Raw genomic sequence first — 55,223 nt, 5'->3', positions numbered from 1 at the left:
CCTCGGGGGCGGCGAGTACCTCGTGTGCGTGGTCCAGGAGTTCGGCGCCCAGGCCGAGCTGTATCTCCTCCGTGTTGTCGGCCAGGCGGGAGAGGTGGCTGTTGGCGTCGTCGGTGCTGAGGAAGCAGGGCTTTCCTTCGGGGCCCGACCAAGGGAGAAGACGGAGTTGGGTGTGCTCGGTCATGGGCTTGGGGGCCTCTCTTCCGGCGGGTAGTTGGTGATGAAGAGGGCGTCCGCTCTGTCGCCGGGGTAGACGAGGAGGGCCGCCTCGACCACGCGGCCGGTGGTGTCGATCGCTACTCGGGTGATCGAGAGGACCGCCAGCGATGCGCTGATCCGGAGGGTGGTCGCTTCTTCGTGGGTGGGGAGGCGGGAGCGGGCCGTCTCCCGGACTTCGGCCAGGGGCGAGGGGAGTTCGGTCAGGTGGGTCGCCATGTCGGCAAGGGCCGGCAGCTTGGGCGGTGCAAGGTCGCGAGGGATGTAGATGCGGGACAGGCTGTGCGGCGACCGGTCCTCGTGGGTGATGCAGAGGACTTCGGTGAGTGGGGTGCCGGGGGCCACGTTGAGGAGCGTGGTCAGGGGGGAGTGGGCCCGGAGGTGTCTGGCGTGGACCGTTGATCGGAGGGGCGCGGGGGGCGTGGTCCAGGCCGAGGGTCGGCCGCCGGTGTACGTGGTCCTGCGCCGGGGGTGGCGGACGAAGTTGCCGCTGCCGTGGATCTTCTCCACCAGGCCTTCGCCCTGGAGGAGCGCGAGCGCGTTCCGCAGCGTGGGCGTGCTGACCGTGTAATGGGCGGCGAGCTTGGCCTCCGAGGGGAGGCGTTCGCCGGGCTTGAGGTGGCCCGCCGTGATCTGGCGGCGGAGGTCGTCGGCGATGGAGTTGCGGCGGGAAGGCACGGCGCGGATCACCAACTCCTCGTCATCCGGAGGGCGACGAGCCGGCTCCGGGCGTGGAGGGTCAGCACCTCGCCCGACTCGAAGAACAGCCTCTTCGCGCCGCCAGGTAACTGGACGAGATCGGTGACCCGGCACGCTCGGCCGCCGATCTGGATGACGTCGCCGCGCCGAACGGTGAGCGAGGTGATTTCGATGGTGAGTGCGAGTGCACCAGTAGGGGACCAGCCTCTCACTGCTGTGCCTCCGGGGGCTTGGCTGCCGGGTGGCAGGGGCAGTCACACGCTTCGTAGATGATGGGGACGCCGATCGGGGCCTTGGCCGGCGACGAGTGGGCGCATTCGTGGTGTGTGCCGATCGCGCATGAGGCCGACCGGTAGGCGGGCGTTCTCGTGTGCCCTGTCGACGGGTGCCGGTTAGCAGGCATGGGTGCGCCTCCTCGGCTGTGCGGTGGGGCTCGTACGGTGGAACACGCTGATCAGCTCCTATCGCTGATGGCCGGCCTCTTTGCGCACGGCGGCCCAGAGGATGCGGCCGGTCGAGCTGCCGGCGAGGAGCCCGAACCGGTCGGCGCGCGTCAGCACCTCCAGGACCTCCCGCCACGTTGCTTCGGGCAGCGTTTCCGGCACCTCCGCCTCGACTGACGTGTAGGTCGCGTGCTGCTTCACACGCGTGGTCAGCCCAAGGGCCGACAGTCGGGCGGCGAGGTCCTCGGCCCGTGCTTCCGAAGCGGGCACAGGTCGGCCTCCGTTGCGGAACACTCACGTTGAGTGAAGCTAGTTAACTAGATTAGAGCTAGTGGACTAGATTTTCCACATGCCTGAGAAGCCGCCGTATCTCCGCATCGCCGACGTCCTGCGCCAGCGGATCGCGGACCAGGAGTGGACGGCCGGCGATCGGCTCCCCTCCCGCGCCCAGATCGCCGAGGAGTGCGGCGTCGGCGAGAACGTGGTCCGCAGGGCGCAGGAGCTGCTGATCTCGCAGGGTGTGCTGGAGGGTCGGGCCGGTTCGGGCACCTACGTGGCCGAGCCCCGTCGGCGGGTACGTGTGGTCCGGTCGTCGGCGCGTGAGCAGCCGGGCGGCTCCCCGTTCCGGGCGGACATGCACGCCCTGGGGAAGCAGGGGCACTGGGAGAGCCGGACCGAGGCGAAGGTGCCTGCCCCGGCGGAGATCGCCACGCGGCTCGGTATCGGCGAAGGCGATCTGTGCGTGCGGACGGTCTACGAGTTCCTCGCCGACGGCCGGCCCGTGCAGCTGTCGACGAGCTGGGAGCCGTACGAGCTCACTGCCGGCACCCTCGTCGTGCTCCCGGAGGGTGGGCCCCACGCCGGGGTCGGCGTCGTGAACCGGATGGCCGAGATCGGTGTCACGGTCAGCCACGCCGTCGAGCAGCCCGAGCCGCGGCACGCGAGCGCCGACGAGGCGTCGCTCCTCGGGATCCAGAAGGGCGCGCTGGTCACCCATATCCGGCGGACGTACTACAGCGACCAGGGCCGGCCCGTGGAGACGGCGGACGTCGTCATCCCCGCAGCGCTGTGCGAGGTCGTCTACGAGATCCCCATCAAGCGGTAGCTCAGTCCCGCAGGTGCGGCCAGCCGTCCCGGTTGGAGTAGCTCTCGAAGCAGTAGCGGGTCCGGCGGTCCCACTCGTTGCCGGTGGCCAGCTCGTACGCCTTGTCCGGCACGTACAGGAGCCATTCGCCGTCGCGTTCGCTGGAGGTGTACGGGGCGAACTTCTCGGCGTCGAAGAAGACGCTCTCCCACACGGCCCGGCCCGCCGCCACCACGGCGCAGCGGGCGTACAGGAACACGTCGGACGACTGGGGGAACGGGCTGCCGAACCGAGCCGTCAGGTCGATCACCGGAAGGGTGCCGAACTCCTGGTCCAAGCGGTAGAGGGCCTCCGCATGGCGCTCCGCGAAGCCGACGATGTCTGCGACGGGGCGGCGGCTCAGCTCCTCCGCGAGGCGCTCGCAGCGCTCCGCCGTCGCCTCTCCGTGCAGGGTGGCTATCAGTGCCCAGAAGTCGTCCCATGTCATTGTCACGCGCGCAGGATGTCAGGGAGGTCTGACATCCATGGCTGACATCAACGACGGCGGACGGCTGCGTTCGTACCCGGCTGTGCGCGGTAGCCGTCAGTACCGGCCTTCTCCCGATCCGGACCGCGCGACCGCTCTCCTAAAGCGGGTGTCGCAGGTTCGAATCCTGCCGGGGGCACACGGGAAAACGGCCCGGACCGATCATGGTCCGGGCCGTTTGACTGTGCCGGCCGGCGGCAACGGGGCCGGGGAGGTTTCGGGGCGAGAGGTGGAGAGCCCTCCCGGGGAGGGGAGGGCTGGGCGTGGAGGGCCGTGTCAGCTCAGGCCGCGGCTGCGTTCGCCGATGCGGTCGCCCTGCGGGGTTCCGGCCCGTTTCAGGTCCGGCTTCGTGTGCGCCCCGCCCTTCACCTTCGTGCGGAGGGGGCCCTCGAAGCCGTGCCCGGGGCCGTGGCCCTGGTCGCGCCGTGCCTGCAGCTGGAGCCGCTCCACCGCCTTGGCGACCGCGGCCTGGACGTCCTGCTTCTGCTCTTTGCTCATCCCGTCGTCAACTCCCTCGGGAAGCCAAGCAACCAATCGGGTCGATCCGGTTAATGGGATGGTATGCAGATATGCCGACCTATGCACCCGGATGGGGTGGAACGGGCACCCGCAGCAGCTCCTCCGGGCAGGGCGTGCCCCGCGGGAGCTGGTACTTCGCCGCGATGCGGTACTCGCCCGGCGCCGGGGCCAGCAGCTCCGTCCACACGTCGCCCACACCGTCGGCGGCCGCCTTGGACAGGCAGCCGGCGGTGTTGACGTACTCCTTCGGCGCCTTCGACCCCGCCGCGCCCCGCGCCTTAGACGCCGGGGTCTCCTGCGGCGGCTCCACGGCCTTCCCCGCGCCGTCCACCAGCCCCAGCCAGGGCGAGTGCGGGATCCGCACCAGCACCCGTCCGGGCGCCGAGACGTCGAGGACCAGCTGGTCCGCGCCCGCCCGCACCACCCGCGCCGGCCCGGTCACCAGGCTCGCGGGATCGTCCACCTGGAAGAGGCGCCAGTTCGCGTCGCCCCAGATCTGCCGCAGGTACGGCAGCCCCCCGCGCAGCAGCTCGGCCTCGGCCTCCCCGCCCGAGTCGGGTGTGTCGGCGGGCAGCACCACGTAGTGCACGGCCCAGCGCTCCAGCCAGTCCCGGTAGCTCTCGGCGGTGAGGGTGTCGTCGTAGAAGAGCGGGTTGCGCTCCAGGTCGGCCTGGCGGTTCCAGCCGCGCGCCAGGTTCACGTACGCCGGGAAGGCCGACGATTCGCGGTGGCTGCTGGCCGGGACCACCTCGACCCGGCCGCGGTCGGCGCCGGCCTTCTGGAGCTGGTCGACCAGCGGGGCCAGCTCGCGGTTCCAGGCGGCCACGGGGGTGGTGCGGACGATGTCGGTGATGCTGTTGGTGGTGATCCAGACGTTGATGCCGACGAAGGCCAGCAGCACCGCGTACCGGCGCCGGGTGCGCGGAACCGTGTGCGGGACGGCCGCGAGCAGCACCGCCCCGCCGAAGAGCATGACCAGGCGGGTGACGTTCGAACCGATCTGGGAGTCGATCACCCAGGTCAGGAACACCCCGAGGGCGTAGACGGCGGCGGCGATCCGGACCGTCTTCCACCGCTTGGGCACGAGGAAGGCGATCGCCAGGCCGAAGACGAAGGGCAGCCAGGCCGAGCCGATCTTCATCGGCTGCGTCCCGGAGAACGGGAACAGCCACGCCGACAGTCCGACCACCGCCGCCGGGGCCAGCCCCAGCGCGTACGCGCCCGGCCGCCGCCCACTGAGGAACAGCGCGGCCGCGACCACCCCGAGGAACAGCCCCGCGACCGGGCTCGCGGCGGTCGCCAGCCCCGCCAGCGGCGCGGCCACGGCGCCCTTGGCCCAGCGCCGCCGGGCCCACTTGCGGGGCCAGCAGAAGACCGCGGCGACCGCCCCCAGCGCGAACAGGGTGCCGAGCCCGAAGGTGACCCGGCCCGAGAGGGCGTTGCAGAACAGCCCGTAGACCCCCGCCAGCGCGGGCCACAGGGGGCGCCGGACGGCACCCCGGCAGCGGGTCAGGACCAGGGCGAGGAGCGCCGCCGAGCAGGTCCCGGCGATCATCATCGTGGTCCGGACGCCCAGCACGTGCATGACGTACGGGGACACGACGCTGTACGAGACCGGGTGCATCCCCCCGTACCAGGCGAGGTTGTACGCCGTGTCGGGGTGCCGGCCGACGAACTCCGCCCACGCGTCCTGCGCGGCGAGGTCCCCGCCGCTGTTGGCGAAGCAGAAGAACCAGACGACGTGCAGGGCGGCCGCCACCGCGGCGGCGACCGGCACGGGGTGGCGGTGCGCCCAGCCCAGGGGACCGCCCACCGGGCCCCCGGCGGGCTGGTGCCGCCTCTGCCCGGGCACCCGGGGTCCGGGCTTGTGCTGCTCAGCTGTGGTCACGACCGACGCTCTCTTTCCGGCACGGCACGACCGTCCCGTACCGGCTCCCTGGACGCGGCGCGGCGCCCCGGGGTCGCCCGGGGCGCCGCGCCGCGCCGCCGACCCGTATCAGCCGATACGGGTCAGCTTGCTGCCGATGCCCGGCGAGGCCAGCTCCGACTGGAGCGCCACCGGCACCTTCACCTGACTGGCCCCGTCGCCGACGGTCAGCACGCCGACCGCCGTGCCGGCCTTCGCCGCCTCGGGGATCTTGGTGCCTCCGTCGCCGAGCTTGATGTCGACGGTCAGCGAGGACCAGCCGACCGCCTGCACGTCCGCGGTGGCGACGACCTTGGTCCGGCCGCCGACGCCGTCGTCCACGTAGCCGACGACGTCGCCCTTCTTGACGACGGGCGCGCCTTCCAGCGACTTCTGGGTGGCGACGAGGAGGTTCTTGCTCACCGCGACGACCGTGTCGATGATCGGCGGCTTGTGCTGGCCGAGGACCGCGCCGACGATCAGCTGGTTGGTGTCGCCGACCTTCTTGTAGGCGGCGAAGAGGAGGTTTCCGCCGGCCTTGGTGGTCGTACCGGTCTTGATGCCGAGGGACTCGTTGTACGGCACCAGACTGTTCCAGTTCCGCCAGGGCTTGCCGGTCTGGTCGGTCCAGGAGGGCTTGCGGGTGATGTCCGTCAGCGCGTCCATCTCGACGATCTTCAGACCCAGCTTGACCTGGTCCTCGGCGGTGCTGACGGTGGTCGCGTCCAGGCCCGAGGGGTCGGTGTAGGTCGTGTTCGTCATGCCGAGCTGCCTGGCGGTGTCGTTCATCTTCTTGACGAACGCCTCCTGGGAGCCGGAGTCCCAGCGCGCCAGCAGCCGCGCGATGTTGTTGGCCGACGGGATCATGAGGGCGGCGATCGCGTCGTACTCGGAGATCTTGTCACCCTCCTTGACCGTGTTGAGGGTGGACTCGTTGTCGGACTTGTCCTTCTGGCCCTCGGTCTCGGCGGTCTTGTCGACGTCGATCATCGCGCCCTTCTCCCCCTTCTTGAAGGGGTGGTCGCGCATGATGATGTACGCCGTCATCGACTTGGTGACACTGGCGATCGGCACGGGCTTCTGCTCGCCGGACGAGCCGATCGTGCCGAGGCCGGCGGCGGCCATGGACGCCTGGCCCTCCGAGGGCCACGGCAGGTCGGGAGCCCCGCCGGGGAAGGTGTACTGCGACTTCGCCGTCAGGACCAGCTTCGGCGCGGGCAGCGGGCGCACCAGCTGCACGACGGCCAGGATGACGGCCAGCAGCACCACGAGCGGCGCGTAGATCTTGACCCGCCGTACGACCGTCCGCATCGGGCTGGGCGGCGGCGGCGGGTTGTTGGTGAGGTCCGCCAGCATGTCGAGCGGCGGCCGGGGCGGCAGCGGCTGCTGCGTGGTGCGCTCGCTGGGGTCCAGCCCGCGCACGGTGGGGGCGGTGGCGGGGTCGGGCTTGGGCGCGGCCGGGGCCGGCCGGCCTTCGCCGCGCAGCGGGACGAAGGTGCTGACGCGGGCCTCGGGGGCCGGGGCCGCCTTCTGCCCGGGCGCGGGCTTGTCGGCGGCGGGCTTGTCGGCGGCGGGCTTGCCGGCGGCGGGCTTCGCGGCGGCGCCCGGGTGGCCGGCTTCGGCCTCCTTGCCGGGCGCGCCGGGCTTGCCGGCGGCGTCCTTTGCGGGCGCGGCGTCCTTGCCGGAGGCGTCCTTGCCGGGCGCGGCGTCCTTGCCGGGCGCGGCGTCCTTGCCGGAGGCGCCGGCCGGGGCGGTACCCGGCTTGACGGCGCGGAAGACGGCGGTGCGCTCCGAGTCCTCGGACGGCCCGGCGGCACGCGGGTCCCGCGCGGCGGGCTTCGCCGTCCCGGCGGGCTTTCCGGGCACGGCCCTGCCGCCGTCCGCCGGACGGGTCCCCGGCTTGACGGTACGGAAGACGGCCGTGCGCTTGTCGGACCCGGCTTCGGACCCGGACGCGTCCGCCGGGTCCTCCTCCCCGGCCTTCGCCGGCGCCGAACCCGGCTTCGCGGCGCGGAAGACGGCGGTGCGCTCGGAGTCCTCGGACGGCCCGGCGGGCTGTGCGGACGCGGCGGGAGCAGAACCGGAACCCGGCTTGGCGCCGGCGGGGCGGTCCGCGCCGGCGTCCCGGCGGGAGTCCGCCGCGGCCGAGCCGGGCCTGAGGGCGCGGAAGACGGCGGTGCGCTCGTCCGGCTCCGCCGACGGTCCGGCGGAATCCGGCTCGTCCTCTGCGGGAGCCTTCTTTCCGGCGTCCGCGGAGGCCGGATCCTGCTTCGCGGCCCGCGGATCCCGGGCAGCGGGCCGCCCCGGCCCGGCCGCGGCCGCCTCGTCGGCGTCCGCGTCCACCGGAGCGGAACCGGGCTTCACGGCACGGAAGACGGCCGTGCGCTCGGACCCGGCGGAGCCGGAGTCCCGCGGGGCGGACCCGGAGGTCGCGCCCCCGGACCCGGTGTTCCGCGAACCCCCTGCCGGGCGCGCGGAAGCGGAACCCGGCTCGGCATCCGCCGGACGGTCCTCGTCGGCCGCCTTCGCGGCGGAGGACGGCGTGAGGGTGCGGAAGACGGCCGTGCGCTCCGACTCGGCCGGGGCCGTGGCGGAACCCGGCTCGCCGGACCGCTTCCCGTTGTCCGCGGAGGCGGACCGGTCCGTGCCCGCGGCCCGGTCGGCGCGACCGGAAGCGGAGTCGGAGCCGGTGGCCGGCTCCGGTGCGGGGTCCGAGGTGACGACTCCGAAGGCAGTGGTACGCGAACCCCCGCCGGACTTCCTGTCATCGGCCGAAGCGGAACCGGAACCCGGCTTGGCGTCGGCGTCCCGGTCGGATTCCGCCGCAGCGGAGCCCGCCCTGACGGTGCGGAAGACGGCGGTGCGCTCGGAGCCGCGCGCGTCCGGCCCGGACGGCTTCCCGCCGTCGGCCTCCGCGCCGGAGCCGTCGGCCTCCGCGCCGGAGCCGCCGTCCGCCGCGCCGGAGCTCTCGCCGGCCTTCTCGGAGCCCTCGGAGTCCTCGGAGTCCTCGGAGCCTTCGGAAACGGAACCCTGACGGACCGCCGCGGACTTCGCCGCCGACGGACCGGGTTCCACCCGACGGGGGGACCGCCCGTCGGCGTCCACACCCTGGGGACCCCGGCCCGCGTCCTGGACCCGGTCCTCCGGACCGTCCACGGCGTCGCCGGGAACCGGGCGCGGCGTCACCGCGTCCTTCAGCGGGACGCGCGGCTGGAAGACCGAGACCCTCGGGTCCTGCTGCCCGGCCCCTGAGGACTTCGCCGCCCCCGACGCTCCTTCACTTACCGACTTGTCGGGGGACTCGCCCGCCACCGTTCCTCCTCGATCGCCGTCCGGCCACTGTCCGAACCGTCTAACAGTGTCCCGTCTCGGGGGCCTCGCCCACCCGCTAGACGAGAACGACATAGCTACTGGTTCCCCCACAAAGCGTCCAGGCGCTCTCGACAGATGAATGTGAGAGGCGTCACCCTGTCACTCATCCACGCGGGGAGGCATGGATGGGCAGGAGCCGCAGAACAATTCCAGAGGAGCTTCTGCTGCTCGCCCTGGACCCGGCCACGGGTACCACGGCGCAGCCGCAGTCGCTCGACCTCGGCCTGGCCGGGGCACAGCTAGTGGAGCTGGCTCTGGCAGGACGGATAGCCCCTGACGGGGATCGTATCGCCGTGGTGATGCCACGGCCGACAGGAGATCCGACTCTGGACTCCGCACTGGAACTGCTGCGCAGGCGCGGCAGCCCGGTACGGGCCGTCCACTGGATCGGCGGACCCCGGCTGGGGCTCCGCCAGATTTACCTCGCGCACCTGGAGCGCTGCGGCATGGTGCATGCCGTCGCGGGCCAGATGTGCGGGGTGCTGCCGACGACTCGCTACCAGGCGACCGACACGGCGATCAGCCGGGAGATCCGTGCCCGGCTCGACAGTGCGATCCGCACCGGCGTACCGCCGGACCCGCGGACCGCGGCGCTCGCCGCACTGGCCCACGCGGTCGGACTCGGCAAGCACCTGTACCCCGGCAACGAGGGGCGTTCGTCCAGGTCCCGGCTGCGGGACCTGATCCGGCACGACCCCATGGGCGGTCTCGTGGCGCACGCCGTGATGGACGTCCAGAACGGCGTGGCCGCACAGCCGCGCCGCGACCGTGCTCCGGCACCGCAACCGGCCGTCCGGGCCACGGCGGGCGGCGTACCGCTCCAGCCGCGCCGGACGGGTGCGATGGCCCGCGCGGCCGCGCACTGACCGCACGGCGCGCACCACCGGCGCCACCCGTACCACCGGCGCCACCCGTACGACCTGCACCACCGACACCACCCGCACGACCGGCACCACCGCACGGCCCGCGCACACCCCTTGGTCCACCAGCGGGAAAACGATCCACCTCCGCGACCGGTCATCCCCAGAGAATCCGGTACGCGAGCCGCCGCACGCGGGGCGGCGGGGCCGGAGAACCGGTCCCGCCGCCCCGCGTGTCCGCTTTTCCGCGCCGTTCCCCAGCGCCGTCGCACCCTTCGGTGGCAGTCTGCTCACCAGCAGACACGCACAGACAGCTACCGAAGAAGGCGGAGGTGCCGATCCCGTGGCGTCCAATGTCAATCCCACCGTCCGACGCCGCCGACTGGGCATGGAGTTGCGCAAGCTGCGCGAGGACAAGGGCATGACGGCCGAGCAGGTCGCCGAGCGCCTCCTCGTCTCCCAGTCGAAGATCAGCAGGCTGGAGAACGGCCGCCGTTCCATCAGCCAGCGCGACGTCCGCGACCTGTGCGAGGTGTACGAGGTGGAGGACCCCCGGCTGGTGGACTCGCTCATGCAGATGGCCAAGGACTCCCGCCAGCAGGGCTGGTGGCACGCCTTCGGCGACATCCCGTACAGCGTCTACATCGGCCTGGAGACCGACGCGGCCAGCCTGCGCACGTACGAGCCCCAGATGGTCCCGGGCCTGCTCCAGACCCCCGAGTACGCCCAGGCGCTGATCCGCGGCGCGCTGCCGGAGACGGCGCCCGCAGACGTGGAGAAGCGCGTCCAGGTCCGGATGCACCGCCAGAAGCGGCTGTCCGAGACGGACAACAACAACGCGGAGGTCGGACCGCTGCGCCTGTGGGCGGTGATCGACGAGGCGGTGCTGCGCCGGCACGTGGGCGACCCCCAGTTGATGATCCGCCAGTTGCAGTTCCTGATAGAGCAGTCGCAGCAGCCGTACATCACCGTGCAGGTGATGCCGTTCACGATGGGTGCCCATCCGGGCGTGAACGGCCAGTACGCGATTCTGGAATTCCCGGACGCGTCGGACTCGACGGTGGTCTACATCGAGGGCGTCACGAGCGATTTGTACCTGGAGAAGGCGAACGACGTACAGAAATACAGCGTCATGTACGAGCACCTTCGCGCCCAGGCCCTCAATGTGGAACAGACCCGGCAGTTCATCTCGGGGATCATCGACGACTACGCGAAGCTGGCGAAGTAGCGAGGTGGCGGGGGTCCGGCACGGTACACCGTCGATCCCCGGCCACAGAAGGCCTGAATGGAATATGCCACCCGGTCGAGTGAATGCCTGCTTCTCCCATCGGGAGCTGCCGGTAGCGTCGATCACGTCGGCCCGGGAAATGGTGCCGGCGCGCAGCCGGGAACTCCCGGAACCACTCTCTGAACCGGAGAAGAACCATGGGCATTCGTCAGGGCGGCACCGAAAACTGGACCAAGTCCTCCTACTCCGGCGGAAACGGCGCCTGCGTCGAGGTCAAGTCCCCCGTCACCGAGGCGATCGCGGTCCGCGACTCCAAGGTGCAGGACGGTCCGTCGATCACCTTCGCCCCCCGCTCCTGGACCTCCTTCGTGACCGATGTCGTCGAGGGCCGGCTCGCCTGAGCCCGTCGACGCGCACCCCTGACTGGAGCCCTCTCGACCGGTCCGCCGTCCTGGCCGAGGGGGCTCGGCCATGTCCGCGTACGGACGCACGGCCGGCCCCCTCCCCGTACGGCGCCCGGGATCAGCGCAGCTGGTCCACGTACCGGTCCGTCCCCGGCACGGTCGGGACGAACGGGGCCACCAGCTCCACCCGCCCCAGCCCCGACTCCGCGACCTCCGTGTCCAGCCCCTGGAAGCGGTCCCAGCAGTCGCGCGGGTCGGCCTCCAGGAACCACAGCAGGGTGAGGCGGCTGTCGACCCCCTCGACCTGCTTGACGTAGGTCATCCGGTCCCCCGGCAGCGGCGTCGGCCGGAAGACGGTCACCATCGCCGCCGGCGAGCCGTGCAGCCGGCGCGGCAGGGCCCAGGAGCGCAGCCACTCCAGCAGCTCCGCGCGCCGCTCGGGACCCTCGGCGTCGACGACCTGGAGGACCAGCCCGGCGTAGGGGTGGTCCAGGGCGTGGTAGTCGCGGGGGCCTGCGGCCCCGTCGCGGTAGACGGTGGCCGCGTGGTCCTGGAAGGCGGTGAAGACGTGCGTACGGTCCTGGTAGACGCGGCCGTCGCGGTTGAGCCGCTTGTTGATCCCGACGGTCCACTTCATGTGCTCGTCGTAGCGGCCCTCGGTCACCCAGTACGTCGACAGGTAGCAGCCGGCCGTCACCGGCTGGGCCACCGCCGACTTCTCCGGGTAGCGCAGCTCCTGGAGTGCGCGGGTGGCCACCCAGCGGCGGCCCGCGTACATCCAGGGCATGGCCATCGCGCCCGCGTAGTAGTGGTCGTCCTCGTACCAGCGGTTGTACGCGTACTCGTGTCCCGGATGCGGTTCGACCATGGTGATCAGGGCGTGGCCGGGGCGGACCCCGTACGGGCCGACGGCCGCCAGTTCGGCGTAGTCCCCGGCCCGGGTGTCCTCTGGATCCCGCTCGTGTCTGCTCGTCATGGCACCGGTGTAACTGATGGCTCGTCAGTTCGGGAGGGGGCGGCGGCTGTTCACACCTCGAAATGGTAGGTGTCGTCTGCACCTTTCCTGGCTAGGCTGCGGCCACCCGCCACCCGAAGGAGCTCCCGTGTCCCCTGCCGGTCCCGCCCCCCTGCCCGCCTTCGCCGCCCGCGCCCGCGCGGTGGGCGGTTCGCCCGTACGGGAGATCCTCGCGCTCACCGAACGCCCCGGGGTGATCTCCTTCGCCGGCGGGCTGCCGGCCCCCGAGCTCTTCGACACCGCCGGGCTGCGCGCCGCCTACGACAGCGCCCTCACCGGGGCCTCGTCCGCCGCCCGCGCGCTCCAGTACTCCACCACCGAGGGCGCCCCGGAACTGCGCGCGGCCGTCGCCGCCCGGGCGGGCGCGCGCGGGCTGGCGACCACGGCGGACGACGTCCTGATCACCACCGGCTCCCAGCAGGCCCTGACCCTGATCACCGCCACCCTCGTGGAGCCCGGCGACACCGTCCTCGTCGAGAACCCCACCTACCTGGCGGCCCTCCAGTGCTTCGGGATGGCCGGGGCCCGCGTCATACCCGTCCCCTGCGACGAGGAGGGGCTGCTGCCCGACGCCCTCGCCGAGATCACCGCCCGCGAGCGCCCCAAGCTGCTCTACACCGTCCCGACCTTCCAGAACCCGACGGGCCGCACCCTGCCCGGCGCGCGCCGCGCGGAGGTGGCACGGACCGCGGCCCGCCTCGGGCTGTGGCTGGTGGAGGACGACCCGTACGGGGACCTGCGCTACGAGGGCGCCCACGAGCCCTGGCTGGCCGCCCACCCGGGCGCCGAGGACCGCACCGCCCTCATCGGCAGCTTCTCCAAGGTGATGGCGCCGGGCCTGCGCCTGGGCTGGCTGCGCGCCCCGGCGGGCCTGCGGCGGGCGGCGGTGGTCGCGAAGCAGGCGGCCGACCTGCACACCTCGACGGTGGACCAGCTGGCCGCCGCCCGCTACCTCGCCGACCACGACCTCGACGCGCACGTCGCCCGGGTCCGCGAGGCCTACCGGGCCCGCCGCGACGCCCTCCTGGCCGGCCTCGGCGCGGCGCTCCCGGAGGGCTCGGAGTGGAACCGCCCCCAGGGCGGCATGTTCGTCTGGGCCCGCCTCCCGGAGGGCTGCGACGCCACGGCCCTGCTGAAGTCGGCCGTCGCCCACGACGTGGCGTACGTCCCCGGCGCCCCCTTCTTCACCGGCGCCCCGGACCCGCGCACCCTGCGGCTGTCCTTCACGACGCACACCCCGGACGAGATCGCCGTCGGCCTGGACCGGCTCCGGGCGGCCCTGCGGTAGGGGCGAGTGACGTCCTCGCCGTGGCGGGCCTGCGCCGACCCCCGGCCGCACGACCGGAAGCGTCACCCCCGCTGCCCCCGGAGCTCACGGCGGCTACCGTCGGAGCCATGGGGAGGCGGACGGTCGGCGTGCACCACGTGCGCGCCGTGCTCGCGGGGGCGCGGCGCGGCGGCGTGGACCTCGTACCGCTGCTCCAGGAGGCGCAGATCCCGCCGCTGCTGCTGGGCGACGACCGGGCGCGGGTCACGCCCGCGCAGTTCGCACGGCTGTTCCGGGCGCTGTACCGGACCACGCGGGACGAGTTCCTCGGGCTGTCGGAGGTGCCCAGCCGGCCGGGGACCTTCGCGATGATGTGCTACGCCTGCGTCGGCTGCCGCGACCTGGGAGCGGCGGTGGAGCGGGCGGCGGCCTTCTACGGGCTGTTCCCGGGCGGGCCGGAGCTGGCGCTGGAAGTGGAGGGCGACCAGGCCCGGTTCGCCGTGTACGGGGACCTCGGGCGCGACGAGGAGCGGTTCCTGTCCGAGTGCGTGCTGGCGATCTGGCACCGGCTCAGCAGCTGGATGGTGGGCCGGCGCATCCCGCTGAGCGGCGCCTCCTTCGCCTATCCGGCACCGCCGCACCGGGCGGAGTACGCGGTTCTGTTCGACTGCCCGGTGCGGTTCGGGGCCGAGCGGACGGCGGCCGCGTTCGACGCGCACTGGCTGACCGCCCCGCTGGTGCGCGACGAGCCGGCGCTGGACGGCATGCTGCGGCGGGCCCCGTTCGACCTGCTGTCGCGCCCCGAGTACGGGACCACGGTGGCGGAGCAGGTGCGCCGTTCCCTGGCGCGGGGCCTGCGCGGGGCGCCGGGGCCGGGGCTGCCGGAGCTCGGGGAGGTGGCGGCCCGGCTGGCGGTCTCCCCGGCGACCCTGCGGCGCCGGCTCCGGCAGGAGGGGACCACCTTCCAGCGGCTGAAGGACCAGGTCCGACGGGACGCGGCCATCGCGGGGCTGGCCGAGAGCGGGGAGCCGATCGCCGAACTCGCCGCCCGGCTGGGCTTCTCCGAGGACACCGCCTTCCACCGCGCGTTCCGCCGCTGGACGGGCACGACGCCGGGCGCGTACCGGATCGCCTCGGGCAGGTAGCCCGGCCGGCCGGGCGGCGCCCGCGCGGGCCGCGGCGTCGCCCTCCCGCATCCGTGGGGCTCCGCCGTCCGGGTGATGGCGGGCGCGGTCAGGAAAGGTGAGCTGCACGGTCAGCGACATGCCGAGCGGTCGGTCACTACCGTCGGCTCACCTGCCCCCCACGGACGTTGGGAGTTCCGCCCATGCCTGTGCGCCGTACCTCCCTGGCCGCCGCCGTCGCCGCCCTGGTCCTCTCGGCCTGGGCGCCGGCCGCCGCCCGGGCCGCCGACCAGGGCTCCGCCCCCCGGCCCGGCGACATCGTCAGCAGTGCCCCCTCCGCCTTCCACCCGCTGCCCGGCCAGCCGACCGGCACCCGGGCGTGGAAGGTCCACTACCGCTCGACCACCGCCGACGGCGCGTCGAACGTGGTCTCCGGCACCGTCATCGTCCCGCAGGACGGCCGCACCGGACCGCGCCCGCTGGTCACGTACGCCGTCGGGACGGTCGGACTGGGCGACTCCTGCGCCCCGAGCGACAACCTGCCGTACGGCACCTCCATGGAGGCCAACCTGATCCAGCAGCTGACCCTGCGCGGCTGGGCGGTGGCCGTCACCGACTACGAGGGGCTCGGCACCCCGGGCCTGCACACCTACACCGTCGGCCCCTCGGCCGGGCACGCCGTCCTGGACGCCGCCCGGGCCGCGATCCGGCTGCCGGAGGCGGGGCTGGGGGCGGACACCCCGGTCGGGATCATGGGCTACTCGCAGGGCGGTCAGGCCGGCGGCTGGGCCGCCGAGCTCCAGGGGTCGTACGCGCCTGAGCTGAGGGTCAAGGGCACGGCCACGGGCGGGGTCCCGGCGGACCTGATGAAGGTGGCCGCGTCCAACAACGGCTCCTTCGGCTCCGGGCTGATCTTCATGGCGGCCGCCGGGCAGGACGCGGCCTTCCCCGAGCTGAAGCTGGACTCCTACCTCAACCCGGCGGGCCGGGCCCTGGTCGAGGGCATGAAGGAGGGCTGCGTGGCCATCGACGCGATCGCCGGCTCCTTCAAGCGGATCTCCGACCTGACCACCCGTGACCCGCTCGCCCAGCCCGACTGGCAGGCCCGGCTGGACCAGAGCCGGCTCGGCCGGACGGCCCCGGCGGCGCCGGTGCTCCAGTACCACGCGCTGGGCGACGAGCTCATCCCGTACGCGGTGGGCCGGCAGCTTCGGGCGGACTGGTGCGCGCGGGGAGCGGACCTCCAGTTCGACACGATCCTGCTCGGCGAGCACGTCAGCGGGGTGATCACCCACTCGCCGGCGGCCGCGGACTGGCTGGCCGACCGCTTCGCGGGCCGGCGCACCCATCCCGACTGCTGACCCCTCCCGCGCTCCCCGCCCCGCCGGTTCACTCGCCGGCGGGGCAGGCGCGCGTTCCGGAGGGGAGATGGCCGTCGATCAGGAACCCGTCCACGTAGCCGCGGACGCAGGGGGAGGAGGGATAGCCGGTGTGACCGTCGCCCTTGTGGTCGATGACGACCGCCGAGCCGAGGCGGCGGGCGGTCTCCTCCGTCCACTCGTACGGGGTCGCCGGGTCGCCGCGGGTGCCGACGAGCAGCATGCGCGGGGCGCCGGGGTGGTCGATGCGGCGGATGAAGTCGGTGCCGGCGGGACGTCCGTAGCAGGACAGCAGGGTCATCAGCCGGCGCGGCCCGAAGATCTCCGAGACCGCACGGAACTCCGTGGCCAGGCCGCCGATCTCCCTGGCGATGGTCACCGGGTCGTCCCTGTCGCTCCTGCGGTCCGGGTCGTCGGCGCAGTTCACGGCGGTGAGGGCGGCCGTGGCGTTGTCCGCGGGGACCCTGGACGGGGTGCCGGCGGGGGTGGTCGCGGGGGGTGCGGCGAGCCGTTCCAGGCCGGCGGGGTCGTCGTCCTCCTCGGCCCGGGCGAGGGCGTCGGCCAGGTCGGGCCAGGACGTCTGCGCGTAGAGGGCGGAGCCGATGGCGAGGACGGCGTCGTCGCCGGTGAAGGGCGCGCCGCCGGTCCCGGTCAGGGGGTGCTCGGCGAGGCGGGCGACGAGGGCGTCGACCTTCTCCTTGGCGGTACGGGTGTTGGTGCCGTAGACGCAGCCGTCCTGGTGGGCGCACCAGACCAGGAAGTCGTCCAGCGCGCGCTGCTGGCCGCGTGCGGAGGCCAGGGCCTGTTCGGTGAAGGATTCGGTGAGGGTGTCGACCCCGTCGAGGACCATCCGGCCGGTGTTCTTCGGGTACAGGGCGGCGTAGACGGCGCCGAGCCGGGTGCCGTAGGAGAAGCCGAGGTAGTTCAGCTTCTCCTCGCCGAGGGCCCGCCGGATGGTGTCCAGGTCGCGGGCGACCTGGACGGTGCCCATGTACGGGAGGACGGGCCCGGAGTGCCGCTCGCACCGGCGGGCCTCGGCGCGGAGGGCGGCCAGCTGGGTGGCGGGGTCGCCGGGGTCTGCCCCGGAGCCGGAGTCGGCCGTCTGGACGCCGCCGCAGGAGACGGGGTCGCTGAGGCCGACGCCGCGCGGGTCGAAGGCGACGAGGTCGTGGTGTTCGCCGAGTTTCGCGAAGAGGGCGGGGTCGGCGGCGAGGGAGGCGATGCCGGGGGCGCCGGGGCCGCCGTAGTTCAGCAGGAGGGAACCGTGGCGGCCGCGCCCCGGGGCGGTGGCGGGGAGCTTGGCGAGGACCACCCGGGTGGTGCCCTTGGCGGGGTGGTCGTGGTCGAGGGGGACGGCCAGGGTGGCACACCGCATCCCGGCCGGCACGGGCTTCTCGGGGCAGTCGCCCCACCTGATTGCGGGGGTGGGGTCGGTGCCGGGGCCGGGGCCGGCTGCGGCGGCCGTCAGGGCGGCGGCCAGGGCGGTGGCGCAGGCGGCTGTACGTATCCGCAGGCGGGGGCGGGGGCGGGTACGGGCTCGGCGCACGGCACGCTCCTCGGGTGGCCCCCCGGAACGGGTCAGCCCACGATAAGCGGCCCCCGCCGTCCCCGCCCGCCGAGCCGGGGCCGGCCGCTGCGCTGCGCCGTCCCCTCCCCGCCCTTCCACCGTTCCCGCCCCATGCGCCGGGCGCGGCTCCCACCACGGCGCCACCGCGCCCGCGCCTCACACGCCGGCGGGGCCGAAATCGCCCGGCGGGGTCAGGGCTCGCGGGGGGTCCGGTACAGGGTCTCGATCTCCTCCGCGTAGTCCCGCGCGACCGCGCCCCGCCTGAGCTTCATGGACGGCGTCATATGACCCCGCTCCAGCGTGAACTCCCCCGGCAGGACCGCGAAGCGGCGTATCGACTCGGCCCGCGACACCAGCTGGTTCGCCTCGTCGACCGCACGCTGGAGCTCGTCGAGCAGCTCGGGGTCGGTGACCAGGTCGCGGACCGGGACTCCCTGCTTGCGCCGCATCTGCCGCCAGTGCGCCAGCCCCTCCGGTTCCAGGGTGATGAGGGCGGCGACGTAGGGCCGGTTGTCGCCGATGACCATGCACTGGCCGACCAGCGGGTGCGCCCGCAGCCAGTCCTCCAGCGGAGCGGGAGCGACGTTCTTGCCGCCCGAGGTGATGATCAGGTCCTTCTTGCGGCCGGTGATGGTGAGGTAGCCGTCGGCGTCGAGCTCGCCGATGTCACCGGTGGCCAGCCAGCTTCCGGGCGGCTGCGCGGAGACGTTCCAGTACCCGGCGAAGACGTGCCCGCCGCGCAGCAGCACCTCCCCGTCGTCGGCGATCCGCACGGCCGTGCCCGGCAGCGGCCAGCCGACCGTGCCCAGGCGCGGCCGCTGCGGCGGGGTGACGGTCGCGGCGGCCGTCGTCTCGGTGAGCCCGTAGCCCTCGAAGACCTCGATGCCCGCGCCGGTGTAGAACGCGGCGAGGCGCCGGCCCAGGGGCGAGCCGCCGCTGAGGACGTAGCGGACGCGGCCGCCGAGCGCGGCGCGGATGCGCCGGTAGACCAGCGGGTCGTAGAGGGCGTGGGCGGCCCGCAGCATCAGCCCGGGCCGGTCGCCCCCCTCGGTGGCCTCCCCGAAGCGCTGGGCGATGCGGGCGGCCCGGTCGAAGGAGGCGGCGCGGCCCATCCGTTCGGCGGTGGCGCGGGCGGTGTTGTGGACCTTCTCCAGGACGTAGGGGATGGCCAGCAGGAACGTGGGCCGGAAGCCGGCGAGGTCGGCGAGGAGGTCCTCGGTCTTGATGCTGGGCGCGTGCCCGAGCTTGACGCGGGCCCGCATGCAGCCGACGGCGACCATCCGGCCGAAGACGTGCGACAGCGGCAGGAAGAGCAGGGTGGAGGCGGGGTCCTCGCTGACGGAGGTGAAGACCGGGTGGAGGAGGGCCACGGCGTTGTCGACCTCGGCGAAGAAGTTGCCGTGGGTCAGCGTGCAGCCCTTGGGCTGTCCGGTGGTGCCGGAGGTGTAGACGAGGGTGGCGTAGGAGTCGGGGGTGCGGGCGGCCCGGCGCGCCTGCACGATCGCGTCGGGGAGGTGTTCGCCGGCCTTGACGAGGCGGGCGATGGCGCCGGTGTCGATCTCCCACAGGTGGGCGAGGCCGGGGAGGTGGGCGCGTTCGGCGCTGATGAGCCGGGCCTGGACGGTGTCCTCGACGGCGCAGGCGACGGCGCCGGAGTCGTGGATGATCCAGCGGGCCTGGAGGGCGGAGGAGGTGGGGTAGATGGGGACGGTGACCAGCCCGGCGGCCCAGCCGGCGAAGTCCAGCAGGGTCCACTCGTAGGTGGTCCGGGCCATGATCGCGAGGCGGTCGCCCTCCGCGAGCCCCTCGGCGATCAGCCCCTTGGCGACGGCGAGCACCTCGGCGGCGAATTCTGCGGCGGTGACGTCCCGCCAGGTCCCGTCGCGCTCCTTGCGGGCGAGGACCGGCTCGCCGGGGGCCTCGCGGGCGTTGAGGAAGGGCAGGTCGCCGAGCGATCCGCCGGTCGGCGTCCCGGCGAGGGCGGGTACCGCCACTTCGCGCACCACTCCGGCGACGATCGTCTTGACGGGCTCGACCAGTTTCGGCGGCTGGGCAGCGTCCACGGCTCGTTCTCCTCGGTCGATCGCGGGTTACCGCCGGTAATCTACGCACGCCACCACCCGGCGAACACCCCTGTGACCGGCCCTCCTCCACAGCTCCACACCCCGCGAACGATCTCCACCCCGGGCGCGCACACCTCACGAACCGGTTCCGGCGGGCCGGAACGGCTGCGTCGGCGACGGCGGAGGGGGAAGAATTCCGGACGTCCGCCAGGGCACCGCCACCTTGAGGAGCAGCCGGTGTCGACAGAGGAAATCCAGTTGACGCTCACCCCCGCGCAGGCCGCCGCCGGAGCCACCGTGCCGGTCCCGCTGCCGTCCGGGACCGTGCGCCTGCGCATACCGCCCGCCCGGGACGGCGACCTCGTACGGGCCCGTATCGGCGACGAGGAAGTACTGCTGCGCATACGGGTGTCGGGCCCGGCGGCGCCGGGTCCGGCCGGGTTCACGGTGCCGGGACCGTTCGGCCCGGTCACGGTCCAGCCGTCCCCGTCGCCCTCCGGGAAGTCGGGCGCGGTGGGCTGTCTGCTCGCGCTCGGCGTCATCGTCGCGGTGGTCGTCGGGATCGCCGTGGCGAGCAGTGACGACGACGCCCGCCCCACCGCGTCCGCCTCGGCCACGCCCTCGTCGACGTACAGCCCGTACACCCCGCCGACGTACAGCCCCCCGGACCGCACCCCCGACCCGGCGACGGCTCCGGCCGGCGCCCCCACGTACGAACTCCCCTCACCCTCCCCGACCAGCGAGGCCCCCCGGCCGTTCGAGGAGGGGACCTGCCTCAACGGCCAGTTGCCGGACTCGACGACGGCGACCCGCGTCACCGGGGTCCACGAGGTCTCCTGCAAGGCCGACGACGCCCACTACCGGGTGATCCAGCGCTTCCCCGGCACCTCGGACATGAGCCGCTGCGACCAGAACTCCGATACGGAGTACGGGTTCTCGTACCGCTACACGATCAACGGGAGCGTCATCAACGAGTACGTGTACTGCCTGGTCGGCCTGGGCTCCTACGCCCGGGGCTGATCCCGCAGCTCCCGCAGCGAGTTCAGCAGGGCGGCGCCGCGCGCGGCGTCGTCCACGCTGACCGCGAAGTCCCGTCCCCCGGAGCGCACGACCAGGCATTCCCCGCCGCGCAGCATCACCGTGGTGCCCAGCCCGTTGATCCGGTAGCCCCAGCCGCCGGCCCGGGCCGCGCCGCGCTCCTCGACGCGGGCCGACTCGATGTCCTCGGCGGCCCAGCGCCGCACCGGGTACCCGAGCGGGCCGAAGGCGACCTCCAGCCCCCGCCGCGTCACCCGCACCCGTACGGAGGAACAGCCCAGCACCAGCACGGCGGCGAGCGCGAAGACCCCGGCCGTCGGCCACGGCTCCTCGGCCGTCCCCGCCAGCCCGGCGAGCAGCGCACCCAGCGCGGTCAGGGCGAGGAGGCCGCCCAGCAGCCGCAGCCACGGATTGGCGGCGCTCGAAAGCCAGACGAGCCGCTCCCCGTCCGGTACCTCCATCCGCGGCCCTTCCGCGGCCGGCGGCTCCGCCGCCTCTCCCCGGCGCACCAGCAGACCCGCTCCCGCCCCGGCCAGCAGGGCCACCGCGACCACGACCGCCACGCCCCACCCCGTCACGTCCGCGGCCCGGCGCCAGTCGGGGGCGTCCAGATTGGCCCGTACGATCGAGGCCTGCGCCCCCGCGAGCATCACCCCGCCGAAGGCCGCCGCCGAGCAGCTCCAGGCACGCCATGGCCCGCGCCGGGCCCCGAACACCGCGGCGGCCGCCACGACCACCCACACCAGCGCCGGGAAGACCACGGCCGCCCACAGCGGCATCGACCCGTCGGGCCCGTCCGCGTCCGCGCCCCAGTGGGTGGCCACCGGATCCGGCAGCCGCCCGGCAGCCGTCAACGGCAGCCCCACCAGCAGCGCCAGCACCCCGGCCCCCCAGCCGGCGATTCCCCATACCGCGCGGTCCTTCACGGCACCCCCCTGATCATCTCGATGAGCTCGGCCCTGCCGTACCCCAGCCGCGCCCCGTCGGCGACCAGGGCGCGTACCCGCTCCAGCAGTTCCGAGCGCCCGTCGGCGGCGCCGGCCACGGTCACCCCGCGCCCGCGCCGGAACTCCAGCAACCCCTCGTCCCGCAGGGCCCGGAGGGCGCGCAGCACGGTGTTGGCGTTGACCCCCAGCGCCTGCGCGAGCTCCCGGGCGGGCGGGATCCGGTCCCCGGGCGCGCACTCGCCGTCGGCGATGGCGCGCCGGACGGCCCCGGCCACCTGTTCGTGCAGGGGGCGGGTGTCGGCGGTGTTCAGCCTCAGCAACATGGTGCCAAAGACGCTAGCACCATTATCTTCTTGGGGCCACGGGGCCACGGGGCCACGGGGACCCGGGGACCCGGGGACCCGGCGGGTGATGATGTGGGCATGACCTACCGCCGCCGCCACGACAGCATCGACCTGCCGCGGGACCGCGGCTGCCTGCGGTGGGTCCTGGGCACCCCGCTGGCCGTCCTGGTCTACCTGCCGGCCGCCTACCTCTGCTCCGCGTCGTTCGCCCTGCGCCCCGACGGCGGCCCCTACGACCCGATCCGCGACGACGCCCTGTTCACGGCGCACGCGTGCGTGGCCCTGTGCTTCGCGGGGCTGCTGCTCACCGCCGTGCCCGTCTTCCACCGCACCCTGGGCCGCTGGTGGTACGCGGCTCCCTTCGTACTGGCCTCGATCGCCTTCCTGCGCGGCCAGACGCTCTGACGCCCGCCCTCAGGAACCGGTGACGGCCCGTTCCAGCAGGTCGCGCAGCACCCGCTGCTCCTCCGGGTCCAGGCAGGCCACGGGCGAGTCGACGTGGAGGAGGTCGAGCAGCCGCGCCCGCTGCGCCGCGCCCTCGTCCGTCAGGAGGAGGAGCCTGGCGCGCCGGTCGGTGGGGTGGGGCCGACGTTCGACGAGGCCGTTCTTCTCCAGCCGGTCCACGACGAAGGTGGCGTTGGAGGGCTCGCAGTTCATCCGCTCGGCGAGTTCCCGCATGGTCATCGGCCCGCTCATCTCCCGCAGCGCGGTCGCCTGGGCCGCAGTCAGCCCGAGGGCGGCCGCCCGCGTCCGCACGTGCTCGGCGATCCGCTGGGCGAGCCCGTCGACCAGGCCGCACAGCTGCCGTTCGGCGACGGCCTGCGACTGCGGCTCGGGGGACTTCGTCATGGCGCCCACCCTAACAACCCCATCAAGCCAAAACATTTACAGCTTGAATGATTCAAACTTGATGCTTATGGTGATCACCGTCGCCGCCGCCACCTCACCAGGGAGAAGACATGGCCGACTCGACCGCACCCGCCCACCGGGACGACACCCGCCTGCGCCGCCCGTCGGGCGTCCGCTCCCTCCACCTGGGCGAGACGAAGGTGACCTACGTGCCCGACGGCGCCGTACGCCTGCGCCCCCTGGACCTCCTCCCGGACACCACCGACGCGACCTGGGCCGCACACCCGGAGTACCTGGACGGGGCCGGCCTCCTGACAGGCAGCGTCGGCTCCCTCCTCGTCGAGCACGGCGGCCGCGCCCTCCTGATCGACGCGGGCATCGGCCCGCACGCCTTCGAGAGCCCGGACGGCCCCCTGCACTCGGCCCACGGCGGCGCCCTCCCCGACGGGCTGGCCCGACTGGGCCGCCGGCCCGAGGACATCGAGGCGGTGGCCTTCACCCACCTCCACGCCGACCACCTCGGCTGGGCCTGCGAACCCCTCCTCGCCCACGCGGAGTTCCTCGTCTCCGAGCCGGAGTGGGCGGCCCGCGGCACCCTGGAGGCCCGGGCGGCGGAGGCCCTCGCGAAGAACGTCCGCACGCTCACCCACGACGAGGAGGTCTTCCCGGGCGTCCGCGTCCGCGTCGCCCCGGGCCACACCGCCGGCCACGCCGAGTACGTCATCACGGGCGGCGGCCGCCGCCTGATCGCCTTCGGCGACGCGATGCACTCACCGCTCCAGGCCGCCCACCCGGCCTGGTCCTCGGGCTTCGACCACGACCTCCCGACCACGGCCGCCCACCGCCACCGCCTGGTGGCGGAACTCGCGCAGCCGGACACCCTCGGCTTCGGCGTCCACTTCGCGGACGTGGTCTTCGGCCGGGTCGCCGAAACCGCCGACGGCCCGGCCTGGCACCCCGTCGACGCCTAGGCCGTGTGCCCGTGCCCCTCGTACAGGCGGTCGGCCATGAGCGCGTGGGCCATGGTTCCGCCGGCGCGGACCGCTGCCGTGACGAAGGCGGTCTCGGCCAGTTCCCCGGCGGTGACGCCGTGCCGGCGGGCGGCGGCGGTGTGCACGTCGAGGCAGTACGCGCACTGGGTCACCAGCGCCACCGCCACCGAGATCAGCTCGCGGTAGCGGCGCGGGACCGCGCCGTCCTCCCGGTCGACGGCCGCCTGGAAGGCGCGCCACGCCGCGAACTCCACGGGGGCGTTGGCACCGACCGAACGAGCGCGCCGGAGGTCGTCGGGGTCTGTGTACACGGGGGCTCCTTGAGCGGTGCGGTGGATCCGTTGGTGGCTCCACCCCACCGCGGCGGGGGCGGCCGCGTCCAAGACCGGTTTCGAGGGGCCGGGTTCGCACTCGGTATCGTGGCCGGTCATGGACCTGCGGGCGCTGCGCTGCTTCGTCGCCGTGGCCGAGGAGGGGCACTTCGGCCGGGCCGCCGCGCGCCTGCATCTGGCGCAGCCGCCGCTGAGCCGCCGGATCCGGGAGCTGGAAGCCGACCTCGGGTGCCGGCTGTTCGACCGGATCCCGACCGGCGCCCGGCTCACCCCGGCCGGCGAGGTGCTGCTCGCGGAGGCGCGGGACCTGCTGGAGCGCGCCGAGCGCGCCCGTGAACGGGTCCGGGGCGCCGAGTCCGAGCGGGTCCTCGTCCTCGGTACGGTCGCGGGCGCCGGGCTGGACGTCGGCGCGGCGGCGCTGGCCGCGCTGCGGAGGGAGCGGCCGGGGTTGCGGGTGCGGCTGCGCGAGGCGCCGATCACGGATCCGAGCGCGGGTCTGCGCGAGGGCCGGGTGGACCTGGCGCTGACCCGCCTGCCCTTCGACACCTCCGGCCTGACGGTCCGCCTGCTCGGCGAGGAGCCGCTCGTGGCCGTCCTGTCGGCGGACGACCCGCTGGCGGGCCGCCCGCGGCTGCACGTCGCCGAACTCGCCGGCCGGCCGCGCTTCCGGCTGCCGCCGGGTACGGACGCGCGGTGGCGGGCGTACTGGCTCGGCGCCCCGGACGACGTGCCGGGTCCGGTGGTGTCCTCCCCTGAGGAGTGCCTGCACGCCGTCCTCTGGGAGGGCACGGTCGGCCTGCTCCCGGCCGGCGCCGCACGCCGGCACGCCCGCCCCGGCATCGCCTTCGTCCCGGTCGACGGCCACGCGCCGAGCCGCATCGTCACCGCCCGCCGCGCCACCGCGCCCGACCCCCGGGCCGAGGCCCTCGCGCAGGCCCTCGCCGCAGCCTTCGCCGGGCGCCCGCCCGCACCCCTCGCGCGGTAGGGGCCGGTTCCCGTACCGGCCCGGCGGCATCTCCCTAGGCGGCGGTGTCCCGTCGCTCGGGCGGGCAGTCGTTGCACCGGCCGGGTTCGGGGGCCCGGAAGGCGCGGTCGCAGCCGTCGCAGTTCTGCATCGGAACGGGCCGTGGCCGTCCCGCCTGCGGCGTCGGTGCCCCGCGCGGCAGTTCGGGCGGGATCCCGGCCCGCAGCCGGTAGCCGAGGACCGCGACGGGGCTGCGCAGGTCGGCCGGCAGCCCGGCGGCGAGCACCCGGCGGACGGCCTCGGGCTCGGCCCCCCGCTCCAGCCAGGCGGTCACCCCGGGCGCGAGCCGGTGCACGTCCCGCTCCCCGAGCAGCAGCCGGGGATCGTGCTCGCGCAGCCGGACGAGCAGCCCCACCGCCTCCGCCCGTACGGGCCCGCTCGGCCGGGGCACCTCGGGCAGCACGGCCCCCCGCGCGGGGCCCGGCGCGGGCGCGGGGACTGGTGCGGGGACTGGCGCGGGCGCGGGAGGGGGCTCGGGGAGCGGTGCCCGACCGGCCGGGGGCGGGGGCGGAGGCGGCGGAGGCGTGGGCGGCGGGGGTGGGCCGTCCGGCGGCGGGTCCGTCTGCGGGCGGCCGTGGAACACCGTCCGGGTGACCAGGCGCCCGTCGGTGGTCCGCACCCGCCTGCGCTCCAGGTACCCGGCCGCCTCCAGCTCCCGCAGCCCGCCGGCGATCCTCACCTCCCCCTCCGGGAACCGCTCGGCCAGCGCCTTGATGCCGATCCGGCTGCCCTCGGGGAGGGACTGGATGTGCACCGCGAGCCCGATCGCCAGCAGCGACAGCCCGGACTGCCCGGCGAGGCGGCGGGTTACCACGATGGGGGGTTCGTCGTCCTCCACGTTGACGTGGGTGACACCTGATCGGACGGTCCCGGCGAGAACACGGGACGCGGCGCGCTTGGGCGCGTTAGGCTGCTTGGGAGCCATAGGGAAGCCGGTTACTTCCTACTTGGTCAGGCCCTCGCCCGGGATGCCAGTCCCGACGGGGGCCGTCTCATTTCTGGGGTTGTCGCGGCGAGCATATGCCAGCCAACCGCCCTCAAATCCAGCCGAGTTGGCACAGTTCACCCATGCGAGTGAGCGGGGCCGGACCGGGGGGTCAGGGGGGTGGGTAGGTGGGTTTTACCCACCAACCAACCTTGGTTGGTGACGTCGGGCGCCACCGGATCCCCACTCCCCGCGTCACGGCCCCGGGCGCCCGAAGTCCGCCTTGAGCGCCCGCGCTCCCCCACCTCACCGGCAGCCCCGCCGCCTGGAGCGGGTTCGTCTCGAATCCCGCCAGCCTCTGGCGTACCGCGTGTTGAACAATGGCCCCTGCCACAGGGGCCATTGTTCAACCGGGGGGAACCATGAGGGCGGGGGAGCGCCTGGCCGGGCGGTACCGGCTGGACGAGCGGCTCGGGCAGGGCGGGATCGGGGAGGTCTGGCGGGCGTTCGACGCCGACCTCGGTCGGCCCGTCGCCGTCAAGGTGCTGCTGGAGTTCGACGCGTCGGACGAGCTGCTGGGCCGCTTCCGGCGGGAGGCGGCCATCGGGGCGCGGCTCCAGCACCCCGGAATCACGGTCGTGCACGACATCGGCCAGCACGAGAACCGCCTCTTCATCGTGATGGAGCTCCTGGAGGGCGAGGACCTCGCCCACCTCCTGGCCCGCACGCCGGGTGACGGGCTACCGGTTCCCGAGGCGCTCGATCTGGCGCTCCAGGCTGCGGAGGCGCTGGCCGCCGCGCACGCGCAGAAGGTGGTGCACCGGGACCTCAAGCCGGCGAACCTCTTCCTCCTCACCACCGGCGGCCGCCTGAAGATCTGCGACTTCGGCATCGCCCGCACCGCCGACAGCACCGGCGGCCTCACCGTCACCGGCCGGGTCTTCGGCACGCCCGCCTACATGGCGCCCGAGCAGTGGCGCGGCGAGCACGTCGACGCCCGGTGCGACCTGTACGCCCTGGGGTGCGTGCTGTTCGCCCTGCTGACCGGGGCCCCGCCGTTCCCGGCCGCCGAACAGGTGTGGGTGCTGATGCGGCGGCACCTGGACGAGGCCCCGCCGGCGCTGGACTCCGTACGGGCGGGCCTGCCGGCGGACCTGGTGGCGCTGGTGGGGGCCCTGCTGTCCAAGGACCCCGCCGAACGCCCCGACGCCCCGGCCACCGCGACCCGGCTCCGCGCCCTGCTCCACCCCACCCCGCAGGCGGCTCCCACCCCCGCGCCCGCCCCGGCCCGGGCCCCGGATCCGGCGCCCGTCCCCGTACCGAGGCCCGCGCCGGAGCCCGTACCCGTAGCCGTGCCCGAGGCCGCCTCCGCCCCCACCGTCACCGCCGCCCCGACGGCAGGGCGGCACACCGGCCCCACCGTCGAGGGCCCCGGGCACGGCCCCGGGCGGCACACCCCCGGCGGAACCCCCGGCCCGGCCTCCGCACGCCGGGGCCCGCGCCGCCGCACGCTCGTCCTCGGCGGGCTCGCCGCGCTCGCGGCGGCCGCCGGCGGGACGGCCGCCGTCCTCTCCTTCGGCGACGAAGGCGACGGCGGGGCGCCCGCGCTCCGCCCCGGCGCCACCCTCACCGGCCACGAGGCCTCCGTCGAGTCCCTGGCCTTCAGCCCCGACGGCAGGACCCTCGCCACCGGCAGCCGCGACCGCACCGTCCGGATCTGGGACCTCACCACCCGCACCGCCACCGCCGTCCTGCGCCACGACGCCCTCATCCGCTCGGTCGCCTTCGCCCCGGACGGCAAGACCCTCGTCAGCGGCGGCGAGGACGCGAACGTACTGCTGTGGATGCCTTCCCAGCAGACCCCCCTCGCGCGGCTGAAGGACCACACGGGCCCGGTCCGGTCGGTCGCCTTCAGCCCGGACGGCAAGACGGTCGCCAGCGGCGGCGAGGACATGGCCGTCCGGATCTGGGACGTCCGCACCGCGAGCCGTGCCTACGCGCTGGCCGGACACACCTCGGGCGTCTGGTCCGTGGCGTTCAGTCCCGACGGCACGACGCTGGCCAGCGGCGGCGGAGACCGGTCGGTGCGCCTGTGGGACCTGGCCTCGCGGAAGGGCGTCGTACTGCCCGAGCCGACGGGGGACGTGATGTCGGTGGCGTTCAGCTCGGACGGCGGCTTCGTCGCCGGCGGGGTGAACTCCGGTTCCGGCGCGCCGCCCGACAACTCCGGCAGCTTCGGGAACACCTCCATGGCCGGCCCCCTCGGCGAGCTCCGGGTGTGGAACGCCAAGACCCGCGCCCAGACCGCCTACCATCCCGACCTCCCCTACAACGTCGCCTCCGTCGCCTTCCGGCCCGGCAGCACCACCGTCCTCGCCACCGGCAGCTGGGACGACGCGGTACGCGTGTGGGACCTGGGCCGCAAAGCCCTTCCGGGCCCGGCCAAGGGGCACACCAGCCCCGTGTGGTCGGTGGCGTTCAGCCCCGACGGCAAGCTGCTCGCCAGCGCGAGCGGCGACGGCACCGTCCGCCTCTGGGAGGTCTCCTGAGGGGCGGGGCCGGCCGGCGGCCTTCCGGGTGCGGCCCCGCGGGAGGGTCGCCAGACTGACGGGGAGATGATCCGATCCCCCCGGTCCGGCCGGCTCCGCGCCGCGCTGCCGCCGGTCGTCGCGTGGCTGGTCTCCCACCTGGTCACCTGGGCGGTGGCGGGCGCCTCCGTCGCCGGTGACGGATCACGGGTGGCCTACTGGAGCACGGCCGCCCGCCGCCGCTGGGACTCCGAGCACTACCTCTCCATCGCCCGCGGCGGCTACGAGATGTTCCGCTGCCGGGACCGCTACCCGGACTTCCCCGACGTCGTGTGCGGGAACGTGGCCTGGTTCCCCGGCTACCCCATGGCCGTGCGGGCGGTGTCCGCGACCGGGCTGTCCTACGAGCTGTCCGCCGCCGTGGTCACCGAGGCGGCGCTGCTCGGCATGTTCGCGGTGCTGTGGTGGCTGCTCGGCGCCCGGCTCACCCGGGCCACCGCCCTGACCCTCGCCATCGGCGCCGTCTTCCCCGGCGGCGTCTACTTCCACGCCCTGTTCCCGGTCGCCCTCGCCACGCTGGCCCTGCTCGTGTGCGCCGCGGGGGTGGGGCGCGGGTCCTGGTGGACGGCCGCGGCGGGCGGTTTCGTGGCCGTCGCCTGTCACCCGGTCGGCGCCGTCGCCGTCGTGATGCTGCTGTCGAGCGCCCTGTTCGCCTGGCGCGGGGACGCGTGGCCGGTGCGGTGGGCGAAGGCGGGGGCGGCGGCGGTCGCCGCCGGGTGCGGGCTGCTGTGGGCCAAGTGGCTGATGTGGCAGGTGACGGGGCGCTGGGACGCGTACGAGACCATCCAGCGGTCCAGCTACGGACAGGGGGACCTGCGGCCGCCCTTCGCCGAGATGGTCCGGGCCTACCGGGTCCCGTTCCGCGACTGGTACACGCCGAAGGGACGTCTGCCGTGGCTGGTGGAGCACTCCCTCGCCGCGCACCGGCCGCAGTTCTGGCTGGACGCCGTCTTCGTGGTGCTGGTGGTGGCGACGGCCGTCGTCCTGCTCGTCCGCGAGCGGCGGCTGTCCGTCGTGGAGTGGGCCGCACTCGTGCTGACGGTGGCGGTGTTCCTGGTGCCGTTCGTGGCCGGGGCGCAGATGTCCTGGTACCGCAACCACGCCCAGATGTTCGTCGGGCTGGTCCTCGTCCGCCGCATGTCGCCGTGGGTGCAGGTCCCGCTGCTGGTCGCCTGCGCGGCGCAGTACGCCCTGCTGGGGGCGATGTTCTTCGCCGGTGTGCTCGTGTGAGGGCCGCTACCGCTCCTCCTCGCCCGTGTCACGGGCCACCACGTACGTCGGCCGGGCCTGGACGGCGGTGTGGATGCGGGCGACGTACTCGCCGAGCATGCCGAGGCAGAAGAGCTGGACGGCACCGAAGAACAGCATGGTGATGATCAGGGAGCTCCAGCCGGGCAGCGGGTTGCCGGTGGCGTAGACGGTCAGGGCCCAGACGAGGAAGGCGAGGCAGACCAGGGAGCTGAGCGCGCCGATCGCGGTGGCCAGCCGCAGCGGGACGGTGGAGAAGCCGGTGACGCTGTCGAAGGCCAGCAGGACCATCTTGTGCAGGGGGTACTTGGAGGTGCCCGCCGCCCGCTCGGCGCGCCGGTAGGCGATCTGCCCGCTGGGGAAGCCCAGCCACGGGATCAGCAGGCGGTAGATCTGCTGCTGGTCGGGGAGGGTCTTGAGGGTGTCGACGACGGCGCGGGACAGCAGCCGGAAGTCGCCCGCCTGGGCGGGGACGTAGGAGCCTGCGAGGCGGCGCATGAGCCGGTAGTAGGCGCCGGCCGTGCGGCGTTTGAAGCGGCTGTCGGTGGAGCGGTCGGTCCGGACGCCGTAGACGATGTCCAGCGCCTCGGCCCGGGCGAGGGCGAGCATGTCGGGGATGAGCTCCGGCGGGTCCTGGAGGTCCGCGTCGATGCTGGCCACGTAGGCGCCGCGGGCCCGGTGCAGTCCGGCGGTGAGGGCGGCCTGGTGGCCGCTGTTGCGGCGGAGGGTGAGCACGCGCAGCCGGGGCCAGGCGGTGCGCAGCTGCTCCAGCAGGAGGGGGGTCCGGTCGGTGGAGCCGTCGTCGACGGCGAGGACCTCGTACGCCTCGCCGCACCCGTCCAGCACCGGCCGGAGCCGCGCCGCCAGGACGGGCAGCACCTCCTCCTCGTTGAAGACGGGAACCACGACCGACAGGGTCGGCGCGTCCCGGGGCGAGTCGTGCACAGCCCTCATGATGCGCGAAGCCCCCGGCCCCGGCACGCGGAGCAACGCGCCGCGGCCCCCCGCCCGGACGGGGCGGGGGGCCGCGGGGGGCGGTGCGCTGCGGGCGCTGCCGCGTCAGGCGGCGACGGCGACCGGGGCCGGCTGGGCGGCGGTGGCCTCGTCCAGCGGGGAGGACGAGGCGGCGGCGTAGGCCTCCTTGTCCAGGATCCCCTCACGGGCGGAGACGAGGACCGGCACGACGGCCTGGCCTGCGACGTTCGTGGCCGTGCGCATCATGTCGAGGATCGGGTCGATCGCCATCAGCAGGCCGACGCCGGCGAGCGGCAGGCCCAGGGTGGAGAGGGTCAGGGTGAGCATGACCGTCGCGCCGGTCAGGCCGGCCGTGGCGGCGGAGCCGACGACCGAGACGAACGCGATGAGCAGGTACTCCTTGATGCCCAGCTGCACGTCGAAGATGTTGGCGATGAAGATCGCGGCGAGGGCCGGGTAGATCGCGGCGCAGCCGTCCATCTTGGTGGTGGCCCCGAACGGGACGGAGAAGGAGGCGTACGCCTTCGGGACGCCGAGGCGCTCGGTGACCTTCTGGGTGACCGGCATGGTGCCGACCGAGGAGCGGGAGACGAAGGCCAGCTGGATGGCGGGCCAGGCGCCCTTGAAGAACTGGAGCGGGTTGACCTTGGCGACCGTGGCGAGGAGCAGCGGGTAGACGCCGAACATGACGAGCGCGCAGCCGATGTAGATGTCGGCGGTGAAGGTGGCGTACTTGCCGATCAGGTCCCAGCCGTAGCTGGCGATGGCGGTGCCGATGAGGCCGACGGTGCCGATGGGCGCGAGGCGGATGACCCACCACAGGGCCTTCTGGAGGAGCTCCAGGACGGACTCGGCGAGGTTCAGGACGGGCTGGGCCTTGGCGCCGAGCTGGAGGGCGGCGATGCCGGCGACGGCGGCGAGGAAGACGATCTGGAGGACGTTCAGCTCGGTGAACGGGGTGACGATGTCCTTCGGCACGATGCCGGTCAGGAAGTCGATCCAGGAGCCGTGCCGCTTGGGCTCCTTGCCGTCGGCCGGGGTGAGGCCGGTGCCGGCGCCCGGGTCGGTCAGCAGGCCGATCGCGAGGCCGATGCCCACCGCGATCAGCGAGGTGATCATGAACCAGAGCAGGGTGCGGCTGGCGAGGCGGGCGGCGTTGTTCACCTTCCGCAGGTTGGTGATGGACACCAGGATCGCGAAGAAGACGAGCGGGGCGACGGCCAGCTTGAGCAGCTGGATGAAGATGTCGCCGACCTGCTCCAGTGTGGTCTTCAGCCAGCTGACGTCCTGGCTGCGGGCTATCCAGCCGAAGAGGACGCCGAGCGCGAGACCGGCGACGATCTGGGCCCAGAACGGGAACTTGAACGAGGCCTTGGCGGGAGCCTGGGCCTGGGGGGACGCGGACACGGCAATCTCCGGGGGACGCGCGGACGTACGGCGGAAGGTTTCTGCGGGGGATGCGGTACGGCGGCAGCCGGAAAGGGGCCGGGCCGGCCGGCGACCGCTGCTGCGGGCGCTCAGCGGCAACAGCAACAGGCCGCGGACACGCGGCGGCAGAGGTCGACGTGCAGGCGCGCCACGAGCGGGGAGCTCGGGCTCATCGGGTGCGCTGCGGCGGTCAACATGTTGAACACGCTAACACTTCTGCTTTGAGAAACTCAAAGGGATGCTTTGAGCATGGATCGCGGAGGAGTCGAGCCGCGGGGTCCGCCGCATCCCGGGAACGCCGAAGCCCCAGCGTGGCGGGGGGAGTTCCCGTCGCTGGGGCTCGCGGAGAGGGGCGGCGCGCCGGGCGCGCGGGGTCAGGCGCGGGCGGCGTCGTCGGCCGCGTCCTCCTGGCTGCGGTTCGCGGCGAGCTTCTGCTTCGCATCCGCGACGCGTCCGGAGATCTGCTGGGACATCTCGTCGCGCTGCTTGCGCAGCAGGACGAAGGACAGCGGCGCGGAGAGCACGAGCGCCAGGAGCACGACCCAGGCGGGGTTGGCGGCGCCGAGCCCGGCGGGCACCAGGCCGAAGTGGACGAGGAGGGCGACCAGGACCAGGCATCCGACGAAGATGACCAGGCGCATCGCGGTGTAGCGGATCGTCGCACTCGGCTTGAGGGACACGATGACCCCTTCTTTCTCATCGGAAACGTCGGACACGTCGGCACGTACCCGTCCAGTGAAGCACGCCGGGGCTGCGCGCACGGCCGTCGGGGGGCCTCAGTGCAGGGGCAGCAGCATCGTGATGCCGTCGCGGTCGTCGCCGGGGGCCACGCGGATGGCTCCCGGGATGCGGCCGACCTCCTTGTAGCCGCAGGCGGCGTAGAAGTGCTCCAGCCCGAGGCCGCCGCGGCACTCCAGGACGACGGCCTCGATGCCCTCCAGGGTGCGGGCGGCGTCGGCGAGGGCGGCCATCAGGGCCCGGCCGGCGCCGCGGCCCTGGAGGGCGGGGCGGACCATGACCGTGTACGCGTACACCCAGTGCTTCATGAGGCGGTGCGTGTTGAAGGCGAGGAAGGCCGCGGCGGCCACGGTCCCGTCCCCGTCCCGTCCGACGAGCAGCCGGTGGCGGCCCTCGGCCATCGCCACGAGGTGCCTGACCAGCTCGGGCCGGATGTCCTCGATGGTGACGGGCGGGACGAACCCGACGGCGCCACCGGCGTTGGAGACCTCGGTCCACAGCTCCGCGATGCCGTCGCGGAGGGTGGGGTCGACGACGGGATCGAAGGTAAAGGTAAGGGTCACCGATGAAGAGTATCCATTACCCACCGCCTCGGCAACGACTTTCCGGACATACGGAAGGCCCCGGTCCACCAGGGACCGGGGCCTTCCGTACGAGCACTGCGCGCCGGGCCCGTCAGACGCGCATCGCCTGCGGGGTCTCGCGCAGCGAGGCGTCCGGGCCGGGGTACTCCCGGATGACCTCGTAGCGCGTGTTGCGCTCGACCGGGCGGAAGCCGGCCTCGCGGATCAGTTCGAGGAGGTCGTCGCGGGTCAGCTTGTTCGGGGTGCCGTAGTTGTCCGCGTCGTGCGTGATCTTGTACTCGACGACCGAGCCGTCCATGTCGTCCGCGCCGTGCTGGAGGGCGAGCTGGGCGGTCTGCACGCCGTGCATCACCCAGAAGACCTTCACGTGCGGCACGTTGTCGAAGAGGAGGCGGGAGACCGCGAAGGTCTTGAGCGCCTCGGCGCCCGTCGCCATCGTCGTGCGCGCCTGGAGCCTGTTGCGGACCTTGCCGTCCTTCATGTCCACGAAGTCGTGCTGGTAGCGCAGCGGGATGAAGACCTGGAAGCCGCCGGTCTCGTCCTGGAGCTCGCGCAGCCGCAGCACGTGGTCCACGCGGTGGCGCGGCTCCTCGATGTGCCCGTAGAGCATCGTCGCCGGGGTCTTGAGCCCCTTCTCGTGCGCCAGACGGTGGATGCGCGACCAGTCCTCCCAGTGGGTGTTGTGGTCGACGATGTGCTGGCGGACCTCCCAGTCGAAGATCTCCGCGCCGCCGCCGGTCAGGGACTCCAGCCCCGCCTCGATCAGCTCGTCGAGGATCTCGGAGGCCGACAGGCCCGAGATGGTCTCGAAGTGGTGGATCTCCGTCGCCGTGAACGCCTTCAGCGAGACGTTCGGCAGCGCCTCCTTGAGGGCCGACAGCGAGCGCGGGTAGTAGCGCCAGGGGAGGGACGGGTGCAGGCCGTTGACGATGTGCAGCTCGGTGAGGTTCTCGTTCTCCATGGCCTTGGCCAGGCGGACGGCCTCCTCGATGCGCATCGTGTACGCGTCCTTCTCGCCCGGCTTGCGCTGGAACGAGCAGTACGCGCAGGAGGCGGTGCACACGTTCGTCATGTTGAGGTGGCGGTTGACGTTGAAGTGGACGACGTCACCGTTCTTGCGGGTGCGCACCTCGTGGGCGAGACCGCCCAGCCACGCCAGGTCGTCCGACTCGTAGAGGGCGATGCCGTCCTCACGCGTCAGCCGCTCGCCGGAGCGGACCTTCTCCTCCAGCTCGCGCTTGAGCCCAGCGTCCATGCCGGTGTCTCCCTGTCTTTCTTTCCCTGTCCCAGCCTGTGTGCAACCGCCACCCACCGTACTCTCAGGCGTCCTCGGGCAGCTCGCCGACCCGGTTCTCCCACTTGGTGGAGAGCACGATCGTGGTGCGGGTGCGCGAGACGCCCTTGGTGCCGGAGAGCTTGCGGATGATCTTCTCCAGGCCGTCGACGTCGCTGGCGCGGACCTTGAGCATGAAGGAGTCGTCGCCGGCGATGAACCAGCAGTCCTCGATCTCGGCGAGGTCGCGCAGCCGGCGGGCCACGTCCTCGTGGTCGGCGGCGTCGGAGAGGGAGATGCCGATCAGCGCGGTGACGCCGAGGCCGAGCTCGGCGGCGGCCACGGTCGCGCGGTAGCCGGTGATGACACCGGCCGATTCGAGACGGTTGATCCGGTCGGTGACGCTGGGGCCGGAGAGGCCCACGAGACGGCCCAGCTCCGCGTACGAGGCACGACCGTTCTCACGGAGTGCCTGGATGAGCTGCCTGTCCACCGTGTCCATTACGTGGAGCCTTCCATTATTCGGCGATCCTGCAAGTTTAGGTATAGAATCAAAGGCACACAGGGTCAACACCCTGTGAATCTTTCAACAGATCAATGACGATCTTCAGGAGTGGTTCACCGTGTACACGATCGAGATGGCCTACGCGCACATGCGACAGCTCCAGGAGCTGGCCAACCGATCCCGCACCGACCAGCCCGCAGCCGCCTACCGCAACGACAAGACCCGCAGGCCGCTCCGCGCCAAGAAGCGCTAGTCACGGGGGCGGGCGCTGCCAAGCTCCCCCTCCCAACGGCGGTACAGGCCGTGCGGCACCCCTGCCGCGTCGAGCACCCGCCCCGCGACGAAGTCCACGAGGTCCTGGATGTGCGTCGCACCCGCGTAGAACGCCGGAGAGGCGGGCAGCACGACCGCGCCCGCCTCGTCCAGCGCCACCAGATGCTTCAGCGTCTGCCCGTTCAGCGGGGTCTCCCGCACCGCGACCACCAGCCGGCGCCGCTCCTTGAGCGTCACGCTCGCGACGCGCTGGAGCAGGTCCTTCGACAGCCCGAGCGCCACCCCGGCCACGCAGGCCGTGGAGGCGGGCACGATCAACATCCCCTTGACCGGGTACGACCCCGAACTCGGCCCGGCGGCCAGGTCCCCGGCCGCCCAGTACCGCACGTCCTCCAGGCCACCGGCTTCGAAGGTCCCCGGCTTGCCGTCGGCGCCGCGCGCCAGCCACTCGGCCAGGTCGTCGCGCCAGTGCGCGTCCCGGAAGGCGATCCCGGTCTCGTCCAGCAGGGTCAGCCGCGAGGCCCGGCTGACGACCAGGTCGACCGCCTCGCCCGCCGCGAGCAGCCCTCGGACCACCGAGGCCGCGTACGGCGTCCCGGACGCCCCGGAAACCCCCACCACCCAGGGGGTGCGCTTGCGCTCAGTCATACCTCCGAGACTATCCGGCCACACCCGGGGGCCACTCGTTAAGGTGTGCCGGACGCACGACACGCCCCGGGGGACATGGCACATGAGTACGAACACGGTGAGCACGACGGTTCCGGAGTGGAGCCAGAGGGAACGCGCGCTCGCCGCCGCCAAGCTGATGCTGGGCTGGGTGGCGCTGCTGTGGGCGATCGAAGCGGTGGACTACGCGACGGGCCATGCGCTCGACCAGTACGGGCTCAGACCGCGCGACACCGACCATCTGATCGGCATCGCGGCGTGCCCGTTCCTGCACTTCGGCTTCGGCCACGTCGCCTCCAACAGCATCCCGCTGCTGGTCTTCGGCTTCATCGCCGCCCTCAGCGGCATACGCCGGTTCCTCGCCGTCAGCGTGCTGATCATGCTGGCGGACGGGGTCGGCTCCTGGCTGGTCGCCCCGCCGAACACCCTCGGGGCGGGCGCCTCCGGGCTGGTCTACGGCCTCTTCGGCTACGTGGTCGTCCGGGGCTTCGTCGAACGCAAGCCGCTGAACGCGGTGGTGGGCGTCGTGATCGCCGCGTGGTGGGGCGGATCGATGTTCTTCGGCATCCTGCCCACGGACTCCGGCATCGCCTGGTACGCCCACCTCATAGGGCTGGCCGCGGGCGTGGCGGCAGCCCTCTGGTACCGCCGCCCGGCCCCCCGGCCCAGCTGACGACCGGCGCCCACCCGTCCGGGCTACAGCGTCAGGCCCCGGATCAGCAGGTCCGCCAGGGCGCACACGAAGAGCGCGATCCCGATGAAGCCGTTGACCGTGAAGAACGCCCGGTTGAGCCGGGACAGGTCGTGCGGCTTGACGATCGTGTGCTCGTACAGGAACGCCGCCGCGACGATCAGCAGGCCCAGCCACAGGAACACGCCGCCGTCCGTGAGGACCGCGTACGCCGCCAGCAGGGCCGTCGTGACGGCGTGGCAGGCACGGGCGCCCCACAGGGCGCCCGGCACGCCGAAGCGGGCCGGGACCGACTTGACGCCCTCGGCGCGGTCGGACTCCACGTCCTGGCAGGCGTAGATCAGGTCGAAGCCGCCGATCCACACCCCGATGGCCAGGCCGAGGACGACGGCCTCCCAGGACCACTCCCCCGTCACCGCCAGCCAGGCGCCGACCGGGCCCATCGCCTGGGCCAGGCCCAGGATGGCCTGCGGGAAGTTCGTGAACCGCTTGCCGTACGGGTAGACCACCATCGGCACCACCGCGACCGGTGCCAGCGCCAGGCACAGCGGGTTGAGGAGGGCGGCCGACCCGAGGAAGACGACGAGGGCGATCCCCGCGCCCGTCCACGCCGACCGCACCGACACCGCGCCGGTGACCAGCTCGCGCCCGGCCGTGCGCGGGTTGCGGGCGTCGATCTCGCGGTCGATGATCCGGTTCGCGGCCATCGCGAAGGTCCGCAGGCCCACCATGCACACGGTGACCAGCAGCAGCTCCCGCCAGTGCATCCGCCCGTCGAGGCGGAACATGGCGGTCAGCGCGGCGATGTAGGCGAACGGCAGCGCGAAGACCGAGTGCTCGATCATCACCAGCCGCAGGAAGGCCTTCACCTTGCCGGCGGGCCGCGGCGCCTGTCCCGGGCCGAGCACGCTTTCGGCGGTGGCCATCACGCGAGGCTCCCGCGGAAGTCCGCCAGGTCGGCGCGGAGCGCGTCGGCGTCCACCGCCGGGACGTCGAGGGTGACGGGGGCGAGCTCCTCGCCCTCCGGCGGGGTGACCACGGCCGTGAACCGGCAGCCCTCGCCCTCCGGGTAGGCCCGCAGCTGCAGCACCTCGCCCGCCCCGACGGTGAACGGGCCGCTCTCGAAGGACAGCTCGGCCAGCAGCCGGTCGGCGAAGTCCTCGGCCTCCGCGTCCCGCAGGCCCGGCAGCTCGAAACCGCCGCCGTCCACCCCGTCCTGCTCCCACATCAGGGCCCAGACCGTGCCGGGGCCGGCGAACTCCTCCGGGCTCACGCCCGCCTGCTCCGCCGCCTCCCGGACCTCCGGATCGGCCGGGTCCAGGCGCGGCCGCACGAGGGCCACGTACGTCGTGTCGGTGCCGATGAAGAGGGCGGGGCCGCCCATCGCCGTGCTCACAGGCCGTACTCCTTCCAGCGGCGGTCCACCAGGGCCGCCGTCGCCGGGTCGGACTCGACCATGTCGGGCCAGCCGCCGTCGCGGGTGTAGCCCTCCTCCGGCAGCTTCTTGGTCGCGTCGATGCCCGCCTTGCCGCCCCAGAACTGCTGGTAGGAGGCGTGGTCCAGGTGGTCCACCGGCCCCTCGACCACGGTGAGGTCGCGGGAGTAGTCGGTGTTGCCGAGGGCCCGCCAGGACACCTCGTGCAGGTCGTGGACGTCGCAGTCCTTGTCCACCACGATGATCAGCTTGGTCAGCGACATCATGTGCGCGCCCCAGATGGCGTGCATGACCTTCTGGGCGTGCTTGGGGTACTTCTTGTCGATCGAGACGATCGCGCAGTTGTGGAAGCCGCCGGACTCGGGCAGGTGGTAGTCCACGATGTCCGGGACGATGATCTTCAGCAGCGGGAGGAAGAAGCGTTCCGTCGCCCGGCCCAGCGGGCCGTCCTCCGTCGGCGGACGGCCGACGACGATCGACTGGAGCAGCGGACGCCTGCGCATCGTCACGCAGTCGATCTTCAGCGCGGGGAACGGCTCCTGCGGGGTGTAGAAGCCGGTGTGGTCGCCGAACGGACCCTCCGGCAGCATCTCCCCCGGCTCCAGCCAGCCCTCGATCACGACCTCCGCGTTGGCCGGGACCTGGAGCGGGACGGTCTTGCAGTCGACCATCTCGATCCGCTTGCCCGCGACGAACCCGGCGAACAGGTACTCGTCGATGTCGCCCGGCAGCGGCGCGGTCGAGGCGTAGGTGACGGCCGGCGGGCAGCCGAAGGCGATGGCGACCGGCAGCCGTTCGCCGCGCGCGGCGGCCACGGCGTAGTGGTTGCGGCTGTCCTTGTGGATCTGCCAGTGCATGCCGATGGTGCGCTTGTCGTGCCGCTGGAGGCGGTAGAGCCCGAGGTTGCGCACGCCGGTCTCGGGGTGCTTGGTGTGGGTCAGGCCCAGGTTGAAGAAGTCGCCGCCGTCCTTGGGCCAGGTGAAGAGCGCGGGCAGCCGGTCCAGGTCCACGTCGTCGCCGGTGAGGACGACCTCCTGGACGGGCGCGGACTCGCCCTTCACCTTCTTCGGCGGCACGTGCACCATCGAGCCGAGCTTGCCGAACGCCTCGCGGACGCCGATGAAGCCCTGCGGCAGCTCCGGCTTGAGCAGGCCGCCGATCTTCTCGCTGATCTCGCCGTACGACTTCAGGCCCAGGGCCTTCAGGAGGCGGCGGTCGGTGCCGAAGACGTTCATCGCCAGCGGCATCGCCGAGCCGCGCACGTTCTCGAAGAGCAGCGCGGGGCCGCCCGCCTTGTTCACTCTGTCGACGATCTCCCCGACCTCCAGGTACGGGTCGACTTCGGCCTTGATGCGCTTGAGGTCGCCCTCCCGCTCCAGGGCCCGGAGCAGCGAGCGGAGATCGTCGTAAGCCATGGGCCCCAGTATCCGTCACCGAATACCCTGGGAGCGTCACCGGGGCCCCGTGCGGGCCCGCCGCCACTGCCCGGGAGTCGGTCCCACACCGTGCTGCGCTATCTGCCGTTCCTGCTGATCCTCGCGCTGACCATCTACGCCTTCATCGACTGCCTGAACACCCCGGAGGAGGAGGTCAAGAGCCTCCCGAAGGGGGTGTGGGTACTGATCATCCTGCTGTTCTCGATCGTCGGCCCGGTGGTGTGGCTGCTCGCCGGCAAGAAGCGCACGGCGGCCGGCGGCGGGGGCGGCTTCGGCGGCGGCTTCGGCGGAGGCGGCCGGGCGCGCCGTACGCAGTGGGTGGCGCCCGACGACAACCCCGAGTTCCTGCGCTCGCTGCGCAAGGACGAGGAGAAGGACAAGGACAAGGACGACCAGGGCTAGGACGCGTACGAGGCGCGCAGCTGCGACCAGCGGGCGTCGGTCCAGGACGGCCAGTCCGCCGGGTGCCCGGCGAGGGCGGCCTCCAGCATCTCGAAGTGGTCGTGCCAGCCGGCCAGGCAGTCCAGGCGCTCCTCGTCGCCGCCGCCGCGCTCGTTCAGGAAGCGGATCACCGTCGAGTCGGTGCCGACGGCCTCCAGGTGGAAGCGGATCCGGCCGTGCTCGGAGACGGTGTACTCCACCACCCGCTCGGTGTCCCAGGCCGTGACCTCCCCCGACACCCGGGTGCCGGAGTTGAGCCAGCGCAGGGTGACGGCCCCGCCGAGGCGGCGTTCCAGTACGTCGGCCGCCGCCAGCCAGCTGCGCAGGCCGTCGCCCGTGGTCAGGAACGGCCACACGGCCTCGTAGGCGTACGGGACGTGCAGTTCGAAGCGGATCAGCCAGCGGCCGGGGCCGCGCGGCTCGCTGGTGGCATGGCTCACAGGAGACATACCACCAGCGTCCCACCGTCCGGGGTCAGACGCCCGCGTAGGAGTGCTTGCCGCTCAGCAGGATGTTCACGCCGTAGTAGTTCCAGATCCAGCAGGCGAAGGCGAAGAGCGCCAGGTAGGCGGCCTTGCGGCCCTTCCAGCCGGCGGTGGCCCGCGCGTGCAGGTAGCAGGCGTACGCCACCCACGTCACGAACGACCAGACCTCCTTGGGGTCCCAGCCCCAGTAGCGGCCCCAGGCGTCGCCGGCCCAGATCGCGCCCGCGACGATGGTGAACGTCCACAGCGGGAAGACGGCCGCGTTGATCCGGTACGAGAACTTGTCGAGGGTGGCCGCCGACGGCATCCGCTCCAGCACCGAGGTGCGGAAGCGGCCGGGCGTCCTGCCGGCCTCCAGGTGGCTCTCGTAGCTGTCGCGGAAGAGGTAGAGGACCGCTCCGGCCGCACCGATGTAGAAGACGGCGCCGCAGAAGATGGCGGTGGAGACGTGGATCCACAGCCAGTACGAGTGCAGGGCGGGCACCAGCTGGTCGCTGGCGGTGTACAGCCAGGTGGTGGCGATGCCCAGGTCCAGCAGGACGGAGGTGACCAGGATCAGGCCGAGCCAGCGGACGTTCTTCTTCAGCGCCAGCAGCGCCAGGTAGGCGCCGACGGCGACCGTGGAGAAGGTCAGGTTGAACTCGTACATGTTGCCCCAGGGGGCACGCTCCACCGACAGCGCGCGGGAGACCACGCCCGCCGCCTCGATGAGGAAGCCGAGGACGGTCAGCGAGACCGCGATCCGCCCGTACAGGTCGCCCTTCTCGGTGCCGCCGGCCGCTCCGGGGCCGTCCGGTACGTCGCGGACGCCCGCGGCGGCGCGGGTGACCACCTTCGGCTTGTCCAGGACGGCCGTGCCGCCGCCCTTGGTCCGCACCTGCACGGCGGGCGCCGCACCGGCCGCGGCGGCCGGGGTCAGCGCGGCGGCCGTACGGCCGACCTTGCTGCGGCTGCCGAACACCCACTCCGTGATGTGCGCGAAGAAGGCGAGCATGTAGACCGCCATCGACGCGTAGACCAGCTTGTTGCTGAGATCGGCGAGGCTCTCGTTCGTCGCCGCAGCGAGCAGCGTCATGCGCGCTCCCCTTCTTCTTCTGTTGTGGTGTCGGCTTCCGCGGGCTCGGCTTCCACCGGGCTCGGCGCCGTCTCGTAGAGGGCGGCGGAGAGCACCGAAAGCTCCTCGGGGAGCTTCGCGGACTCGCTGCGGCCCAGGCCCGCCATCTCGACGACGGTCACGCCGTCCTCGCCGCGCACCGCGCGGACCCAGACCCGGCGGCGCTGGACGAACAGGGACGCGGCCAGACCGCCGATGGCGATCACGGCGCCCCCGAGGGCCAGCCCGGAGGCGGGCTGGTGGGTGACGGAGAAGGTGGCCCAGCGCTCGATGCCCTCGAACTTCACCGTGCCGGCGCCGTCGGGGAGGGTCATCGTCTCGCCGGGCAGCAGCCGCTGCTTGAACAGCTGTCCCTCGGGGTCCTTGAACTCCTGCATCTTGGAGGTGTTCAGCTGGTAGACGTTCTGCGGCAGGCCCGAGTCCACGCCGAGGCTGCCGTGGTAGGCGCTGAGGGCGAGGACGGGGAAGTCCAGGTCCGGGAACTGGGAGAGCATCGTGCCCTTGCCTGCGCCCGCGAACGTCGGCACGAACATGGCGTTGAAGCCGAGCTGTTCCTTGTCGCCGTTCTTGTTGCGGTAGCCGTCCGGGACCTTCACGGCACCCGACGAGCTGAGGTTGCCGTCGAAGGGAAGCATCGGGACGGCGTCCCGGTAGACCACCTTGCCGGTCGGGTCGGTCACCGAGATGACCGGGGCGTAGCCGTGGCCCAGCAGGTAGATCTTCGAGCCGTCGATCTCCAGCGGCTTGTTGACCTCGATCTCGGCCTTCTTCGGCGCGCCCTCGGCACCCTCGCTGTAGGTGACGTACGCCTTGAAGTCGCGGGCGGTGCCCTTCTGCGGGCCGCTCTTCTCGTAGCTGGCGTCGAACCTGTCCAGGGTGAACGAGAACGGCGCGAGGTCGTCGGCGGAGAAGAGGCTGCCGGACTTGAAGTCGTCGTACTGGGTCAGCGTGTTCGAGAAGCCCTTGCCGCGCAGGACGAGCTTGCCGCCCTCGGACTTGAACAGCTGTCCGCAGGCGAAGGCCACGAGCATCACGATCAGGGCGATGTGGAAGGCCAGGTTCCCGGCCTCGCGCAGATAGCCCTTCTCGGCGGCGACGGCGCCGCCCGAGGCCTCGGTACGGAAGCGGCGCCCGCCGAGCAGGGTCTTCGCGGAGGCGAGGACCTCCTCGGGGGCCGTCTCCGTCCGCCAGGTGGTGTAGGCCGGCAGCCGGTCCAGCCGGCGCGGCGCGCCCGGCGGGCGGCCGGTGAGCTGGCCGACGAACTGCCAGGTGCGCGGGACGATGCAGCCGATCAGCGACACGAACAGCAGGATGTAGATCGCGGAGAACCACACCGAGCTGTAGACGTCGAAGAGCTGGAGCTTCTCCGCGACCGGCACCCAGAACTCGTGGGTCTTCTTCCACTCCGCGACCTTCATCGCGTCGACCTGGGTCTGCGGGATGAGGGAGCCGGGGATCGAGCCGAGGGAGAGCAGGAACAGCAGGATCAGCGCCACGCGCATGGAGGTGAGCTGCCGCCAGAACCAGCGGGCCCAGCCGACGACCCCGATGCCGACGGGGGCGGCGGCGCCGTCCTCGACGGGGGCCGTGGACAGCTGCGCGCGGGCGGCCTCGTCCTCGTTCGGCGCCTCGGTGGGCGCCTTGTCGGTCGTACTCATGTGCCTGTAGTCCCTCAGATCCCCACCGTGAAGCCGTTGGTCCAGCTCTGCATCTCGCCCACGATGCTGAACCACATTCCTGTGACGAGCAGCAGGCCGGTCACGATCAGCATGCCTCCACCGATGCGCATCACCCACGCGTAGTGCTTCTTCACCCATCCGAACGCGCCGAGCGCCTTGCGGAAGGCGACGGCCGCGAGGATGAAGGGCACACCGAGACCGAGGCAGTAGACAGCGGTCAGCAGGGCGCCGCGCCCGGCGGTGGCCTCGTTGATGGAGAGCGTGCCGACGGCCGCGAGGGTCGGCCCCATGCAGGGCGTCCAGCCGATGCCGAAGAGGACACCGAGCAGCGGCGCCCCGAGCAGACCCGCGGTCGGCTTCTTGTGGAAGCGGAACTCGCGCATCGTCAGACCCGGGATCCAGCCCATGAAGAACAGGCCGAGCACGATCACCAGGGCGCCCATGACCCGGGTGATGGTCTCCTTGTTCTCGCCCTGGAAGACCTGGCCGAACTGGCCGAAGAGGGCGCCGGTGGAGACGAAGACGGCGGTGAAGCCGAGGACGAACAGCCCCGCGCCGGCCACCATCCGCCCGCGCCGGGCCTCGGCGAGGTCGGCTCCGCTGACCCCGGTCACGTAGGACAGGTAGCCGGGGACGAGCGGCAGGACGCAGGGGGAGAAGAACGAGACCAGCCCCGCGAGCAGGGCGATCGGCAGGGCGATCAGCAGTCCGCCCGTCAGCACGGTGGTGTTCACGCCGGTCGGCTCGGCGGCCAGGAGGTGCTCGACCACGAGGTCACTGCTCCGCGAGGAGCGGGTCGATCATCGAGCGCAGCTGCTCCTCGTTGACCGCGGCCAGGGTCCGGGCCGCGATCTTGCCCTCCTTGTCGAGGACGACGGTGGAGGGGATCGCCGACGGGTTCAGGGTGTTCTTGGGGAAGCGCAGCATCAGCTTGCCGTCCGGGTCGTACAGGCTCGGGTAGGTGATCCCGAAGTTCTGTTCGAAGGCGGCGGCGTTCTGCGTGCTGGTGTCGCGGGTGTTGATCCCGACGAACGCCACGTCCTTGCCGGCGTCGCCCAGCTCCTTGGAGACCTTCGCGAAGTAGGGGGCCTCCGCCCGGCAGGGCGGGCACCAGGAGCCCCAGACGTTGAGGACGACGACCTTGCCCTTGAGGGCGGTGGTGTCCAGCGTCTTGCCGTCGACCGTCGCGCCGTCGAGCCCGGGGGCGTCGACCCGGTCGCCCTTGGCGACGGTGGAGATGCCGCTGGGGCCCGTCACGTAGTTGCCGCCGGCGGACCCGGACGAGGTGCTGCCGCTGTCGCCGCACGCCGTCAGGGTCAGGGCGCCGACGAGGGTCACCGCGGTCGGCAGGAGGACGCGGCCGCTGGTCGAGCGGCGGCGACGGGGGGCGCGGCTAAGGCTCATGTGAAAAGTTTCGCATGAGCGATTTGCGGATCTTCCGCACCCCCCGACGGGGCGTCGAGGCCCAGGTCAGGCCGCACGGCTACGCGCCGAACGCCTTGGACTTCCCCTTCACCGGCTTCGCTCCGGCCAGCAGGTGCGCCGGGACCAGGTCCCGCGCCGGCTCGCTGTAGCCCACCGACACCAGCTTGTCGTCCTGGTACGTGAAGGACGTCAGCGAGGCCAGCGTGCACTGCCGGCGCCGCGGGTCGTGCCACAGCCGGCGCCGCTCCGCGAAGCTGCGCACGATCCAGATCGGCAGCTGGTGGCTGACCGCCACCGCCTCGTGCCCGCGGGCCGCGTCCCGGGCCGCCTCGATCGCGCTCATCATCCGCACGACCTGCTCGACGTACGGCTCGCCCCACGACGGCTTGAACGGGTTCGTCAGGTGCTTCCAGTTGCCCGGCTTGCGCAGCGCGCCGTCACCCACGCCGAAGGTCTTGCCCTCGAAGACGTTGCCCGCCTCGATCAGCCGCCCGTCGGTCGCCAGCTCCAGGCCGTGCGTCTTCGCGATCGGCGCGGCCGTCTCCTGCGCCCGTTCCAGCGGGGAGGCCACCACATAGGTGACGTCCCGGTCCTGGAGGTGCTCCGCGACCCGGTCGGCCATCTGCCGGCCCAGCTCGGACAGGTGGTAGCCGGCGCGGCGCCCGTACAGGACCCCGTCGGGGTTGTGGACCTCGCCGTGCCGCATCACGTGGACGACGGTGATGTCGCTCATGCGGTCGCCTCCGCGGCGGCTCGGGCGGCGGCGGGCAGCGCTGCCGCGACGCGCTCGATCGCGCGCTCGTCGTGGGCGGTGGAAACGAACCAGGACTCGAACGCCGACGGCGGCAGGTAGACGCCCTGCGACAGCATCGAGTGGAAGAACGCGTTGAAGCGGAAGCCCTCCTGCTTCTTCGCGTCGTCGTAGTCGCGGACCTCGTCCGGGGTGAAGAAGACGGAGAACATGTTGGAGGCCGTCTGCAGCCGGTGCGCCACGCCCTCCTTGGCGAGGGCGGCCGTCACCAGGCCCTGGATCTCCTTCGACACCGCGTCGACCTTCTCGTACGCCGCCGCGTCCAGCAGCCGCAGCTGCGCGAGGCCGGCGGCGGTGGCGATCGGGTTACCCGAAAGCGTGCCCGCCTGGTACACCGGACCGGCCGGGGCCAGGTGGCCCATGACGTCGGCGCGGCCGCCGAACGCCGCCGCCGGGAAGCCGCCGCCCATGACCTTGCCGAAGGTCATCAGGTCGGGCTTGACGCCGTCGACCCCGTACCAGCCGGCCCGCGAGGTACGGAATCCGGTCATCACCTCGTCGGAGATGTACAGCGCGCCGTTCTCCCGGCAGAGGTCGGCCAGACCCTGGTTGAAGCCCTCCAGGGGGGTGACCACGCCCATGTTGCCGGGCGCCGCCTCGGTGATCACGCAGGCGATCTCACCGGGGTGCGCGGCGAACGCCGCCCGCACCGCGTCGAGGTCGTTGTAGGGGAGCACGATCGTGTCGCCGGCCTGCGCGCCCGTCACGCCGGGGGTGTCGGGCAGGGCGAAGGTCGCCAGGCCGGAACCGGCGGCGGCCAGCAGCGCGTCGACGTGACCGTGGTAGCAGCCGGCGAACTTGACGACCTTGGCGCGGCCGGTGAAGCCGCGGGCCAGCCGGATCGCCGACATGGTCGCCTCGGTGCCGGAGGACACCAGGCGCACCTGCTCGACGGGCTCGATCCGGGCGACGATCTCCTCGGCGAGGGCGACCTCGCCCTCGCCGGGCGTGCCGAAGGAGGTACCGCGGGCGACCGCGGCCTGGACGGCCTCGATCACCTCGGGGTGGGAGTGGCCGAGGATCATCGGCCCCCACGAGCAGACCAGGTCGACGTACTCGCGCCCGTCGGCATCGGTCAGGTAGGGACCGGTACCGGACACCATGAACCGGGGCGTACCGCCCACGGCACGGAAGGCGCGGACGGGAGAGTTCACGCCGCCGGGGGTCACGAGGGACGCGCGCTCGAAGAGCGTCTGCGAAACTGGGGCTTCATACGGGTACGGGTAGCTCACACCAGCCATGGTCTCAGAGGCCGCGACAGACTTGCGGAGGGGCGTTTCACCGCGCCGCCTCGGGGGAGGTCACTGCCATGATGATCAGGCTGCGTGGCGGGGGCCGCGAAGCCGGGGCAGGAAATACCAGTCGGGTGGAGATATGCAACGCGGTGGTGGACCGGGCGAGGGTACGGACGGCCTGGACCCGCAGCGCGCCCGTGAGGCCCGCCGCCGAGGCAGGCACCGCCGCGCCGCCGAGGCCGCGGAAGCCGCCGCCGCCCCCGGCCGCCCCCCGGAGGACCCGGACCGCCGGGACGCCCCGGACCGCCGGGACGGCTACGGCGCGGACCGCCGGGAGCGCGCGGAGGGCCGGCCGCGCAAGGACGGCCGGGGCCGCCCGGAGCGCGCCCCCTCCGACGCCGCGGACGCGCCCGGCCCCTCCGACGCCGCGGAGCCGGACGGCACGCCCAAGGGCGGCCGCGGCATGGGCGTGACGTACAAGTACTTCGGCGCCCCGGACGGCGCGACGGCCGCACGCGTGCCGGTGACCATGAGGCCGGAGGAGCTCGGCGGCGACGAGCTCGGCATGGGCGGCATGTTCACCAAGATCAAGCCGGAGACGATGGCCGCCATGGTCCTCACCGGCATCGAGGGCATACCGCTGCACAAGGTGCCGCCGCTGGAACTGGTCGTCCTGCACCCGGACTACGCGGTGGTCAAGCTGCCGATGACGGTCGTCGACCCGCTGCGCGACGTGGGCGAGGAGTCGGTGGGCGCCGCCGCCTTCATCTGGTCGACGGTCCCCGACCGCGGCGGCCCCCGGGACGCCTTCAACGTCTACCAGCTGCTGCACGAATGGCAGGACTTCTCCCACCGCCTCCACGAGAACGGCCACCAGGCGTACTGCCTCGTCTGGCCGTGACGGCCCGCTTCCCGGGGCGGAGCCCCGGGAACGGTGGAAGGGCGGGCGGGCCGCTCCGCGCAGCGGCCCGCGCCCGGCCCCGCGTCAGGAAACGGTGAGGACCACGCGCCCCCGCGTACCCGGGGCCGCCAGGGCCGCGTGCGCCTCGGCCGCCTCCGCGAGGCCGAAGGTGCGGGCGACGCGGAGCGTCAGCGCGCCCGAGTCGACCAGCGCGGCCAGCCGCGCCAGCTCCGCACCGTCCGCCGCGACCTCCTGCTCCGCCACCCGGACCCCCCGCTCGGCGGCCGGCGCCGCCCCCGGGATCAGCCCCACGTACGCCCCGCCGTCACGGACGAACCCCAGCGCGGCGGCCCCCAGCACCGCCGCGTCCAGCACCCCGTCGACGGGCTCCGCCGGCACCGACCCGCGCGGTACGAACTCCTTCGCCCCCAGGGACCGTACGAGCTCCTCGTCGCCCTCCCCGGCGAGGGCCGTCACCGTCAGCCCGGCCCGCGCGGCCAGCTGGACCGCGATGCCGCCCACCGACCCGGCCGCGCCGGTGATCAGCACCGAGTCGCCCGGGGCCAGCCCCAGCAGGGCCAGCGCCCGCGCGGCCGTCAGCCCGCTCAGCGGGAGCGCCGCCGCGACGGTCGCGTCGACCGACTCCGGCGCGGGCGCCACCGCGGAGGCGTCCAGCACCGCGTACTCGGCGTGCGTGCCGAGCGGCTTGACCGTGCCGTAGTGCAGCCCGACCACCCGGCGGCCCGGGGTCCACTCCTCCACCCCCGGCCCGACCTCGTCGATCTCCCCGGCCACGTCCCAGCCGAGCCCGATCCGCTGACCGGCCCCGCCGAAGACGCCCGCGCGCACCGCGCCGTCCACCGGGTTGAGTCCGGCGGCCCGCACCCGTACCCGTACCTGCCCGGCCGCCGGGCGCGGCGCCTCGACCTCGGCCACCCGCACCTGCTCCGGCCCGCCGAAGCCGTCCACCACCGCGGCCCGCATGGTCTCGATCTCCGTCATCGTCTCTCCCCGTTCATCCGTTCCGATGACCACTAACCTAGGGAGAGGTACTCTCTTTTCGTAAGTACGCACTTCGGAGTGCGTACCCGACCCGGAAGTGGGCACCCATGGCCACCCAGACCGCCGCCGCCCGCCGCGAGGACGCGCGCGCCGCCTACGACGCCTTCGTCAAGGACTGCCCCACCTCCCAGCTCCTGGCCCGCATCAGCGACAAGTGGGTCGGCCTCGTCCTCAGCGCCCTCGGCGAGGCCGAGAACGGCTCCCTGCGCTACAGCGAACTCGGCCGCAAGATCCCCGGCGTCAGCCAGAAGATGCTCACCCAGACCCTCCGCTCCCTCGAACGCGACGGCATCGTCACCCGCTCGGTCACCGCCTCCGTCCCCGTCCGGGTCGACTACCGCCTCACCGAACTCGGCGGCAGCCTCGGCTGCCTCCTCTCCTCCGTCAAGCGCTGGGCCGAGAACCACTTCGACGCGGTCAGCGCCCACCGCCGGGCCTACGACGAAGGACGGTAATCCGGCCGCGCCGCCCCCACCCCCGATGGCATGCTGGGACCGTGAACGGTCCCGGTATTGAGCTCACCCTCGCCCCTGAACTACGCCTCTTCGCGCCGCCCAGCCGGCGCCTGGACCGCGTCCCGACCGCCACCGACGGCGCCTCCAGCCTCGGGCACGTCGTCGAATCCGCCGGCGTGCCCCTGACCGAGGTCGGCCGCCTCCTCGTCGACGGCAGCGAGGTGCCCGTCTCGTACGTGCCCCGGGCCGGCCAGTCCGTCGAGGTCTTCGGCGTCGACCGCCCCCAGCGGATCCCCGGCGCCCCCCTGCGCTTCCTCCTCGACGTCCACCTCGGCACCCTCGCCCGCCGCCTGCGCCTGCTCGGCGTCGACGCCGCCTACGACAACGAGGACCCCGGCGACCCCGCCCTCGCCACACGCTCCGCCGCCGAGAGCCGCGTCCTGCTCTCCCGCGACCGGGGCCTGCTGCGCCGCCGCGAGATCTTCGCCGGCGCCTACGTCTACAGCGACAACCCCGACGAGCAACTCCGCGACGTCCTCGGCCGCTTCGCCCCCGCCCTCGCCCCCTGGACCCGCTGCACCGCCTGCAACGGCACCCTGCGGGAGGCCGACAAGGACAGCGTGGGCGACCGCCTGGAGCACGGCACGCAGCGCTCGTACGACGTGTTCGCCCAGTGCGCCGACTGCGAGCGCGTCTACTGGCGCGGCGCCCACCACTCCCGTCTGGAGCGGATCGTCGACGAGGCCCTGGCCGAATTCGGCGACGGCGCCACCGTCTGACAGCCCCCGGGGGACGCCGTCGCCGCCCGTCAGAAGGCGTAGGCGTCCCCGGTGTCCAGCGCCAGCACCACGTGTTCGTTGTTGCCGCGGTTGCGGTCCGTCGCCCCGCCGTTCCACCAGGTGTCGATCCGCACCGCCACCTCCGCCGGCTTCTCCCGCAACCCCAGCACCAGCCCGATGTGCCGGCCCGGTCCGTGCTCGGGGAGCGGCCCCGTCTCGCACACCACCTCGCGCTGCCCCGCCCGCGCGCACCCGCCGGCCGGCGCCCGCACGTCCGCCAGGTCCGCCGACAGCCGTACCCGCACCGTCGCGTTCTCCAGCGCCGACGGCCCCTCGTTCCGCGGCACCATCCACACCCTCAGCTGCCCCTTCACCAGGGACACCCGCCCGTGGTAGGCCACGTCCGCCTCCGGCCCCGCCCAGGCACCCGCCGGCCCGGCCCCGGCCCCGGCCAGCACCAGCAGGCCCGCCACCACCACACTCCGCACGGCACCACGGCGCACCGCCACCACCTCCTCGCGCGGACGGTAACCGCCTCCGGCCCACCGCCGGTCGGACCATCACACGAACGAGGGCGAGCCCACCCCCCATTCGCCACCGCTCCCGTAGGCGCCGCGTCAGCGCCCCGGCCTATGCTGGCGAGCGTTCGCGCGCGATCCGCACGAACGAACGAGTACGCACCGCGACCGAACGAGGAGCCCCGCCCATGAGCACGCGCACGGCCACCCGAACCGCCGTAGTCACCGGCGCGAGCAGCGGCATCGGCGCGGCCACCGCCCGTCGGCTCGCCGCCGCCGGCTACCACGTCGTCCTCACCGCCCGCCGCAAGGACCGCATCGAGGCCCTCGCCGCCGAGCTCACCGCCGCCGGCCACGAGGCCACCGCCCACGCCCTCGACGTCACCGACCGCCCTGCCGTGGACGCCTTCGCCGCCTCCCTGGAGCGCTGCGACGTCCTGGTGAACAACGCCGGCGGAGCCATCGGCGCCGAGCCCGTCGCCACCGGCGACCCGGCCGACTGGCGCACGATGTACGAGGTCAACGTCATCGGCACCCTCAACGTGACCCAGGCGCTGCTGCCCGCCCTCACCGCGAGCGGCGACGGCACGGTGGTCGTCCTCTCCTCCACCGCCGGCCACGCCACCTACGAGGGCGGCGCCGGCTACGTCGCCGCCAAGAACGGCGCCCGCGTCCTCGCCGAGACCCTCCGCCTGGAGATCGTCGGCCAGCCCGTCCGCGTCATCGAGATCGCACCCGGCATGGTCAAGACCGAGGAGTTCGCCACCACCCGCTTCCGCGGCGACACGGAGAAGGCGGAGAAGGTGTACGCGGGAGTCGCGCACCCCCTCTCCGCCGACGACGTGGCCGACACCATCACCTGGGCGGTGACCCGCCCCAGCCACGTCAACATCGACCTCCTCGTGGTCCGCCCGCGCGCCCAGGCCTCGAACACGAAGGTCCACCGCGAGCTCTAGACCAGCCCGGCACTCCGGAGGTACGGCATCAGGGGCGCGGGCTTCAGCCCCGCGGCCCTGGCCGCACCCAGCGCCCGGTCCAGGTCCGCCGCGAGCGTCGGCGTGAAGTGCAGCAGCACGATGTCCCCGGCCTTCAGCTGCGGGGTGGGCGGGGTCTGGCCCCAGGTGGTGAAGTCGTACGTCCAGGTGACGAGCGCCTTCACCCCGCACGCCTTGGCCGCCAGCCGCACGTCGTCGTTGACGGCCCCGTACGGCGGCCGCAGCAGCTTCGGCGCCCTCCCGAACGTCTCCTCCAGCCGCTCCCCGGCCCCGCACACCTCGGCGTCCTTCCCGGCCGCGTCGAGGGTGGTCAGGTCAGGGTGGTTCACGGTGTGGTTCTCCACCGCCACCCGGCCGGTGTCGACGAGGTCGGTGAAATAGCCGGTGTCGTACGCCGTGGCCCCCGGCAGCAGGAACAACGAGGCCGGCACCCTTCGCTCCACCAGCGTCCGGGCGGCGTCGGCGTCATGCGTCCACCCGTCGTCGATCGTGATGAAGACGACCTTCTCGGAGGTCGGCACATGCGCCACGACGGCCGGCAACCCCACCGAGGCCTGAGCCGCCCCAGCGCCCCCGACCCCCAGCGACAACGCCGCGAGAGCGGCGACGAACACACGAGTTCTCCCCATGCGGCCACCCTGGTCTAGACCAACTCGGCACGTCAACCCCCGCGCAACAAGGAAGTCGCAGGGGTGAATCCATGCGAATCGCCGACAGCCGCCGCTACGCTCCGGAAGCGTGAGCCGCGAAAGGGAGGAAGCCATGGCCGTGATGCAGCACGAGACCACGATCGCGGAAGCCGCCGGTCGACTCTCCAGGGAGCTTCCCAGGCACCGAGTGGAGATTCTCCAGGGAAGGCTCACCGTGACACCACCTGCCGACGGGAAACACGCTCTCACTCTGAGCTGGCTGACCGAAAGGTTCTTCGAGGCCGGCGCCAAGGAGGCCGGTCTGCGCTACCTCCAGGGCATCGGCATCTGGCTGCCCACCGGACCCGACGACTACGCCATCCCGGACTTCGCGCTCGTCACCAAGGACTTCCTGGACTTCAAGGGGCGGAACAACTGCTACTCCCCCGAGGTATTCCGCCTGATCGTCGAGGTGACCTCCTCGAACTGGGCGGACGACCTCGGGTCCAAGGTCGATTCCTACGCGAAGGCCGACGTCCCCTTCTACGTCATCGCCGACCGCCGCCACGACGAGGTCGTCGTCTGCCGCGACCCGCGCAACGGCACCTACCGCCTCCGCACGTCCCACAAGCGCGGCACCTCCATCACCGTCCCCGAGTACGTCGGCGTGACGCTCGACCTGCCGGTGGACCTCCTCCTCGACGGCGAATGAGGGCCGGACGGCACACACGAAAGGGCCCGGACCGCAACCGGTCCGGACCCCCGCGCGCCCGCGTCAGCCCTTGACGCAGATGACCTGCTTCAGCTTGGCCACGACCTGCACCAGGTCGGTCTGCTGGTCGATGACCTGCTCGATCGACTTGTAGGCGCCCGGGATCTCATCCACGACGCCGGCGTCCTTGCGGCACTCCACGCCCCGCGTCTGCTCCGCCAGGTCCCGCGCCGAGAACCGCTTCTTCGCCGCCGTGCGGCTCATCTTGCGGCCCGCGCCGTGCGAGGCCGAGTTGAAGGACTTCTCGTTGCCGAGGCCCTTCACGATGTACGAGCCCGTGCCCATCGAGCCGGGGATGATCCCGTACTCCCCGCTGCCGGCGCGGATCGCGCCCTTGCGGGTGACCAGCAGGTCCATGCCGTCGTACCGTTCCTCCGCCACGTAGTTGTGGTGGCAGCTGATCTCCTGCTCGAAGGAGACCTTCGCCTTGCGGAACTCCCGCCGGATGACTTCCTTGGACAGACTCATCATCACGGCGCGGTTGTACTTCGCGTACTCCTGCGCCCAGAAGAGGTCATCCCTGTATGCCTGCATCTCCGGGGTTGCCGCCAGGAAGACCGCCAGGTCCCGGTCGACAAGACCCTGGTTGTGCGAGAGCCCTCGGGCGACGTTGATGTGGAAGTCCGCCAGCTCGTTGCCGATGTTCCGAGAACCGGAGTGGAGCATGATCCACACCGAATCGGGCATATCGATGCAAAGCTCCCAGAAGTGATTCCCTTGGCCGAGGCTTCCCATTTGCCGCAGCGCCCGATCCCGCCGGAACTTCACCGCATCGGCGATGTAGTCGAAGCGCTGCCAGAGGTCCGCGTACCCCGTCTCCGAGAACCCGTACAGCCTCCCCGGATCCACCGCCTCCCGGTGCATCCCCGCGCCCACCGGGATCGCCTGCTCGATGCGTGAGCGCAGCTTCGACAGGTCGCCGGGCAGGTCGTTCGCCGTGAGGGAGGTCTTCACCGCCGACATGCCGCAGCCGATGTCCACCCCGACCGCCGCCGGGCAGACCGCGTCCTTCATCGCGATCACCGAGCCGACCGTCGCGCCCTTGCCGTAGTGGACGTCCGGCATCACGGCCAGGCCCTTGATCCACGGCAGGCCGGCGGTGTTCTGGAGCTGGCGCATCGCGCTGTCCTCGACCGACGCCGGGTCCGTCCACATCCTGATCGGGACCTTCGCCCCGGGCACCTCTACATACGACATAACAGAACGATCCCCCGGAAATCAGCAGAAAGGCAGGAGTACGCGAAAAGCCGCGCTCATACCCCCAAATCAGACAGGGAACCGGCGCCGGCACCAGCGTGTGCGATAGACATTGTGTCCATCCGTGCCCGAGTCGCGGCAACGGAATTTCCCGAGGACGCCAAGGAAGCCAGGGGAGCGAGTGAAGCCGATGGACGTGGAGCGCACGCGGGTGCGGCGCCGATTCCTGCCGGGTGTCGCGCTGCTCACCGCGCTCGCCGCGGGCGCGACCGCGTGCACCGGCGGCGGCGGTATCGGCGGCGCCGGCGACCCGAAGAACGGCGGCAGCTCCGCCGCTCCCGCGCAGCCCGGCAAGTACCGCAGCCTCCCGCAGCCCTGCAAGGCCGTCGACGGCAAGCGGCTGCGGGCCATGCTCCCGGCCGCCGACTCCCTCACCACCGAGCAGCGCGAACAGCTCTACGCCGGGACGGCCGAGCCCTCGTACGACGCCGACCGGCACGTCGGCTGCCGCTGGAACGCCCAGACCCCCGAGGCGACCCTGCTGCTGTCGGTCACCTTCGAGCGGGTCGTCTCCTACGACCGCGCCGCCGGCGACGACGACAAGGCGCGCCAGGTGTACGTGCGCCGGCTGACGGACGCGCACCTGCCCTTCCCCGGCCCGAGCGCCGGCCCGAGCACGAGCCCGAGCACGGGCACCGGCCCGAACGCGGGCGCGGGGGGCGGGGCGGCGGGCCCCCCCCCCCCCCCGGCCCCCCGCCCGGG

57 protein-coding genes and 1 pseudogene (1 of these 58 running past the window's edge) are annotated in these 55,223 nt (G+C 72.9%); 22 read left to right on the top strand and 36 right to left on the bottom strand.

Annotation, left to right across the window (positions count from 1 at the left end; all coding sequences use genetic code 11):
• The 3 genes from WDV06_RS08155 to WDV06_RS08145 all read right to left on the bottom strand — a co-directional run.
• On the bottom strand, positions 1-184 hold the 5' portion of the coding sequence (locus WDV06_RS08155) for a hypothetical protein (protein ID WP_395508961.1). It extends 158 nt beyond the left edge of the window; only the first 184 of its 342 coding nucleotides appear in the window; its start codon is at positions 182-184; its stop codon lies beyond the left edge, outside the window.
• Positions 181-906 carry a GntR family transcriptional regulator gene (locus tag WDV06_RS08150; RefSeq protein WP_395508960.1) on the bottom strand — a complete coding sequence of 242 codons (726 nt, stop codon included), beginning with the start codon at positions 904-906 and terminating at the stop codon, positions 181-183. Before WDV06_RS08150 ends, WDV06_RS08155 begins: the two co-directional genes overlap by 4 nt.
• Before the next feature lie 470 nt (positions 907-1,376).
• Entirely contained in the window at positions 1,377-1,628 is a 252-nt protein-coding gene (locus WDV06_RS08145; RefSeq protein ID WP_395508959.1) for a hypothetical protein, read from the bottom strand.
• A gap of 79 nt (positions 1,629-1,707) precedes the next feature.
• Between WDV06_RS08145 and WDV06_RS08140 the strand changes: the two genes are divergently transcribed.
• Positions 1,708-2,463: a GntR family transcriptional regulator gene (locus WDV06_RS08140; protein WP_395508958.1), complete on the top strand. Its 756-nt coding sequence runs from the start codon at positions 1,708-1,710 to the stop codon at positions 2,461-2,463.
• A gap of 1 nt (position 2,464) precedes the next feature.
• Here the strand turns inward: WDV06_RS08140 and WDV06_RS08135 are convergent, their stop codons facing one another.
• The 4 genes from WDV06_RS08135 to WDV06_RS08120 form a co-directional block, all read right to left on the bottom strand.
• Positions 2,465-2,929, bottom strand: a complete 465-nt coding sequence (locus WDV06_RS08135) for a DUF4240 domain-containing protein (protein ID WP_395508995.1) — start codon at positions 2,927-2,929, stop codon at positions 2,465-2,467.
• Positions 2,930-3,244: 315 nt separating this feature from the next.
• Entirely contained in the window at positions 3,245-3,466 is a 222-nt protein-coding gene (locus WDV06_RS08130) for a hypothetical protein (RefSeq protein ID WP_395508957.1), read from the bottom strand.
• A gap of 79 nt (positions 3,467-3,545) precedes the next feature.
• Positions 3,546-5,375: a DUF2339 domain-containing protein gene (locus WDV06_RS08125; protein ID WP_395508956.1), complete on the bottom strand. Its 1,830-nt coding sequence runs from the start codon at positions 5,373-5,375 to the stop codon at positions 3,546-3,548.
• Between the two features lie 108 nt (positions 5,376-5,483).
• Entirely contained in the window at positions 5,484-8,705 is a 3,222-nt protein-coding gene (locus WDV06_RS08120) for a D-alanyl-D-alanine carboxypeptidase (protein ID WP_395508955.1), read from the bottom strand.
• 185 nt (positions 8,706-8,890) lie between these two features.
• On the opposite strand from WDV06_RS08120, the gene WDV06_RS08115 reads away from it, so the two are divergent.
• The 3 genes from WDV06_RS08115 to WDV06_RS08105 all read left to right on the top strand — a co-directional run bounded on the left by WDV06_RS08115 (position 8,891) and on the right by WDV06_RS08105 (position 11,254).
• Positions 8,891-9,631 carry a GOLPH3/VPS74 family protein gene (locus WDV06_RS08115; RefSeq protein WP_344151142.1) on the top strand — a complete coding sequence of 247 codons (741 nt, stop codon included), beginning with the start codon at positions 8,891-8,893 and terminating at the stop codon, positions 9,629-9,631.
• A gap of 337 nt (positions 9,632-9,968) precedes the next feature.
• On the top strand, positions 9,969-10,853 hold the full coding sequence (locus tag WDV06_RS08110; protein WP_395508954.1) for a helix-turn-helix domain-containing protein: 885 nt from the start codon (positions 9,969-9,971) through the stop codon (positions 10,851-10,853).
• A gap of 197 nt (positions 10,854-11,050) precedes the next feature.
• Entirely contained in the window at positions 11,051-11,254 is a 204-nt protein-coding gene (locus WDV06_RS08105; RefSeq protein ID WP_395508953.1) for a DUF397 domain-containing protein, read from the top strand.
• 121 nt (positions 11,255-11,375) lie between these two features.
• On the opposite strand, the gene WDV06_RS08100 is transcribed toward WDV06_RS08105, so the two are convergent.
• The gene (locus tag WDV06_RS08100) at positions 11,376-12,233 is read right to left on the bottom strand and encodes a hypothetical protein (RefSeq protein WP_395508952.1); all 858 of its coding nucleotides are present in this window, start codon (positions 12,231-12,233) and stop codon (positions 11,376-11,378) included.
• A gap of 127 nt (positions 12,234-12,360) precedes the next feature.
• On the opposite strand from WDV06_RS08100, the gene WDV06_RS08095 reads away from it, so the two are divergent.
• From WDV06_RS08095 to WDV06_RS08085, 3 genes are all read left to right on the top strand, one after another.
• Positions 12,361-13,560 (top strand): aminotransferase-like domain-containing protein, encoded by a 1,200-nt coding sequence (locus tag WDV06_RS08095; RefSeq protein ID WP_395508951.1) that lies wholly within the window; start codon positions 12,361-12,363, stop codon positions 13,558-13,560.
• Between the two features lie 107 nt (positions 13,561-13,667).
• Entirely contained in the window at positions 13,668-14,684 is a 1,017-nt protein-coding gene (locus WDV06_RS08090) for an AraC family transcriptional regulator (RefSeq protein ID WP_395508950.1), read from the top strand.
• Between the two features lie 182 nt (positions 14,685-14,866).
• Positions 14,867-16,024: a lipase family protein gene (locus WDV06_RS08085; protein ID WP_395508949.1), complete on the top strand. Its 1,158-nt coding sequence runs from the start codon at positions 14,867-14,869 to the stop codon at positions 16,022-16,024.
• A gap of 28 nt (positions 16,025-16,052) precedes the next feature.
• Here WDV06_RS08085 and WDV06_RS08080 read toward each other — a convergent pair whose 3' ends face one another.
• A complete protein-coding gene (locus tag WDV06_RS08080) occupies positions 16,053-17,588 on the bottom strand; it encodes an alpha/beta hydrolase (protein WP_395508948.1) in 1,536 nt (511 codons plus the stop codon).
• A gap of 212 nt (positions 17,589-17,800) precedes the next feature.
• Positions 17,801-19,672, bottom strand: a complete 1,872-nt coding sequence (locus WDV06_RS08075; RefSeq protein ID WP_395508947.1) for an AMP-dependent synthetase/ligase — start codon at positions 19,670-19,672, stop codon at positions 17,801-17,803.
• A 237-nt stretch (positions 19,673-19,909) separates the two neighbouring features.
• On the opposite strand from WDV06_RS08075, the gene WDV06_RS08070 reads away from it, so the two are divergent.
• Complete coding sequence (locus tag WDV06_RS08070) at positions 19,910-20,692, top strand: LppU/SCO3897 family protein (protein WP_395508946.1); 783 nt, start codon at positions 19,910-19,912, stop codon at positions 20,690-20,692.
• Here the strand turns inward: WDV06_RS08070 and WDV06_RS08065 are convergent.
• Positions 20,677-21,636 carry an SdpI family protein gene (locus tag WDV06_RS08065; protein WP_395508945.1) on the bottom strand — a complete coding sequence of 320 codons (960 nt, stop codon included), beginning with the start codon at positions 21,634-21,636 and terminating at the stop codon, positions 20,677-20,679. The genes WDV06_RS08070 and WDV06_RS08065 overlap by 16 nt on opposite strands.
• A complete protein-coding gene (locus WDV06_RS08060; RefSeq protein WP_395508944.1) occupies positions 21,633-21,980 on the bottom strand; it encodes a GntR family transcriptional regulator in 348 nt (115 codons plus the stop codon). The genes WDV06_RS08065 and WDV06_RS08060 overlap by 4 nt, the downstream gene beginning before the upstream one ends.
• A gap of 99 nt (positions 21,981-22,079) precedes the next feature.
• Between WDV06_RS08060 and WDV06_RS08055 the strand changes: the two genes are divergently transcribed.
• Complete coding sequence (locus tag WDV06_RS08055; protein WP_395508943.1) at positions 22,080-22,406, top strand: hypothetical protein; 327 nt, start codon at positions 22,080-22,082, stop codon at positions 22,404-22,406.
• Positions 22,407-22,415: 9 nt separating this feature from the next.
• Here WDV06_RS08055 and WDV06_RS08050 read toward each other — a convergent pair whose 3' ends face one another.
• Positions 22,416-22,850, bottom strand: a complete 435-nt coding sequence (locus WDV06_RS08050) for a MarR family winged helix-turn-helix transcriptional regulator (RefSeq protein WP_395508942.1) — start codon at positions 22,848-22,850, stop codon at positions 22,416-22,418.
• Between the two features lie 110 nt (positions 22,851-22,960).
• Between WDV06_RS08050 and WDV06_RS08045 the strand changes: the two genes are divergently transcribed.
• On the top strand, positions 22,961-23,821 hold the full coding sequence (locus WDV06_RS08045) for an MBL fold metallo-hydrolase (RefSeq protein ID WP_395508941.1): 861 nt from the start codon (positions 22,961-22,963) through the stop codon (positions 23,819-23,821).
• Here the strand turns inward: WDV06_RS08045 and WDV06_RS08040 are convergent.
• Positions 23,818-24,153, bottom strand: a complete 336-nt coding sequence (locus WDV06_RS08040; RefSeq protein WP_395508940.1) for a carboxymuconolactone decarboxylase family protein — start codon at positions 24,151-24,153, stop codon at positions 23,818-23,820. The genes WDV06_RS08045 and WDV06_RS08040 overlap by 4 nt on opposite strands.
• 118 nt (positions 24,154-24,271) lie before the next feature.
• Here WDV06_RS08040 and WDV06_RS08035 point away from each other — a divergent pair, with 118 nt between their 5' ends.
• Positions 24,272-25,159, top strand: a complete 888-nt coding sequence (locus tag WDV06_RS08035; RefSeq protein ID WP_395508939.1) for a LysR family transcriptional regulator — start codon at positions 24,272-24,274, stop codon at positions 25,157-25,159.
• A gap of 34 nt (positions 25,160-25,193) precedes the next feature.
• Here the strand turns inward: WDV06_RS08035 and WDV06_RS08030 are convergent, their stop codons facing one another.
• Entirely contained in the window at positions 25,194-26,123 is a 930-nt protein-coding gene (locus WDV06_RS08030) for a helix-turn-helix domain-containing protein (RefSeq protein ID WP_395508938.1), read from the bottom strand.
• A 422-nt stretch (positions 26,124-26,545) separates the two neighbouring features.
• Between WDV06_RS08030 and WDV06_RS08025 the strand changes: the two genes are divergently transcribed.
• The gene (locus tag WDV06_RS08025; RefSeq protein ID WP_395508937.1) at positions 26,546-28,672 is read left to right on the top strand and encodes a WD40 repeat domain-containing serine/threonine protein kinase; all 2,127 of its coding nucleotides are present in this window, start codon (positions 26,546-26,548) and stop codon (positions 28,670-28,672) included.
• Positions 28,673-28,738: 66 nt separating this feature from the next.
• Positions 28,739-29,941: a hypothetical protein gene (locus WDV06_RS08020; RefSeq protein WP_395508936.1), complete on the top strand. Its 1,203-nt coding sequence runs from the start codon at positions 28,739-28,741 to the stop codon at positions 29,939-29,941.
• A 6-nt stretch (positions 29,942-29,947) separates the two neighbouring features.
• On the opposite strand, the gene WDV06_RS08015 is transcribed toward WDV06_RS08020, so the two are convergent.
• The 6 genes from WDV06_RS08015 to WDV06_RS07990 form a co-directional block, all read right to left on the bottom strand.
• The gene (locus WDV06_RS08015; RefSeq protein WP_395508935.1) at positions 29,948-30,913 is read right to left on the bottom strand and encodes a glycosyltransferase family 2 protein; all 966 of its coding nucleotides are present in this window, start codon (positions 30,911-30,913) and stop codon (positions 29,948-29,950) included.
• 105 nt (positions 30,914-31,018) lie between these two features.
• A complete protein-coding gene (locus WDV06_RS08010) occupies positions 31,019-32,341 on the bottom strand; it encodes a dicarboxylate/amino acid:cation symporter (protein ID WP_395508934.1) in 1,323 nt (440 codons plus the stop codon).
• A gap of 395 nt (positions 32,342-32,736) precedes the next feature.
• Positions 32,737-33,045: a DUF4229 domain-containing protein gene (locus WDV06_RS08005; RefSeq protein WP_395508994.1), complete on the bottom strand. Its 309-nt coding sequence runs from the start codon at positions 33,043-33,045 to the stop codon at positions 32,737-32,739.
• 93 nt (positions 33,046-33,138) lie between these two features.
• Positions 33,139-33,663, bottom strand: coding sequence for a GNAT family N-acetyltransferase (locus WDV06_RS08000; RefSeq protein ID WP_395508933.1), 525 nt, complete (start codon positions 33,661-33,663; stop codon positions 33,139-33,141).
• Between the two features lie 112 nt (positions 33,664-33,775).
• Positions 33,776-34,939: an aminofutalosine synthase MqnE gene (gene mqnE / locus WDV06_RS07995; protein WP_395508932.1), complete on the bottom strand. Its 1,164-nt coding sequence runs from the start codon at positions 34,937-34,939 to the stop codon at positions 33,776-33,778.
• Positions 34,940-35,003: 64 nt separating this feature from the next.
• Positions 35,004-35,459 (bottom strand): Lrp/AsnC family transcriptional regulator, encoded by a 456-nt coding sequence (locus WDV06_RS07990; protein ID WP_344151061.1) that lies wholly within the window; start codon positions 35,457-35,459, stop codon positions 35,004-35,006.
• A 121-nt stretch (positions 35,460-35,580) separates the two neighbouring features.
• Here WDV06_RS07990 and WDV06_RS07985 point away from each other — a divergent pair, with 121 nt between their 5' ends.
• Complete coding sequence (locus tag WDV06_RS07985) at positions 35,581-35,715, top strand: hypothetical protein (RefSeq protein ID WP_281187172.1); 135 nt, start codon at positions 35,581-35,583, stop codon at positions 35,713-35,715.
• Here the strand turns inward: WDV06_RS07985 and WDV06_RS07980 are convergent.
• Complete coding sequence (locus WDV06_RS07980; RefSeq protein ID WP_395508931.1) at positions 35,712-36,383, bottom strand: UbiX family flavin prenyltransferase; 672 nt, start codon at positions 36,381-36,383, stop codon at positions 35,712-35,714. The two genes, WDV06_RS07985 and WDV06_RS07980, sit on opposite strands and share 4 nt — an antisense overlap.
• 82 nt (positions 36,384-36,465) lie before the next feature.
• Here WDV06_RS07980 and WDV06_RS07975 point away from each other — a divergent pair, with 82 nt between their 5' ends.
• Complete coding sequence (locus tag WDV06_RS07975) at positions 36,466-37,074, top strand: rhomboid family intramembrane serine protease (RefSeq protein WP_395508930.1); 609 nt, start codon at positions 36,466-36,468, stop codon at positions 37,072-37,074.
• 23 nt (positions 37,075-37,097) lie between these two features.
• On the opposite strand, the gene mqnP is transcribed toward WDV06_RS07975, so the two are convergent.
• From mqnP to WDV06_RS07960, 3 genes are read right to left on the bottom strand one after another with little or no spacing between them, the layout of a single operon-like run.
• Positions 37,098-38,018, bottom strand: coding sequence for a menaquinone biosynthesis prenyltransferase MqnP (mqnP, locus tag WDV06_RS07970; RefSeq protein WP_395508929.1), 921 nt, complete (start codon positions 38,016-38,018; stop codon positions 37,098-37,100).
• Positions 38,018-38,488, bottom strand: a complete 471-nt coding sequence (locus WDV06_RS07965) for a hypothetical protein (protein ID WP_395508928.1) — start codon at positions 38,486-38,488, stop codon at positions 38,018-38,020. Before WDV06_RS07965 ends, mqnP begins: the two co-directional genes overlap by 1 nt.
• Positions 38,485-39,942, bottom strand: coding sequence for a menaquinone biosynthesis decarboxylase (locus WDV06_RS07960; protein ID WP_395508927.1), 1,458 nt, complete (start codon positions 39,940-39,942; stop codon positions 38,485-38,487). The genes WDV06_RS07965 and WDV06_RS07960 overlap by 4 nt, the downstream gene beginning before the upstream one ends.
• Before the next feature lie 90 nt (positions 39,943-40,032).
• Here WDV06_RS07960 and WDV06_RS07955 point away from each other — a divergent pair, with 90 nt between their 5' ends.
• Entirely contained in the window at positions 40,033-40,365 is a 333-nt protein-coding gene (locus WDV06_RS07955; protein ID WP_395508926.1) for a PLD nuclease N-terminal domain-containing protein, read from the top strand.
• Here the strand turns inward: WDV06_RS07955 and WDV06_RS07950 are convergent.
• From WDV06_RS07950 to hemL, 7 genes are all read right to left on the bottom strand, one after another.
• Positions 40,362-40,853, bottom strand: a complete 492-nt coding sequence (locus WDV06_RS07950; protein ID WP_395508925.1) for an SRPBCC domain-containing protein — start codon at positions 40,851-40,853, stop codon at positions 40,362-40,364. The genes WDV06_RS07955 and WDV06_RS07950 overlap by 4 nt on opposite strands.
• Positions 40,854-40,878: 25 nt before the next feature.
• On the bottom strand, positions 40,879-41,964 hold the full coding sequence (ccsB, locus tag WDV06_RS07945) for a c-type cytochrome biogenesis protein CcsB (protein ID WP_395508924.1): 1,086 nt from the start codon (positions 41,962-41,964) through the stop codon (positions 40,879-40,881).
• Positions 41,961-43,661, bottom strand: a complete 1,701-nt coding sequence (gene resB / locus WDV06_RS07940; protein WP_395508923.1) for a cytochrome c biogenesis protein ResB — start codon at positions 43,659-43,661, stop codon at positions 41,961-41,963. The genes ccsB and resB overlap by 4 nt, the downstream gene beginning before the upstream one ends.
• Before the next feature lie 14 nt (positions 43,662-43,675).
• Complete coding sequence (locus WDV06_RS07935; RefSeq protein ID WP_395508922.1) at positions 43,676-44,452, bottom strand: cytochrome c biogenesis CcdA family protein; 777 nt, start codon at positions 44,450-44,452, stop codon at positions 43,676-43,678.
• 4 nt (positions 44,453-44,456) lie between these two features.
• Complete coding sequence (locus tag WDV06_RS07930) at positions 44,457-45,086, bottom strand: TlpA family protein disulfide reductase (RefSeq protein WP_395508921.1); 630 nt, start codon at positions 45,084-45,086, stop codon at positions 44,457-44,459.
• A 79-nt stretch (positions 45,087-45,165) separates the two neighbouring features.
• The gene (locus WDV06_RS07925) at positions 45,166-45,840 is read right to left on the bottom strand and encodes a histidine phosphatase family protein (protein ID WP_395508920.1); all 675 of its coding nucleotides are present in this window, start codon (positions 45,838-45,840) and stop codon (positions 45,166-45,168) included.
• Entirely contained in the window at positions 45,837-47,159 is a 1,323-nt protein-coding gene (gene hemL, locus WDV06_RS07920) for a glutamate-1-semialdehyde 2,1-aminomutase (protein ID WP_395508919.1), read from the bottom strand. Before hemL ends, WDV06_RS07925 begins: the two co-directional genes overlap by 4 nt.
• Positions 47,160-47,616: 457 nt before the next feature.
• Between hemL and WDV06_RS07915 the strand changes: the two genes are divergently transcribed.
• Entirely contained in the window at positions 47,617-48,054 is a 438-nt protein-coding gene (locus tag WDV06_RS07915; RefSeq protein WP_045949392.1) for a hypothetical protein, read from the top strand.
• An 84-nt stretch (positions 48,055-48,138) separates the two neighbouring features.
• Here WDV06_RS07915 and WDV06_RS07910 read toward each other — a convergent pair whose 3' ends face one another.
• On the bottom strand, positions 48,139-49,038 hold the full coding sequence (locus WDV06_RS07910) for an NADP-dependent oxidoreductase (protein ID WP_395508993.1): 900 nt from the start codon (positions 49,036-49,038) through the stop codon (positions 48,139-48,141).
• 125 nt (positions 49,039-49,163) lie between these two features.
• On the opposite strand from WDV06_RS07910, the gene WDV06_RS07905 reads away from it, so the two are divergent.
• Positions 49,164-49,571, top strand: coding sequence for a winged helix-turn-helix transcriptional regulator (locus WDV06_RS07905; protein ID WP_395508918.1), 408 nt, complete (start codon positions 49,164-49,166; stop codon positions 49,569-49,571).
• 41 nt (positions 49,572-49,612) lie between these two features.
• Positions 49,613-50,350, top strand: coding sequence for a Mut7-C RNAse domain-containing protein (locus WDV06_RS07900; protein ID WP_395508917.1), 738 nt, complete (start codon positions 49,613-49,615; stop codon positions 50,348-50,350).
• A 29-nt stretch (positions 50,351-50,379) separates the two neighbouring features.
• Here the strand turns inward: WDV06_RS07900 and WDV06_RS07895 are convergent, their stop codons facing one another.
• Complete coding sequence (locus tag WDV06_RS07895) at positions 50,380-50,853, bottom strand: hypothetical protein (protein ID WP_395508916.1); 474 nt, start codon at positions 50,851-50,853, stop codon at positions 50,380-50,382.
• Between the two features lie 203 nt (positions 50,854-51,056).
• On the opposite strand from WDV06_RS07895, the gene WDV06_RS07890 reads away from it, so the two are divergent.
• Positions 51,057-51,824, top strand: coding sequence for an SDR family NAD(P)-dependent oxidoreductase (locus WDV06_RS07890; RefSeq protein WP_395508915.1), 768 nt, complete (start codon positions 51,057-51,059; stop codon positions 51,822-51,824).
• Here WDV06_RS07890 and WDV06_RS07885 read toward each other — a convergent pair.
• The gene (locus WDV06_RS07885) at positions 51,821-52,393 is read right to left on the bottom strand and encodes a polysaccharide deacetylase family protein (RefSeq protein WP_395508914.1); all 573 of its coding nucleotides are present in this window, start codon (positions 52,391-52,393) and stop codon (positions 51,821-51,823) included. The genes WDV06_RS07890 and WDV06_RS07885 overlap by 4 nt on opposite strands.
• Positions 52,394-52,727: 334 nt before the next feature.
• Between WDV06_RS07885 and WDV06_RS07880 the strand changes: the two genes are divergently transcribed.
• Positions 52,728-53,204, top strand: a complete 477-nt coding sequence (locus WDV06_RS07880) for a Uma2 family endonuclease (protein WP_395508913.1) — start codon at positions 52,728-52,730, stop codon at positions 53,202-53,204.
• Positions 53,205-53,267: 63 nt separating this feature from the next.
• On the opposite strand, the gene WDV06_RS07875 is transcribed toward WDV06_RS07880, so the two are convergent.
• Positions 53,268-54,461, bottom strand: a complete 1,194-nt coding sequence (locus WDV06_RS07875; protein WP_395508912.1) for an RtcB family protein — start codon at positions 54,459-54,461, stop codon at positions 53,268-53,270.
• A 181-nt stretch (positions 54,462-54,642) separates the two neighbouring features.
• Between WDV06_RS07875 and WDV06_RS07870 the strand changes: the two are divergent.
• Positions 54,643-55,223: pseudogene (locus WDV06_RS07870) on the top strand (hypothetical protein); the annotation flags it as partial.

Source organism: Streptomyces racemochromogenes (genome assembly GCF_044129415.1).
GTDB lineage: Bacteria > Actinomycetota > Actinomycetes > Streptomycetales > Streptomycetaceae > Streptomyces > Streptomyces racemochromogenes_A.
This window is presented reverse-complemented; position numbering and strand designations above follow the sequence as displayed.

What these genes read in the sequence shown, in the direction of transcription:
- WDV06_RS08140 (WP_395508958.1), top strand. Translation starts at nt 1,708, where the DNA reads ATGCCTGAGAAGCCGCCGTATCTCCGCATCGCCGACGTCCTGCGCCAG.
- WDV06_RS08135 (WP_395508995.1), bottom strand. Translation starts at nt 2,929, where the DNA reads ATGACATGGGACGACTTCTGGGCACTGATAGCCACCCTGCACGGAGAG.
- WDV06_RS08130 (WP_395508957.1), bottom strand. Translation starts at nt 3,466, where the DNA reads ATGAGCAAAGAGCAGAAGCAGGACGTCCAGGCCGCGGTCGCCAAGGCG.
- WDV06_RS08115 (WP_344151142.1), top strand. Translation starts at nt 8,891, where the DNA reads ATGGGCAGGAGCCGCAGAACAATTCCAGAGGAGCTTCTGCTGCTCGCC.
- WDV06_RS08105 (WP_395508953.1), top strand. Translation starts at nt 11,051, where the DNA reads ATGGGCATTCGTCAGGGCGGCACCGAAAACTGGACCAAGTCCTCCTAC.
- WDV06_RS08100 (WP_395508952.1), bottom strand. Translation starts at nt 12,233, where the DNA reads ATGACGAGCAGACACGAGCGGGATCCAGAGGACACCCGGGCCGGGGAC.
- WDV06_RS08090 (WP_395508950.1), top strand. Translation starts at nt 13,668, where the DNA reads ATGGGGAGGCGGACGGTCGGCGTGCACCACGTGCGCGCCGTGCTCGCG.
- WDV06_RS08085 (WP_395508949.1), top strand. Translation starts at nt 14,867, where the DNA reads ATGCCTGTGCGCCGTACCTCCCTGGCCGCCGCCGTCGCCGCCCTGGTC.
- WDV06_RS08060 (WP_395508944.1), bottom strand. Translation starts at nt 21,980, where the DNA reads ATGTTGCTGAGGCTGAACACCGCCGACACCCGCCCCCTGCACGAACAG.
- WDV06_RS08055 (WP_395508943.1), top strand. Translation starts at nt 22,080, where the DNA reads ATGACCTACCGCCGCCGCCACGACAGCATCGACCTGCCGCGGGACCGC.
- WDV06_RS08050 (WP_395508942.1), bottom strand. Translation starts at nt 22,850, where the DNA reads ATGACGAAGTCCCCCGAGCCGCAGTCGCAGGCCGTCGCCGAACGGCAG.
- WDV06_RS08045 (WP_395508941.1), top strand. Translation starts at nt 22,961, where the DNA reads ATGGCCGACTCGACCGCACCCGCCCACCGGGACGACACCCGCCTGCGC.
- WDV06_RS08035 (WP_395508939.1), top strand. Translation starts at nt 24,272, where the DNA reads ATGGACCTGCGGGCGCTGCGCTGCTTCGTCGCCGTGGCCGAGGAGGGG.
- WDV06_RS08030 (WP_395508938.1), bottom strand. Translation starts at nt 26,123, where the DNA reads ATGGCTCCCAAGCAGCCTAACGCGCCCAAGCGCGCCGCGTCCCGTGTT.
- WDV06_RS08025 (WP_395508937.1), top strand. Translation starts at nt 26,546, where the DNA reads ATGAGGGCGGGGGAGCGCCTGGCCGGGCGGTACCGGCTGGACGAGCGG.
- WDV06_RS08020 (WP_395508936.1), top strand. Translation starts at nt 28,739, where the DNA reads ATGATCCGATCCCCCCGGTCCGGCCGGCTCCGCGCCGCGCTGCCGCCG.
- WDV06_RS08015 (WP_395508935.1), bottom strand. Translation starts at nt 30,913, where the DNA reads ATGAGGGCTGTGCACGACTCGCCCCGGGACGCGCCGACCCTGTCGGTC.
- mqnE (WP_395508932.1), bottom strand. Translation starts at nt 34,939, where the DNA reads ATGGACGCTGGGCTCAAGCGCGAGCTGGAGGAGAAGGTCCGCTCCGGC.
- WDV06_RS07990 (WP_344151061.1), bottom strand. Translation starts at nt 35,459, where the DNA reads ATGGACACGGTGGACAGGCAGCTCATCCAGGCACTCCGTGAGAACGGT.
- WDV06_RS07980 (WP_395508931.1), bottom strand. Translation starts at nt 36,383, where the DNA reads ATGACTGAGCGCAAGCGCACCCCCTGGGTGGTGGGGGTTTCCGGGGCG.
- WDV06_RS07975 (WP_395508930.1), top strand. Translation starts at nt 36,466, where the DNA reads ATGAGTACGAACACGGTGAGCACGACGGTTCCGGAGTGGAGCCAGAGG.
- mqnP (WP_395508929.1), bottom strand. Translation starts at nt 38,018, where the DNA reads ATGGCCACCGCCGAAAGCGTGCTCGGCCCGGGACAGGCGCCGCGGCCC.
- WDV06_RS07960 (WP_395508927.1), bottom strand. Translation starts at nt 39,942, where the DNA reads ATGGCTTACGACGATCTCCGCTCGCTGCTCCGGGCCCTGGAGCGGGAG.
- WDV06_RS07950 (WP_395508925.1), bottom strand. Translation starts at nt 40,853, where the DNA reads ATGTCTCCTGTGAGCCATGCCACCAGCGAGCCGCGCGGCCCCGGCCGC.
- ccsB (WP_395508924.1), bottom strand. Translation starts at nt 41,964, where the DNA reads ATGACGCTGCTCGCTGCGGCGACGAACGAGAGCCTCGCCGATCTCAGC.
- resB (WP_395508923.1), bottom strand. Translation starts at nt 43,661, where the DNA reads ATGAGTACGACCGACAAGGCGCCCACCGAGGCGCCGAACGAGGACGAG.
- WDV06_RS07930 (WP_395508921.1), bottom strand. Translation starts at nt 45,086, where the DNA reads ATGAGCCTTAGCCGCGCCCCCCGTCGCCGCCGCTCGACCAGCGGCCGC.
- WDV06_RS07925 (WP_395508920.1), bottom strand. Translation starts at nt 45,840, where the DNA reads ATGAGCGACATCACCGTCGTCCACGTGATGCGGCACGGCGAGGTCCAC.
- hemL (WP_395508919.1), bottom strand. Translation starts at nt 47,159, where the DNA reads ATGGCTGGTGTGAGCTACCCGTACCCGTATGAAGCCCCAGTTTCGCAG.
- WDV06_RS07915 (WP_045949392.1), top strand. Translation starts at nt 47,617, where the DNA reads ATGGGCGTGACGTACAAGTACTTCGGCGCCCCGGACGGCGCGACGGCC.
- WDV06_RS07910 (WP_395508993.1), bottom strand. Translation starts at nt 49,038, where the DNA reads ATGCGGGCCGCGGTGGTGGACGGCTTCGGCGGGCCGGAGCAGGTGCGG.
- WDV06_RS07905 (WP_395508918.1), top strand. Translation starts at nt 49,164, where the DNA reads ATGGCCACCCAGACCGCCGCCGCCCGCCGCGAGGACGCGCGCGCCGCC.
- WDV06_RS07890 (WP_395508915.1), top strand. Translation starts at nt 51,057, where the DNA reads ATGAGCACGCGCACGGCCACCCGAACCGCCGTAGTCACCGGCGCGAGC.
- WDV06_RS07875 (WP_395508912.1), bottom strand. Translation starts at nt 54,461, where the DNA reads ATGTCGTATGTAGAGGTGCCCGGGGCGAAGGTCCCGATCAGGATGTGG.